We start from the raw sequence: 56,445 nt of genomic DNA, 5'->3' as shown, positions 1-56,445 counted from the left end.
GGCATTCGTGTCGCGGACGTCGCTGCGCAGCTGAGGGCGATGCAGAAGGACAATTCCGGTGGCCAGGGTAATCTGGGCAGCGGCCAGCAGGCCGTGCGCACCCTGGGGGCCATCGATGATCCGGCTGTCCTCGGCACCATCGATATTCCCAGCGGCGATGGGCGTCTGCTGGCATTGAACCAACTGGCGGACATTCGCGACACCCACGCCGAGCGCAGCAGCCGGGCTTTTCGCGATGGCAAGCCGGTGATCGGTTTTCAGATCACCCGGTCACTGGGGTTCTCCGATATCGGTGTGGCCAACGACGTGCGCAAGCGCATGACCGAGTTTGTGCAGCAGCATCCCAATGTGCGCATCGACGAGGCCAGCGATACGGTCAAGGCCGTGCTCGCCAACTACCACGACTCGATGAACCTGTTGTACGAAGGCATGCTGCTGGCGGTGCTGGTGGTCTGGTGGTTCCTGCGGGACTGGCGCGCCACGCTGATCGTCGCCACCGCGTTGCCGTTGTCGATCATCCCCACCTTTGGCGTGATGTACTTGGCCGGGTTCACGCTCAATGCCGTCTCCCTGCTGGCCCTGGCGCTGGTCATCGGCGTGTTGGTGGACGATGCCATCGTCGAAATCGAGAACATTGCCCGGCACCTGCGCATGGGCAAGACCCCGCTTCAGGCGGCCACCGAAGCTGCGGACGAGATCGGCCTGGCGGTGCTCGCCACGACCGCCACCCTGGTCGCGGTGTTTCTGCCCACAGCCTTCATGGGCGGGGTGGCTGGCAAACTGTTTCGCCAGTTCGGCGTGACCGCCTCGGTGGCGCTGTTGTTTTCGCTGCTGGTGGCCCGGGTCCTGACCCCGATGATGGCGGCCTATTTCCTCAAGGCCAAGACCGATACCGAGCACGACGGCCCGTTGATGACCCGCTACCTGGGCTGGATCCATGCCAGTCTGTCCCGCCGCAAAACCACGATGGTCCTGGCCAGCCTGTTTTTTATCGGAGCCCTCGCACTGGTGCCGTTGTTGCCCACCAGTTTCCTGCCAGCCCAGGACGTCGGTCGCAGCCGGATAACCCTGGAGTTGCCTCCCGGTACGACGCTGGAGCAAACCACCGGGATGGCGTTGCAGGCCAGCGAAAGGCTGAGCGAGATGCCCCAGGTCAAGCATGTGTTCATCTCGGTGGGGACGGCCAGCAATTCGGGGGCCGGGCCGGCAGATATAACCGGCGCCGGCGATGCCATCCTGACGGTGGATCTGGTGGACCGGAACCAGCGCGATCTCAAGCAGGTGCAAGTCGAAGCGCAGATGCGCGAGGTGCTGCGTACATTGCCCGGAGTACGGATCAATGTCGGGGGTGACGGGAGCGGCGAGAAACTCAATATCGTCCTGGCCAGCGACGACGGAGACCTGTTGGAGCGAACGGCAAGTGCGCTGGAACCGCAACTGCGCGAGCTGCACGGGATCGGCAACGTCACCTCCAGCAGCGCCCTGCAACGCCCGGAAATCCAGATGCGCCCGGACTTCGCCCGCGCGGCGGAGTTGGGGATCACCAGCCAGGAGATCGCCGATACCTTGCGCATGGCGACCTACGGCGAATATTCCTCGCAACTGGGGAAAATCAATTTGTCGCAGCGCCAGGTCGATGTGCGGGTACGGATGGATTCGCTGCTGCGCGACGATTTGCAGAGTATCAACCAGCTACGGGTGACCGGCCGTGACGGCCAAGTCGCCCTGTCCTCGCTGGGAGAGATCAGCATGGGCAGTGGGCCGGCGCAGATCAGTCGGCTCGATCGCTTGCGCAATATCACCCTGTCCATCGAACTCAACGGGCGCAACCTGGGTGAAGTCATGGCCGAGGCCAGCCAACTACCGGCGATGCGCAATCTTCCACCCGAGGTAAAAAGGGTGGAGCAGGGCGAGTTGCAACTGATGACTGAGTTGTTCGGGAGCTTCAGCCTGGCCATGGCCATCGGTGTGTTCTGTATCTACTCGGTCCTGGTGTTGCTGTTCCACGATTTCCTGCAGCCGGCCACGATTCTATCGGCGCTGCCGCTCTCCTTGGGCGGCGCTCTGGTGGCGTTGTTGGTATGCAATTTCAGCTTTTCCCTGCCATCGGTCATCGGTTTGCTGATGCTGATGGGGATCGTGACCAAGAACTCCATTCTGTTGGTGGAGTACGCGATCATGGCTCGCCGCGATTATGGCCTGGGTCGATATGACGCGTTGGTGGATGCCTGCCACAAGCGTGCCCGCCCCATCCTGATGACCACCATCGCAATGGGCGCAGGCATGCTGCCCACCGCGCTGGGCATGGGTGAAGACCCCAGCTTCAGGCAGCCGATGGCTGTGGTGGTCATGGGCGGCTTGCTGACTTCGACGCTGTTGAGTCTGTTGGTGGTGCCGGTGATTTTCACTTATGTCGACGATGTGTTGGAGTGGTTGAAACACCGCACGCGCAGGTCAGCGGGCAAGACAGTGGAAGGCGGGAATGCGAGGGTGTAAATCATCCCCCAACACCCGCTCGATTGCAGTGACCGAGCAAAGGTTGGGGGGACGTTTTATACAGCTTGGCGAATAGCGGGGGCACCATTCCACTCGATGCCCGATGGCGTGGCATCCATCGAGTGCATCCAGCGGATGAGCGAGCGGCGTCCACCAATGCCCATTTTTATGGCAGCACGTTTCAGATAACTTTCGACGGTGTTGACTTTCAGGTTGAGTTGTTCCGCCAGTTCCGGGGCAGTGCGACCGGCCAGTAAACCTACACACACTTCGGTTTCACGGGAGGACAAGCTCAATCCGGACAAAGCCAGTCGGTCGGCGAATCTCTGGCGTAGTGCTTCCATCCCGCCGTTTTCCGGACCTTCCAATGGGAGGCAAGCATCCTGTCGGTTGACCTCAGCTGGCACCAGGGCGGCAACATGCTCTTCGACCATGGGCAACAGAAGGGAGGAAAAATCTTTCAGCAGCGCATGTTCCTGTGCAGTAAAGCCGCTGGAGAAAGGTGAGCGGTAGACGGAAAGAACGTAGCGGATGCCGTTTTTTCGGGTGGTCAGGTGCAGTTGGGTGGTGGTGTTGTGACGGGGAAGGCTGTCCGATTGTTCACGATTGAGCAGACAGCGAGAAAAATTGGGGACTTTGTGAGGAGTCGAATCCTCGAAGAAAATATCATCGGCCAGGAAAAAAGGCTTTGCGGTATGAGCATCTATGACAGCGTCGATGCAGGCGCTGTCCATACCAACGCCGCCTATGCTGGAAGTGCTGGGTTCAGAAATATGGCTCGATCCTATCCTTTGCTCGGTAATATGCGTTGCATCGACAGGTATTTCGGTAAGTATCAGATCGTGCAACAAACGAGGAAAGTTGCGGCTTCCAGTACTGGCAATCACTTTGCCAACATGCGGGAATAGTCGTTGTAGGTTCATCCTTTCTCCAATTTCATGCCAGAGTCTTGGTGTTATAGATGCAGCTCAGTATGCATGTGTTTTTTTGCTGGAATGTTTCGGTCGGTGAATGTTTGGTCGATATCAAAGGGTTTATGGGAGGTGTCTGACGAACGGCTGGCCATAAGGAATTGTTCGTGGACGGTGATTGTCTGGATGGCATTCTTTCTGAGCACTTCTGTATAAGTGCCAGGCGTGCATGGCAGGGTGCCGTAGATGATGGTTTCTCCCTTTGAGCCCAACGCAGTGTTGTGCCTGGCAACGGTCCATCCGGAGCGTTTCAGGATTTTTTCCATCATGGTGTCAACGACAATTTCATAGGTGTCTATATTTTGCAGTTGTGCAAACTTTATCATTGACAGGAAAAGTGCCACCGTGCGAACGTCTATGTTGGCCTGGGTGACTTCTCCTGCTGAGGCTTTATCTGCCGAAAGTGCAAATCGGGTGGCTTCCCAACAGTGATTTGAGTGCGGCCTGATGTTGCCTTCGGGGAGAATGAAACTTAGAGCGCCACTCATGAGAGTCGGTTTGTTGGATGGGCGTAAACGTACACAGCCGGTGACACGTTCATGGGTGTGAGTATAAATATAGAATGCGTCAGGATCGTCATATTCATCCCATTCGTAATCGGTGCCCTGATAACTTTCAATGTCCCACTTCTTTCTGTCGATGAAGGCGGTTTTACGAATGGCAAGTATCTGCTGTAGCGTCTGGGGTGGGATTTTTGAGTAGGAAGCGATGCGGGTAGATACGCCGGAAAGATGATGAATACAGGAGGAGTAGTTCATGGATGACGTTTCTTGGTTGTGGGTGAAGCTACTGTTAACTTTGCACTAAATCATTTCAACTGTCCTAAAGTACAGTGTGTGATTTTGTAGAGTGTATAGTCTAATTAGTTGCTGGATAAATGCGATGAATAGTGTTCGGAAAGAGGATGGGAGAGGGTGGTTTAGTATCGTCTAGAGTCCAAAAAAGTACCGGATTGAAATAAGCGCTAGATGTCGTTGAGAGGCAGCAAGGCGGCGGATCCAGGCAGGGAGTGAGTGTCTGTTTTTTTGACGGTAGCCTAAAAGGTCGATAACACACTGATAGCTCTTGGGTCGAAAAATTGACGCCAGGATCAAGGTAAGTAACCAGCTTGTAATAGAGGTGTGGGAGCGTTCTTAAATAGCAGGTCGCAGCCCCTGCTGGATGTTTAAACGACTGTATGAGTAGTAGGTGGAAAGTACAATCGAGTGCTGGCGTGACTTTAGTGTAACTGCTCTAAGTACGGGGAAATTGGTCTGATGTCATACAACTAAAAAGTTGATGTTGTGCGTAGAAGACCTTTCCAAACCTGAAAAAGACGAGCCATCGCGGCTCCTGGCATGGATGACCTTATGTCTTATATCGCGTTTTCACTGATGACTGTCTTGCTGGTTCCAGGACCGACAAATTCATTGCTGCTGCAAACCGGGATAAAGAGAGGGTTGAACGCCCGCTCCATGAGGTTTGTCGTGGCCGAATGGCTGGCTTATGTCATTCAGATGACGATATGGGGGGTGTCCATCGATCTTTTGATGACTGATCATTCCTGGGTGGTCATTGCGACCAAATGCTTTGCAGTGTGCTTTTTGTTTTATATTTCCCTGAAACTGTGGTTTTCGGTAAAGGATCATCTACCTGGCAACTCGGTGGGTATCAATGTGCCTGACCTGTTTGTGGCGACGTTGACCAATCCGAAAGGGCTGTTCTTCGTTTCCTTTGTTGCACCGACTGGAACGTTTCTGTCGCTGAACAACTACCTGCCATTCATGATGCTGTTCACGGCTATTATCTTTCCGGTCGGACTGGTCTGGATCGCGATCGGCGCCTTCTGTGGACGTAAGCTCCACACCATTGTTTCCGGCCGGCTTTTGAGTCGGGCTATTTCGTTGGTGATTGGTTTGTTCGCATGCGGGATGCTTTTCAACATCGCATCACAGGTTTTGTTCGCCTGAGTGTGTGTTCGGTAATGTCGGGCATGGCGTCGGGTCTCGACAAGACCGTCGCCGGTATCGTAGGGGCTATGAGGAAGGGGAGTTAAACGAAGTTAAGCTGCACCGCTTTGATCATTGCTTGTTTGACATTGGTGCAATCCATTTTCTCGGTCATCTGTTTTGCATGAAACTTCACCGTTCGCTCGGTGATGTTCATGATCAAGCCTATCTCCTTGTAGTTTTTCCCCAGTGCGAGCCAGCGCAGGAATTCAATTTCCCTGGGGGATAGTTTCAAGTTGCTTTCACTGGCGATTTCCATGGGCCGATATTGATTGGCGATGACGCTGAGAGTTTTGATGATGAACAGGTTCGAGCGGACGATGGTGGGGAAGTCGGGATCATTCTCTTCTGAAGACAGGTGAAGGGAGCCGAATGCTCGACCGGGTTCATGGATGGGAACGGTGTAACCCTGTTTGATGCCGTAGGAGGCTGACTGGTCGAATATCTCGGGGTTGTTGTCTATTTCCGCCGGTATTTCATTCCAGAAAAAAGGTATAGCGGTGATGGCCGTGTTAGCCATGACCGGATCTGATTTGTAGAGTGAGTTCTTGCGGTAGGTGTCCACCCATTCGGATGGGTAGTTGCTATAGATGGAAACCTTGGAGTTGTTGGACGGTGTGGGCTCCAGATGGACGTAGGCGAACTTATCGATCCCCAGCTTGGAAAATATCCATCCCAGTATCTCGGTGTACTCCTCTTCGCTCACGCCCGAGATGTTGTTCTCCACCTCTTGGATTAAATTGAACAGATGACTTGAAATGGGCTTGAGCATGATGAGCGAGCTCGAAAGTTTGAATGTAGGACTTTGACGTAGCCAGGCTCTATACCTTTAGAGTCGCCAAATGGGAGTGAAAGTTTTCAGAGCCGGCTCAACAACGACACGAACAGGTCGGGGCTTTGCTCAGTGCTACGAAGGCGCTCGGGGCGAGAGGCATCTCCCTGTTCATCAGGGGGATTATCAAGGGGTGGTCATGCTGTTCCAGCACCCCATGATGTTGCTGCTTTGATCGATGAATCGATGTCATTGTGCCTCCTGGCAAGTACGGCCTCACACTATGGGCAGCGAGACCGCTAGTTAAACTATATGTACTGAAACGATTAACTGGGAGGTAGTATAGACAGCTTTTCCGATACAGCCAGTGACATTGAAAAAGCTTTAATTTTCAGGCTGCAATGCCCTTTTCAGGAACCCTGCCGTTCGACTCTGGGCACAGTCGACCACCTGGCCTGGCGTTCCGCAAACCACCATTTTCCCACCCTGGGAACCCGCTCCCGGGCCAATATCGATGACCCAGTCGCTTTGCGCCACCACCCGCATGTCATGCTCCACCACGACCACCGTATGACCGTCATCCACCAGGCGATTCAACTGCACGAGCAGGCGATCCACATCCTGGGGGTGCAGTCCGTTGGTCGGTTCATCCAGTACGTACAACGTAGCCCCTCGGGCTTTGCGCTGCAGTTCCGTTGCCAACTTGATGCGCTGCGCCTCGCCGCCGGACAGCTCCGTGGCCGGTTGGCCCAGGCGCAGGTAGCCTAATCCGATATCCTGCAGGACCTGCAACGCGCGTTTTGGCGCCGCTTGCCCGGCAAATACCTCGAGCGCCTGGTTGACGGTCAATTGCAATACCTGTGCGATGTTCAATCCCTGCCAGTTCACGGTCAGCGTCTGTGGGTTGTAGCGCGCACCTTGGCAGGTCGGGCAGGGTGCATACACGCTGGGCATGAACAGCAACTCGACACTGACAAAGCCTTCACCTTCGCAGGTTTCGCAGCGGCCCTTGGCGACGTTGAAAGAAAACCTTCCGGCATCGAATCCCAGTTCACGGGCCTGCTCCGTCGCGGCAAACAACTTGCGCACGTGGTCGAACAAGCCGGTGTAGGTGGCGAGGTTGGAGCGCGGCGTGCGGCCAATGGGTTTCTGGTCCACCCGGACCAGACGCTTGATGGCGTCGAGTCCGGCGGTGACACGTCCGCCGCTGGCTTGTTCGGGTTCGTCTTCCAGGCTTGCCTCATCCGGTTCGGCGTCGTGGCTGGCCAGGCCCAGGTGGGTGCCTACCAGGTCCAGCAGGGCTTGGCTGACCAGACTGGATTTACCAGAGCCGGAAATGCCGGTCACGGCGGTGAAGCAACCGAGGGGAAACGCTGCGCTCAGGTTATCGAGATTGTTGCGGGTGATGCCCTCCAGGCGCAACCAGTCGTCCGGCGCTCGAGGACTGCGCGAGACATGAGTCTTTTCGGCAAAGAGATAAGCGCGGGTTCGCGACTCGGGTACTTGGGCAAGCCCACCAGGCGGGCCGCTGTAGAGAATCTTGCCACCCTGTTCACCCGCATCCGGGCCCACGTCGACCAGCCAGTCGGCGCGGCGCATGGTGTCCAGGTCGTGTTCGACCACGAACACGGAATTGCCAGCGGCCTTGAGACGTTGCAGGGCGTCGAACAGCGCCTCGCTGTCGGCAGGGTGCAGGCCGGCGGAAGGCTCGTCCAGCACATAGATTACCCCGAACAGCTGGGAGTTGAGCTGGGTTGCCAGGCGCAGGCGTTGCAGCTCGCCGGAAGACAGCGTCGGGGTGCTGCGCTCCAGGGCCAGGTAGCCCAGGCCGAGGTCGATCAGGGTGACGATCCGCTCCAGCAATTCGGCGGCAATGCGTTGCGCGGCCAAGCGTTTTTCCAGGGACAGATTGGGCGTATGGCGCGCGTCCGGCCCGCCTGCGTGGGGGCTTTCGCCCCTGGCAGCCCGTTGCTCGCGAGCCTCTCGGGTTTGCCGGTGCGTGAGGACGTCGGTCGATTCTTCGGGTTGCTCCAGATAATCCGCAGCCGTTACACCCTTGAGCACATCGGCCAGTTCCAACAGGGAGAGGTGCGACAGCTCGGCAATGTCCAGGCCGGCGAACGTGACGGTCAGTGCCTGGCGCTTGAGGCGTTTGCCGGCGCATTCGGGGCAGGCACTGGCGCGCATGTATTGCGCCACGCGTTTGCGCATCTGGGCACTTTGCGAGTGCATGAAGGTATGCAGCAGGTAGCGCCGGGCGCCACTGAAAGTGCCCTGGTAACTGGGTTCGAGTTTGCGTTTGAGGGCGGCGCGGGTCTGGGCCGGCGTAAGCCCGGCGTATACCGGGACAGTGGGAGTCTCTTCGGTGAAGAGGATCCAGTCGCGCTGCTTTTTCGGCAGGTCGCGCCATGGGATATCGACGTCGTAGCCCAGGGTCACCAGGATATCCCGCAGGTTCTGCCCCTGCCAGGCCATCGGCCAGGCTGCGACTGCGCGCTCGCGGATGGTCAACGAAGGGTCCGGTACCATGGACTCCTCGGTCACTTCGTAGACTCGCCCCAGGCCATGGCATTGCGGGCATGCGCCCTGTGGCGTATTGGGCGAGAAGTCCTCGGCATAGAGCATCGGCTGGTCGGCCGGATAGCTGCCCGCCCGGGAGTACAGCATGCGAATCAGGCTCGACAAGGTGGTGACGCTGCCCACCGAGGATCGCGCACTGGGCGTACCGCGTTGCTGCTGCAAAGCCACCGCCGGCGGCAGCCCCTCGATGCTGCCCACGTCCGGCACACCCACCTGGTCGATCAGACGCCGCGCATACGGCGCGACGGATTCGAAGTAGCGACGCTGGGCCTCCGCGTAAAGCGTCGAGAAGGCCAGCGACGACTTGCCCGAGCCCGACACGCCGGTAAACACCACCAGGGCATCGCGCGGGATATCGACATCAATGTTCTTGAGATTGTGTTCGCGCGCGCCACGCACCCGGACGAAACCGCTGTACTCGAGTGGTGGGGCAGAGCTATCCAGGCTGGCGCGTGGGGGCATCGGGTGTTCCTTGTGGTTCAGTGCGACCTTAACCCGTCAAGGTGGCGCGGCGAAACTGCATCGCTCGACGAGTGCAAAATGCAATCTGAGTCACAGCGATGAAAATCATGCGACAGGCTTCAGCGGTTTTCGTGCGATAAAAATTTACTAGCACTGAGAGAAATGCGAAAAGCTTCTCAGTTTTCCCATGGATATGGACTTCTCATGCCTCGATCGAAACGCCTCATTACGCTGTTTGTCGCGCTGCTGGGCGTTGCCGGGCTGTGGTACATGTGGATACTCGCCAGCGCCAAGCTGGAATGGGCTGGTGCCAGCCCGGACCGGCAACAGCTCGGCGCGGTGAAGGATACCCGACTGCGGGCGATGACCCAGTACTGCACGGGCGTCGCCGTGACCGGGCAAAGCACCTGGCTGGTCGGGCGCCTGGACGGTGACGCCAACCAGTTGAAACCCGGCGCCGAGGTGGTGAACCTGGACGCTGTGGTCTATGGCAGACCGAAAGCGCCAGAGCCGGGAGGGTATTACGCCAATCTCATCGTCCGTGAAGAAGAAACCTCCTTCATTTCACGCCTGGATGCCCAGGGGCAGTTCCAACTGGTGGCTCACGTCAGCGGCGCGGCTTGCCTGGTCGCCAGTCCGGACGGCGCCAGTGTATTCCTGCTGACCGGCCTGGACCGGCCTGAAGGTGCCAACGCCGACGACGTCAGCCAGACCGTGGTCTTGCGCAGCGACGATCAGGGCAAGCACTGGACCTGGTTGAGCAAAGGCTGGTTTGCCGGCGCCGACTCGTTGGCCTGGAACCTGAAGCCGTATTTTCACGGCGCGGATGAAGTCTGGGCCTGGGGCCGGCCGGCTACTGCGGATGACTTCGGCGGCGAGACGACCCCGGGTGTCGTTCCCACCGGGGTCTTCTATTCTGCCGATCGTGGCATGAGCAGCACACCGATCGTGGCGTCCGAGTCGTTGCTGGTGTCCGCTGAGTCAGTGCACGAAAAACACCCCGGCATCACTGAATGGCGCACCGACCTGGGCGAGCAAGGGGAAGTACGAACCAACGTCCTGCAGTTGGATGACCGGCATGCGTTCATCTGGGTCTCCCAGCGCTTCTGGGCCAGCAACCCCGACGGCGTCAGCAACAACCTTGCGTTCAACCTGACTACCCGTGCCCGTTTGCAGCGTGAAGCGGGGGAGTGGCGGGTAGTGGAGGTACAGCGTGAGAACAATCTGTTTGTCAGCATGCTGATCCAGAACGACAGCGGACGGGTCATCGGACTGATCGACCAAGGCAACGGTGGCCGCGACGTTATCGCCGAACTGGACACCGGCGCGCTGACTTGGCGCACCTTGAGCGAGTTGCCCAGCCCGTTTGCCCCCCTGGCCTCGGAGAGCCGGGTGCGCGAGGAGCATTTCTGGGTTGGGCAAAACAGCCTGCTGATCAACACCACCAGCGCACACCACCCGCCGCGCTGGCTCTACTGGTGGTCGGACGCGACCATTTCGGCCGACGGGGTGTTCTACTCCAACGACTGGGGCCAGTCCTGGAAACGCCTGGCCATTGATGGCTACCTGGGCATCGTCGGGTTTCAGCCGGCACAGGACCGGGTGATCTGGGGCAAAGGCAATTGGTTCGACAATCATGATGGTGGGCTTTGTTCCTATGGGTTGCACTGAATGATTGTCTGATTTGCGTTGTCTGGCCTGGTGCTTCGCGAGCAGGCTCGCTCCCACAGTGGATTTGCGGTGAATGCACTATTGATGCCGGGCGCCGGACCTGTGGGAGCGAGCCTGCTCGCGATGGCGGTGGCACATTCCGCAGGGATGCAGACTGGACCGACGCCTTCGCGGGCAAGCCCGATCCCACAGTGGATTTGCGGTGAATGCAGCATTGACGCCGGGCGCTGGACTTGTGGGAGCTGGGCTTGCCCGCGATAGCGGTGGCAGGGTCAATATGGGGTCAGGCTGAGGTCGGGGGCCATCCTTAACGAATGACCGCTGTTCAGTGGGATGTACCCTCGACAAACTCGATCTTGTTGCCGACGTTGTACTTACCCGAAGGCTTGTTCATGGGCAGGCGCTTGATTTCCTCGAGCGTATTGCTGTCATACACGATCAGCGCACCGTCGGTGTCCCAGATGCTCAGCAGCAGATAACGGCCGTCACGGGTGAACTCGACATGGGCGGCGGTCTTGCCGGGCATGGGACGCAGGGTGTGGGCGATTTCCAGGGTCTGTTTGTCGATCAGGTGGATGGCATCGTTGCCCTGGGCGAAGAACACGTCGGTCCAGGCGTAGCGGGAATTGGCATGGCTGCGCAGGAAGAAGCCCGGCCCCAAAGTCGGTATCTGCTTGATGACTTTCCAGGTATCGAGGTCGATCACCGACACCAGTCCCTTGCTGATGTTGGGCGTCGCGAACAGCCAGCGCCCGTCGCGTTTCCAATAGGTGCCCGAGCCCAGATGAGGCATCCCCGGCAAGGCGATGTCGGTCACCACGCGGCCGCTGTCCAGGTCGATCACCTGTCCGCCCTGGGCCTGGCGGGAGGTGGCGAGTAACTGGCGATAGTCGGGCGAGAAGGAGAAATCATCCAGTTGGTCCTGTACCTCGATACGCCTCGGCACGAAGTCCGGCTTCGGACCGGTGGACAGCTCCCAGACTTCCTTCACATCCTTCAAGGCGACAATGAAACTGTTGCGCGGCGGAGCGGTGTAGACCGCGCTGACCCGCGAGGCCTTGCCATCGCGGCCCACCGTCTCGATCATCTTCACCAACGACAGGTCCCGGGCATCCAGCACCGCGAGATTACCGGGCAGGTAATTGCCCACCAGCACCCAGCGCCCGTCCTTGCTCACCGCCAGGTTGCGGGTATTGAGCCCGGCGCGCACCTCGGCGATCAACTTTAGGTTGTGCAGGTCATACAGGCTGATCCAGCCGTCCCGGGAGGCTAGATAGACGAAGCGCCCGTCAGGGGAGAACTTCGGCCCGCCGTGCACGGCAAAGTGCGAGGCGAAGCGGGCCAGCACCTCGAAGCGATCGCCATCGACGATGTCGACATGATGGTCACCGGCTTCCACCACCACGAACAGGTTCAACGGGTCGGCGTTGTGCTGGGGTTTATCGGGCAGGCTGGCGACATCCGCCAGCACTCGGTGGCTTTGGCGGATGTCGTCTTCGCTCCAGGTCGGCTCGACGGCGAGCGAGCGCTGGAGATATAGCGTCAGGCCGTCGATCCGCGCAGGCTCGAGCACCGCGCCGAACGCTGCCATCTGGCTGGCCGGGCGACCCTTTTCGATTACCTGGCGGATTTCGTCGGGTTTGATCCGGCTCAGGCTCTGGGGCAACAGCGCGGGCCCGGCGCCGCCGATGCGATTGGCGCCATGGCACTGTTGGCAGTGCTGCTGGTAATCGCGCTCGGCCTGTTCCAGGTCCGGCCCGCCGGTCACGTTGGCATGGGCTGCGCCGACCCACATCAACGGCATCACCCACCAGCACCTCATGGCGCTACCTTCGACAGTTGAGGCCGGGTGGGTAGGGGCAGCAGGCGCGCCGGATGATGCAGCGGTTGGTGGGCGAACAGCCCGACCACCTGGCCGATCACCGTCAGGGTCGGCAGGCCTTCGGCGCAACTTCTTGCCAACTCCGGCAGTTGCGCGAGGGTGCCGCGCAGCACTTGCTGGTCGGGGTGGGTGCCGTTGCTGACCAGTGCCGCCGGGGTGTCTGCTGCCAGGCCGGCCTCCATCAACCGCGCGGCAATGGTGCCCAGGTTCGACAGCCCCATGTAGAACACCAGGGTCTGGCTGGCCTCCGCCAGGCTTTGCCACGGCAGGCCCAGGTCGCCTTCGCGTTGCAGGTGGCCGGTGATGAAGCGACAGGAGTTGACCAGGTCGCGATGGGTCAACGGGATGCCGGCGTAGGCACTGCAACCGGACGCGGCGGTGATGCCGGGTACCACTTGGCAATCGATGCCACGGGCCAGCAGGTACTCCAGCTCCTCGGCGCCACGGCCGAAAATGAACGGATCGCCACCCTTGAGCCGGACCACCCGTTGACCCTGGTCGGCGAGATCGGCGAGCAGTTCGTTGATCTGCGGTTGGGGCAGGCTGTGGCAGCCAGCCGCCTTGCCGACATAATGCCGGGCGCACGGCAGGGGGATCAGGCCGAGCAATTGCGGGCTGATCAGGCGGTCATAGACCACCGCATCGGCCTGCATCAACAGGCTCCAGGCACGCAGCGTCAACAGGCCAGGGTCACCGGGGCCGGCGCCAACCAGAGCGACTTCGCCCGGTCTGAAAGGGGATTGTAGCGCCGCGGGTAGAACGAGGGGGACGGGCATGAGGTTTCCTTGGTTCGGACTCAAATTATCGGGTGCAAGGCATCGCCACGCTGGGAATCGCATCCAGGCCAATTTCCTTGTCGCTGAGATGGCAACCGGGATCCTGGCCCCACAGGTCGCCATCGGCCCAGGCCCGGGTACGGGTGTTGCCGTTGCAGATGGCCAGCCAGCGGCATTGTCCGCAGCGACCGCCGACAGCTCGCGGATGCTCGCGCAGTTTCAGCAGCAGCGCGTCGGGGCGGTCCAGCCAGAGGGCCTTGAACGGCGTCTGGCGGACATTGCCCACGGAGTGCTGCCACCAGTAGGTGTCGGGGTGGACCTCGCCGGTGTTGTCGATATTGGCGATACCGCTGCCCGAAGCGTTACCGCCCCAGGCCCGCAGCATCCGCTCCAGTTCGCCATAACGATGGGGCTGACGGCGGGCGACCCATTGCAGGAGCAGGATTGCATCGGCGTCGTTGTTGCCGCTGACGAAATCACTCTCGCGCCCCTGTTCGATGTCGCGCCAGGCCCGCTCGAAGATCATCGTCATGGCCTCGCGACTCATCTGTTGATGGGCATCGAGCTTGCGGCTGCGCTTGCCCCGGCCGCTGTAGTTGAGGTGCGACAGATAGAACTTCTGCACGTCGTATTCATTCATCAGGTCCAGGAGCCGGGGCAGTTGGGCATGGTTCTGCTGGGTCAGGGTAGTGCGCAACCCGACCCGGATCCCTCGCTCACGGCAGAGCCGGATGGCGGCCATGGAGCGGGCGAAACTGCCCTTGAGCTGGCGGAAGGCATCGTGGGTCGCTTCCAGGCCATCGATGCTGATGCCGACGTAGTCGAAGTTCGCGGCGCGGATCTGCTCGATGTTGCTCGGGTCGATCAGCGTGCCGTTGGTGGACAGGGCGAGGAAGAAGCCTTTGTCGCGGGCATGGGCGCTGAGCTGGAACAGGTCTTCGCGCAACAGCGGTTCGCCGCCGGAGAGGATCAGTACGCGCACACCGGCGTCATGCAGGTCGTCGATGACCTTGAGCGCGGCAGCAGTGTCCAGCTCGTCACGAAACACGCTGTCGGCCGAGGTGGCGTAGCAGTGCTTGCAGGTCAGGTTGCAGCGCCTGAGCAGGTTCCAGATCACTACCGGCGCCCGGCTGCTGCCCGCGGGGGCGGTGCGTGGAGCGGGGCACTGGCCGGCCAGGGCGCGCAGATAATGGCTGATCCTCAACATGGTCGCTCCTTCCGATACACGATTCTCGATCTATGTGCTCAGTGCACAAACCTGTAGGAGCAAAGCTTGCTCGCGATAGAGGTGGAACAGCCAATAGCGGTCGACTGACTTGCCCCAATCGCGAGCAAGCTTTGCTCCTACAGGTCCTGGTTTAACTGACAGGCATCAGGCGCAGGCCGGTTTTCTTCAGGATGCGGCTGCTCACCAGCATGTCGTCGGCGGCACAGGCATCTCCCAGCAGGTAGCGCAGATGGTCGCGGTAACTGTCGATTTCCGCGCGGCTGCGGCCGTGGACCATCGCGAACAGGTTGTAGCGCCAGCCAGGCCTGCGCGGGCGCCGGTAGCAGTGGCTGACGAAGGGCTGCGCGCCCAGCAACGAACCGAGGCGCGGCATGTCGGCGTCGGCGACGTCCCAGACGGTCATGCCGTTGTGGCGATAGCCCAGGCGGTAGTGGTTGGGAACGGCGGCGATGCGGCGGATGGCACCTTCGGCTTGCAGACGTTTGAGTAGGTCGAGGGTGGATTCCACACTCAGCTCCAGTTGCTCCGCGAGCCAGGCCCACGGGTCTTCCAGCAGTGGCAAGCCTTCCTGGGTCAGTTCGACCAGGCGCCGCGCCAGAGATGTTTCATTCAACCGCGGTGGCGCTTGCAGCGATGGTTCAGACGGGGAAATACAGGCCGACATGGTAAGTCTCCTCCTTGGGCAGGTTCAGTGGCACCAGGCCGGTCAGGCGCTCGATGCGCAGCAGGCTTTCGCTGATGGCCTGTTCGCTGGCGCAGGCCAGCACGAACCACATGTTCAGGTGATGCTCGCGGCGATAGTTGTGGGCCACCTCGGGCATCGCCGCGAGCCGCTCGGTAACGGCTTCGAAGCGGGCTTCGGGCACTGCCAGCGCTGCCAGGGTGAACGCGCCGCCCAGGCGATCTACATCGAACATCGGGCCGAAACGGGTGAGCACGCCGTCGTTGAGCAGTTCGTGCAGCCGGTCGAGCAGTTCGTCGCTGCTGCTGCCCAGCTCTAGGGCCAGTGCCTGCCAGGGTTGGCGCACCAGCGGCAGGCCCAACTGCAGGCGGTTGATCAGGCGGCGGTCGAGGTCATCCATCGATACGGGTTCCTGCCGGTGGGGTGAAGCGACCGCCGCACTGCTTGAACAGGTGGGTGCTGAACAGTAGTTGGTGAGGCAGATCGTCCAGCAGATGCTCGGCCAGCAATGCCTGGACCTGGGCCTCGACCCGGTCTCGCTGGCGGCCATGGATCATGCAAAACAGGTTGTACTGCCACTGGGGCAGCCGCCGTGGCCGCTGGTAGCACAGGTTGATGCCCGGGGCCTTGCCGAGGCGGCGACCGACTTCATCGACCAAGGCGTCCGGCACGTCCAGCACCAGCATGGCGTTGGCGGCAAAACCCAGGGCGCGGTGGTTGACCACCAGGCCGACCCGGCGGAACAGGCCTTGTCCCTGCCATTGCCCTATCCGGTCGAGCACCTGTTGTTCGTCGGCGTCGACCTGTTCGGCCAGGGCCTGGAAGGGGCGCGGCGTCAGCGGCAGGCCGCTCTCCAGAAGACGGCGCAGGGCCAACGACTGGTGTTCGCTCAAAGGCTGGTTCATGAGGAGGCCTCCAGGGCAAAGCCCAGGTTGATGCGGTAGGCGGTGAGCATGGGCAGGTCCAGCGGTATCAGGCCGGTGTCGTGCTCCAGTTCCCGGAGAATGTTGTCCAGATGAGCGCGGTCGGGACCGGTGAGGACGAACCACAGGTTGTAGCGATGCTCCCGCGCATAGTTGTGGTTGACCTCGGGATACTGGCTGACGCGGGCGGCCACCTGTTGCAAGCGGTCCTCGGGCACGGCCAGGGCCGCCAGGGTGCTGGTACCGGCCCGGGTGTGTTCGAACACCGGGCCGACCCGGTACAGGGTGCCGGCTACTTGCAGGTGTTGCAGGCAGTCAAGGACCTGGGCTTCGCTGCAGCCGAGGGCGTCGGCCATCACCCGATAGGGTTCGGCGCATAACGGCATGCCATGCTGGAAACGGTCGATCAGGCGACGGGCCAGTGAGTTCTCCGTCATGGTCAATACCCCGGTTTATGCGCGCGGCTGCTAAAGAAAATGCCGCTGGGACTGAGGGCGGGCAGGGTCGCCAGGCGTTCGAGCCGGTAGGGGTCCCAGACCTGTACGTCGTTGCCATCCCGAGCCGACAGCCATAGCTGGTCGCCGCGAGCGGTGAATTCCATGTGCAACACTGCAGGCCCCGGCCGCAGATCAGCCACGATGGCGTGGGTCTGAGTGTCGATGACCTGGACCCGGTCGTTGTCCGGATAGGCGAAGTTGACCCACAACTGCCGTCCGTCCGGGCGCACCGTGACAAACACCGGCTGACCGGCCACGGCGATGGCGTCGGTCTGCTGCCAGTCGCGGGCATTCATCACCAGCACCTGGTGATGCCCGACGGCGGGCACGAAAGCCTGTCCGTCGGCCATGGCCCAGCCTTCCAGATGGGGCATCTTGTAAACCGGGAGCCGCGCCTGACCGCGCCCGTAATGCCCCAGCACGCGCTTCACGCCGCGTTCCGGATGCCACAGGTCGAGCTGCGCCATGCCGTCCTCGCCGAACAAACCCGCCATGTAATAGCGGCCCTCAGGGGTGATCAACGCGTCATAAGGCTGCTGGCCAATTGCGGTAAAACGCTCGATGCGTGGTACCTGGCCCTGGCTGAAGTCGGCCGTCCAGATTTCGCCCGTGTCGAACAGGCTGAACACGAAGCGCTGTCCCGGTGCGTCCACCAGGCCGACCACCCGGGAACGTTTGCTGCCGTCCGGCAAGGGTGTGGCCGGGATGTCGGCGACCTGTTCCAGAGTCCGGGCGTCGAACACCTTGACGCCGCCGGGTTCGTAGTTGGAGACAGCAATCAGCTTGCCGTCCTGGCTGATCGCGCCGCCTATGCTGTTGCCGCCCTGGAGGATGCGCCGTTCGATCCGCATGGTCAGCAGGTCGACCTTGCTCAAGCCGCCGTCACGACCGAACACGTAGGCATAGCGCTGGTCACGGGAAAACACCACTGAAGCATGGGAGAGGTCGCCCAGCCCTTCGACACGACCGAGCACGGTGCGGCCGTCGCTTTCGATGACCTGCATGCTGCCGCTGGCGCGTTCCACCACCACACCGAGGTCACCGGTGCCGCGCAGCGGTGCCTGGGCGCAGGCCGACAGCAACAGCACAGCGGCTGTATAGGACAGGAGGGAACGGATCATGGGTCGGTTTTTCCTTGCAGGAGCCGGTCCACCAGCCAGCGGATGTCGTCAGGCCCGAGCAGCGGTGCCCAGCCGGGCATGGCACTGCCGGGGCGACCTTGGGTGACGGTGGCGACGAGGCTGTCGCGGGATTTTCCGGCCAGGGCGGCCTGGGTCAGGGGCGGGCCGAGGCCGCCGGTCAGGTACAGGCCGTGGCAGGCGCCACAGTCCTGGTCCAGCAGGTGTTGCAATTGGGCCTGGCGCTGAGGCCCGGGGGCGGCAAGCGCGCAGGCAGAAAAGGTCAGGAGCAGTGTCATCATCCAGGTTGCAGCGCTGTGTCGTTCCATGACGTCCTCCTGAATTGAAAGGGTGCGAGCAACAACGATTATCTGTGGCTAGGGGGGGGATCTGTGGCTAAGGGATTGATTTGTGGCGAGGGGATAAATCCCCTCGCCACAGGTCCACTTGCTACAAATCCCTCGCTACAAAGTGTCTCTCGCAGGGTTACTTAAGGCTCAACACCCACGCCGCGAGGATCTTGGCTTCCTCTTCAGTCACCGGGTTGGCCGGCATCGGCATGGGTCCCCAGTTACCTTGCGTGCCTTCCTTGATGTGCTTGGCGAGCACGTCCTGTGCCCCGGGGACGCTGGCGTTTTTTGCCGCGACGTCCTTGAGGGCCGGGCCGACCACCTTGGTGTCGATGGAGTGACAGGCCGAGCAGGGTTTGCTCTTGAACAGTGTCGGGCCATCCTCAGCCAGCGCCGGTTGCAGGCTGGAGAGGGCGGTCAGTGCCAGCGCGACCAGAATAGGTTTCATGGTTTTTCCTCTTATTGATGGAGCTCAATAGATGTCATGTTGGGTGTTGTAGACGTTGAATTTCCCGGTCGGGGTGATCAGGCGCTTGTCCTTGATCACGTCCTTGACCTTGAGGGTCTTGTCGTCGATCACCACCAGTGCCGACTCGTCCTCCTGGCCGCTCCAGACCGAAAACCAGACCTCGTCGCCGGCCTTGTTGTATTCCGGTTGCACCACGCGCAGGGCGCCTTTCTTGATGCCCGCGTACTCGGCAATCGGCAGCACGGTGTAGCCGGCGTCGAGCTTGTCGATGTCGAACACCGCCACCGACTGGCTGAGCTTGGCGTCGGGGCTCAAGGTGGTGTCGACATACAGGTGACGGGACTGGGGATGGGTCTTGATGAATAGCGAACCGCCGCCCTGGCCCTGCAGCGAGCCGACCTGTTTCCAGGCATATTGAGGGTGCTTGAGCGGGTCGGTCCCGATCATCGAAACCCCGGCATCGCCCAGGTGACTGGTGGCCCAGACCGGCCCGTACAGCGGATGATTGAAGTTGGCGCCGCGCCCCGGATGCGGGGTCTTGCCGACGTCCACCAAGGCGGTGAGCTTGCGCTCCTTGGAGTCGATCACCGCCACCTTGTTGGAGTTGTTGGCCGCCGTCATGAAGTAGCGATGGCTGCTGTCCCAACCGCCGTCATGGAGGAATGGCGCGGCGTCGATGCTGGTGATGGTGAGGTTCTTGATGTCCTGGTAATTGACCAGCATCACCTTGCCGGTTTCCTTGACGTTGACGATGAACTCCGGCCATTCGTGAGAGGCGATGATGGCCGCCACACGCGGCTCGGGATGGTATTGCTGGGTGTCGACGGTCATGCCTCGGGTCGAGACGATCTGCTTCGGCTCCAGGGTCTCGCCGTCCATGATGGTGAACTGCGGCGGCCAGTAGGAGCCGGCGATGGTGTACTTGTCTTCGTAACCCTTGAACTTGGAGGTTTCCACCGAGCGGGCCTCAATGCCCACCTTGATTTCCGCGACCTTGGTCGGCTCTTTCGGCCACAGGTCGATCATGTCGATCTTGGCGTCCCGGCCGATCACCAGCAGGTAGCGTCCCGAGGCGGAGATGCGGGAAATATGCACCGCGTAGCCGGTGTCGATCAGCTTGACGATTTTCTTGGTGTCGCCATCGATCAAGGCGATCTTGCCGTCATCGCGCAGGGTGACGGAAAACAGGTTCTGCAGGTTGAGGCTGTTGAGCTGCCGGGTCGGCCGATCCTCAGGCTTGACCAGCACTTTCCAGGTCTTGAGGGTTTCCGCCATGCCCCATTCCGGTGGCGTCGGCGGGGTGTGCTGGATGAACTTGGCCATCACCGTGATCTGGTCTTTGGTCAGCGCATTGGAGGTGCCCCAGTTCGGCATGCCGGCGGCCGAGCCGTAGGTGATCAGCGCTTCCAGGTAGGCCTGGCCACGTGCCTGGGTGATGTCCGGGGTCAGCGGTTTGCCGGTGGCGCCCTTGCGCAGGACGCCATGGCAGCCGGCGCAGCGCTGGAAGTAGATTTCCTTGGCCGCGTCGAAGTCGGCCTGGCTCAGATCCGGCGCGCCTTCGGTCTTGACCATGCGCGGTTGGTCCGGGGCGGCGGATTGGTCGGCGAAGGCGTGGGGCGCCACCAGCGCCGTACACAGCGCCGTGACCCTCAAGACCCACGATTTTTTGTGGCTGATCAGCATTCCATTTCTCCTCAGGCATGACCCGCGCTGCGCTGTAATGGATGTTCGGCGCGCAGGTTCCGGGTGCGATGCAAGGCTATTCCCTGGTCGCTGATTACTCGCTTGACGTCGATCAAGTTTGCCCGCCGAGCGCCTTGCCAGGTTGTCGCAGGGCCCCGTAGCGTGAGCGGCAATCGTATTGTTCGCGCAGGACACGCCATGAACCTGAGTCTGCTCTCACCCCATCCGGACGAACCCTTCTATCAACCCCAGGACAACGAACAGGCACTGTTCGAACAGGCCTGGCAGCACGGCATGCCGGTGCTGATCAAGGGGCCGACGGGCTGCGGTAAGACCCGTTTTGTCCAGCACATGGCCCACCGCCTGAAACTGCCGCTGTACACCGTGGCTTGCCACGATGACCTGAGCGCCGCCGACCTGGTGGGCCGCCACCTGATCGGCGCCCAGGGCACCTGGTGGCAGGACGGGCCGCTGACCCGGGCGGTGCGCGAGGGCGGCATCTGTTATCTGGACGAGGTGGTCGAGGCACGGCAAGACACCGCAGTGGTGTTGCACCCGCTGGCCGACGACCGTCGGCAGTTGTACCTGGAGCGCACCGGCGAAGTGCTCCAGGCACCTCGATCCTTCATGCTGGTGGTGTCTTACAACCCGGGCTATCAGAACCTGCTCAAGGGCATGAAGCCCAGCACGCGCCAGCGTTTCGTGGCGATGCGTTTCGGCTATCCGTCCGTGGCGGATGAAGAACGTATCGTCGCCCGTGAGGCGGGCGTGAACCTGGAGCTGGCCGCCCAGGTGGTACGCTTGGGCCAGGCTTTACGCAGGCTCGATCAGCATGACCTGGAAGAAGTGGCCTCGACCCGCCTGTTGATTTTCGCCGCGCGGATGATCGGCGCCGGCATGAATCCGCGCCAGGCCTGCCTGGCCTGTCTGGCCGAGCCGTTGAGTGATGATCCGCAGACCGTCGCCGCCTTGATGGATGTGGTCGATGTCCACTTCGGCTGAAACCACTGTTATGCCCCGGCGTCTGCCGGGGGATCTGGCGATGTGGTTCTTCATTCTCGCCGAGCTCTCGGTGTTCGCGCTGCTGATGTTGGCGTTTGCCGTCGCCCAGGCGTTGTATCCGCAAATCTTCAGCGAAGGCCGGCAATTGTTGGATCGCTCCACGGGGCTGGCGATGACGCTGAGCCTGCTGACCGCCGGGCTGTTCGCCGCGCTGGCCTTGGAGCAGATCAAGCTGGATCGGCCGCGCCGGAGTGCTCTGCTCCTGTGCGTGGCGTTGCTGTTTGCATCAGGCTATGTGGGTATCAAGCTCAGCGAATATGCCCATCTCTCGGCCAGTGGCCTGGGCCTTGAGCACAATACCTTCTTCACCTTGTACTGGATCCTTACCGCGTTCCATTTCCTCCACGTACTGCTGGGCATGATGATCCTCGGCTGGTTGGCCGAGGTCTGTCGGCGACGGCGCTATGGTGCCCGGCAGTACAGCGGCCTGGAGTCCGGCGTGTTGTACTGGCACATGGTGGACCTGGTGTGGGTGCTGCTGTTTCCACTGGTCTACATCCTGGATTGAGCCGAGGCGCTCGTGTCGAATTCCCTTGTTCTGATTCTTTGCTGGACGGCATTGGCCGTGCTGAGCGGCGGTACCGTCGCCCTGGGCCAGTTCGCCGGTTCCGCTGTCGTCTCCGTTGCCCTGCTCAGCGTGGCGGTCACCAAGGCCTGGCTGATCGCCGACGGCTTCATGGAGCTGCGCCATGCGCCGCGATTGTGGCGGTGGTTGGTGTTGAGTTGGGCGGTGGTGTTGGCGACCGTTATAGGGATCGTCATCTCATTCACGAGCTGATCGTTCCCACGCTCTGCGTGGGAATGCATCCCGTGACGCTCTGCGTCACCTTCCAAAAGCGGAACGCGGAGCGTCCCTGACGGCGTTCCCACGCAGGAGTGTGGGAACGATCAAAACGATTAAGCTCATCTACCCGGAACAACCCACTAAAACCATCGGAGATTCTTGATCGCCATCAAGCGGTTCCAGGCCCCTCGCTTCCTAGAATGAACACGCCAAGCAATGAGGAAGTGACCATGTCAGATACCTTCACCAAAGGCATGGCCAGGAATATTTATTTCGGGGGAAGCGTGTTCTTTTTCCTGATATTCCTGGCCCTGACCTACCACACGGAACAGACCTTTCCGGAGCGCAGCAACCAGGCGCAATTGACTGAATCGGTGATACGCGGCAAGGGCGTCTGGGAGCGCAACAACTGCATCGGCTGCCACACGCTGCTGGGCGAGGGCGCGTACTTCGCGCCGGAGCTGGGCAACGTGGTCAACCGCCGCGGCGGCGAGGAAGCCTTCAAGCCGTTCCTGCAGGCCTGGATGAAAATGCAACCCCTGGGGGTACCCGGGCGCCGGGCCATGCCGCAGTTCCACCTGAGCGAGCAGGAGGTCGACGACATCGCCGAGTTCCTCAAGTGGAGTTCGAAGATCAATACCAATGGCTGGCCGCCAAACAAGGAGGGCTGAGAGATGAGCATGGCTAATCCGCATCTGAAATTCGCCTCGCAGGCCGTCGCCAAACCCTACTTCGTGTTTGCCCTGATGCTGTTCCTGGGGCAGGTGCTGTTCGGTTTGATCATGGGGCTGCAATACGTGGTCGGCGACTTCCTGTTCCCGCTGATTCCTTTCAACGTGGCCCGCATGGTCCACACCAACCTGCTGATCGTCTGGCTGCTGTTCGGCTTTATGGGCGCGGCCTACTACCTGATACCGGAGGAGGCCGACCGCGAGCTGCACAGCCCGATGCTGGCGCGGGTGCTGTTCTGGGTGTTCGCCGCGGCCGGGGTGCTGACCATCCTGGGTTACCTGTCGGTGCCTTACGCCACCTTGGCCAGGATCACCGGCAACGACCTGCTGCCGACCATGGGCCGCGAGTTCCTGGAGCAGCCGACCATCACCAAGATGGGCATCGTGGTGGTGTGCCTGGGCTTTCTCTACAACATCGGCATGACCCTGCTCAAAGGGCGCAAGACCACCGTCAGCATGGTGATGATGACTGGCCTGATCGGCCTGGCGGTGTTCTTCCTGTTCTCCTTCTACAACCCGGAGAACCTGGCCCGCGACAAATTCTACTGGTGGTGGGTGGTGCACCTGTGGGTCGAAGGCGTCTGGGAGCTGATCATGGGCGCGATGCTTGCCTTCGTGCTGATCAAGGTCACCGGCGTGGACCGGGAAGTGGTGGAGAAATGGCTCTACGTGATCATCGCCATGGCCTTGATCACCGGGATCATCGGCACCGGTCACCACTTCTTCTGGATCGGCGCGCCGGAGGTTTGGCTGTGGGTGGGTTCGATCTTCTCGGCAATGGAGCCGCTGCCGTTCCTGGCGATGGTGATCTTCGCGTTCAGCATGGTAAGAAACCGTCGCCGGCAGCACCCGAACCGCGCCGCGACCTTGTGGGCCAAAGGCACCACGGTCACCGCGTTCTTCGGCGCGGGGGTATGGGGTTTTCTGCACACCCTGGCACCGGTCAACTACTACACCCACGGTTCGCAGCTGACGGCGGCCCACGGCCACCTGGCCTTCTACGGAGCCTACGCGATGATCGTAATGACGTTGATCAGCTACGCCATGCCTCGTTTGCGCGGTCTGGGCGAGGCGGCGGACGAGCGCTCCCAGCGCCTGGAAATCTGGGGCTTCTGGCTGATGACCTTGTCGATGGTGATGATCACCTTGTTCCTCACTGCGGCCGGTATTGTCCAGGTGTGGTTGCAACGCTGGGCGGCGGACGGCAGTGCCCTGCCATTCATGGCCACGACCGACCACTTGCGTCCGCTGTTCTGGGCACGGCTGGTCAGCGGGGTTGGCTTCCTGCTGGGGTTGCTCTGCTATCTGTTGAGCTTCAGGCAGCGCGGGCGTGCGGCTCAACGCATTCCGGCAGCGGTGGTGTCTTCGTGAGTGATCACAACCACTGAAACCGGCCCATGATTTGTGGCGAGGGGATTTATCCCCGCTGGGCTGCGCAGCAGACCCAAAAAATCTGAATTGCAGTCTGCCTGACACACCTCAGCGGTGGATCTAAGGGCTGCTGCGCAGCCCAACGGGGATAAATCCCCTCGCCACAAGAGGAGAATAACCGTGGCATTCACCCTCGAACTGGAAGAGTGGGTCGGCAGTGTCTGGCACCGTTTCATCACGCGGCGTGCCAGTGCCGATTTTCCCGAGGCACGGGTTGAGCTGAGTGATCGGCAGCGATCCCTGCAAGTGCTGTTTCACGCCACCGGCGGCGCTCGTCACCAGGGGGTTGAGGCGGTCAGTGATCGCGACCTGCTGTTGCGCCGCAACCTGCTCCAGCAGATCGCCGGCACCTGCAAACAAACGCCGCTGGCCTGGTGCGATGCTGATAACTTGCGTCTGCCCGCGAGCCTGGCGGTGTTTCCCGATGCCGGCTTGAACGAAGAGCTGTATCGCTGGCTGGCCTTGCTGGCCGCGCAGTCGGGGCCGATGAAACACTGGGGGCGGGACAATCAGCGTTGGACCCAAGTCGTGTTGCGGCGCTACCCGGCGTTACGTCCTCGCTATCGGCGGCTGATGGAGGCACACCTGTCCCTGCGCCCCGATCCGGCGGAGTTGAACCCGGACGAAGCCTTGCTGGAGCGTGCCCTGTGCCAGGCCTTGCGCGACCCCGGCAGTGTCGAGCATTTTCCCCGCAGCGAACGGGCGGCCTGGCCGTTACCGCTGTGGCTGTATCCACCCCGGCATTTGGGCAATCCCCAGACCGGCAATCTTGAGGAATCCGAGCAATACTTGGCGACCCCGCCGGGTGAGCAGCAGGGCGGACGCAAACGCGCCGAGCGGATCGACGAAACCACCCGGGACGGAGGGCTGCTGATCGTTCGCCTGGAAAACCTGTTCAGTTGGACCGAGCACGTGGACCTGGATCGCTGGTCCGACGACAGCGAGGACCCAAACGCGGCACGGGTCGCCGAAGACCTGGACCAGTTGACCCTGTCGCGCACACGGTTGCGCAAGGGCGGCGGCTTGAAGCTGCACCTGGACCTGCCGCCGGCGGATGTGGATGACGTGCCATTGGGCGAAGGCATCCGGCTGCCGGAATGGGACTATCGCAAGCATCGCCTGCAGGACGACTTCGTCAGCCTGCAAACCTTCATTCCCAGGGATTGCGAACTCCAGCCCCTGCCGTCATGCCTGCGAACGCCGGCCCAGCGCTTGCGTCGCCAGTTCGAACACCTGCGTAACGACCGACAATGGTTGCGCCAGCAAACCCAGGGCTCGGAGCTGGACTTGCAGGCCTGGCTGGATTTCCACGTCGAGCGCCAGCACGGCCAATGCAGCGAGCGCGGCTTGTTCATCGAGCAGCGCCAGACCCGTCGCGACCTGGCCTGCCTGTTGCTGGCCGACCTGTCGATGTCCACCGACGCCCACCTCAACGACGAGCACCGAGTGATCGATGTGATCCGCGACAGCTTGCTGCTGTTCGGTGAAACCCTGTCGGTACTCGGGGACGATTTCGCGTTGTACGGCTTCTCGTCGTTGCGCCGCCATCATGTGCGGATGCATGAGCTCAAGGCCTTTAATCAACGCTACGACGACCACACCCGTGGCCGTATCCAGGCGCTCAAGCCCGGCTACTACACGCGCATGGGCGCGGCGATCCGCCAGGCCACACAACGGCTGGCGGGCTGCAAGCGGCGGCGCAAACTGCTGTTGCTGCTCAGTGATGGCAAACCCAACGACCTGGACCTCTACGAAGGACGCTACGGCGTGGAGGACACCCGCCAGGCCGTGCTGGAAGCGCGGCGCCAGGGACTGACGCCGTTCTGCATCACCATCGATCGCGAAGCGGGGGACTACTTGCCGTACATGTTCGGCGGCAACGGCTACACCTTGATCCGCCAGCCCGAACAGCTGCCGCTGCGTCTGCCGCAGTTGTACCGGCAATTGACCCAGGACTAAGGCCTCAGACGATGTCGCGGGGTAACCAGAAGAACATGACGATGCAGAAAATCGTCAACCCGACGCAAAACCAGGTGAAGCGTCGCAACCGGCGCTCCGTGGCTACCGCGGTGCTGTCCGGCAAGGGCATGCCGCATTGGCGACACTCGGGTTCATCCGCCGGGTTGGCCTGTTGGCAGTACAAGCAAGTGGCCTGGGCGCTCATTCGAACTGCTCCAGGCGCAGGCGGTCGAGAATGGCGATCTGGCGGCCGTCCTGGGTGATGATCTTTTCGTCGATCAGCCGCCGGATGATCCGCGAGAAGGTTTCCGGCTGGATGGACAGGTGGCCGGCGATCAACTGCTTGGCCATTGGCAGTTCGAACTGGCTGTCCACGGTCTGCAGGCGAACCAGTTGCGTCAGCAGGTAGCGCACCACGCGGTGCGTGGCGTTTTTCAGCGACAGGGTTTCGATCTCGTTGACCCGCTGGTGCAGGCGCACGCAGAGCTTGCCGAGCAGGGCAAAGGTCAGCCGGCTGTTGCTTTGCAAGAGCCGTATGTAGGTGGCGTTGGAGAGGCGATACAACTGGGTCGGGCAGACGGCATCGGCGGACGCGACGTAGTTGGATGTGTCCATCAGCATCATGGCTTCGGCGAACGTCTGGCGCTCGCCAATCACTTCGAACACTTTCTCCTGGCCGTCCGGGGTCAGGCGATAGATTTTCACGGCTCCGGCAATCACGAAGTAAAACGCCTGCGCCGGTTCCCCTTGGCGAAACAGCGGGTCGCCTTTGTCGATGTTCAGCAATTGGCTGGAACCCATCAGTTCGTCGAGCTGTTCGTCATTGAGCGGTTCGAACAGATGATGACTGCGCAGAATCTGGTGATGGACGCGGTGGAGCACCATGGCGTGAATCCTTGTGGTAAGCGAAAAATCGGTAGGGGTCAGACGAGGTTGAGCGACAGGTTGCTGGCGAGCGCCACGACGCAGGAGAGCAGGAGGAACCAGACGAGTGGGAGGGCGACATGTTTCATGGGGTTCTCGGCAAAAGGGGTATGCCGTGCCTGAGCAAGAGCCGGGCCATGCTTGCCGGCCTTGTGTGTCGGCGGTTTCCGTTGATCAGGGTCAAAACTACCTCGGCCTTGCCGGGTAAAAATAACCACGAAACGGTCATAAATACCCTGTCCGCCTGTGGGAGCGAGCCTGCTCGCGATAGCGGTGTGTCAGCCGACTCGATGCCAACTGCCAGGCCGCTATCGCGAGCAGGCTCGCTTCCACAGGGGAAAGAGGTTGTTCTTTAGAAGGGGGAACGCGCTTCGTGCGGTTTCGGCAAGCCCCTTGCAAGTCCCCGCTCGAAGCGGACCGCCGAGGGCTTGCTTGATCTGAGACAAGCCCCGTCGGGACCGATAGCCGATCATTCGGATCTGATTGTGGACCCTCGTCCCTGGGCCATTCCCGGGAGGGGTTAAGGAGTGAAGTATGCAAGTGCTTGACCGTCGCAAGGCCATGGCCATCCTGCCTTTATGGCGTCTGGCGTTCCGGCCGTTTTTCCTCGCCGGCTGTGTGCTTGCGTTGTGTGTCGTGCCGTTGTGGCTGGCGGTGTTCAGCGGGCGGCTGTCGGTCTGGCAACCGGCGGGAGGCTGGTTGGCCTGGCACCGTCATGAGCTGTTGTTCGGCTTCGGCCTGGCGATCATCGCCGGGTTCCTGCTGACGGCGGTGCAGACCTGGACGGGGACGCCAGGGCTCAGCGGCAAGCGCCTGGTGGCATTGGCGCTGGTGTGGCTGGGGGCGCGGCTGGCCTGGCTGGTCGATGCACCCTGGCCGTTGCTGGCGGTACTGGAAGTGGGTTTCGCCCTGGCGGTGGCGGCGCTGATGGGCGTCACGCTATGGCGCGTGCGGCAGAAGCGCAATTACCCGATCGTGCTGGTGTTGCTGTTGTTGGCCGCCGCCGATGGGTTGTCTGTGTACGGCCTGGTTCAACAGGATGACGGCGTGCAACGACAAAGCGTGCTCACCGGCCTGTGGCTGGTGGCGGCGATGATGGGGCTGATCGGCGGACGGGTGATTCCGTTCTTTACCCAGCGCGGATTGGGGCGCGTCAAGGGCGTTGCGCCCTGGCCGTGGCTCGATCGATTGCTGTTGGCCGGTTCGGCCCTGGTGGCGCTGCTCTATGCCAGCGGTGCGGCGTTGTCGGCCAATGCCTGGACCGGCCTGGTGTTTGCCGCACTGGCGACGGGACATGGGATTCGCTTGATCCGTTGGCATGATCGGGATTTGTGGCGGGTGCCGCTGCTGTGGTCGTTGCACCTGGCCTACGCCTGGCTGGCGTTGGCTTGCCTGGGCATGGCGCTGTGGCATTTCGGTGCGCCGCTGAACCCGAGCCTGGCGGTGCACAGCCTGACCATCGGCGCCATGGCCGGACTGATCCTGGCGATGATTGCCCGCGTCAGCCTTGGCCATACCGGGCGTCCTCTGGAACCGCCGCTGGGCATGACCCTGGCGTTCATCCTGCTCAATCTGGCCTGCCTGAGCCGGGTGTTGCTGGTGCTGGTATTCCCGTTGGGCGCGTTGTGGCTGGCGGGGTTGTGCTGGACGCTGGCGTTCGGGCTCTATGCCTGGCGTTATGGGCCAATGCTCTGCCGGGCTCGGGTGGATGGGCATCCGGGATGAGCCGAATGAACGGAGACGATCGATGATGTATGGGGTCCTGCTGGTCACGCATCTGTTGGCGGCCATTGCTTTCATTGGCACGTTGTTCTTCGAGGTCTGCATCTGGCACACCGCCCGCCGGCCACTGGCCCAAGGCACCCGGGATGCCGCCGACCAGGCCATCGCCCAGCGTTCGCGCCGGGTGTTGCATGGTGTGGTGCTGTTGTTGTACGGCGCCGGCATCGGCCTGGCCTGGCAGCATCGCGGGGCGTTGAGCCAGCCGCTGAGCAGCAGCTTCGGCCTGCTGCTGAGCCTGAAGATCCTGCTGGCCCTGAGCATCGTCGGGCACTACCTGCTGCTGGCCTACTGGCTCAAGCGCGGCCGCCTGAACCCGGCCCGTGCCTGCTGGCTGCGACGCAGCATCCTGGGGCATATGCTGGTGATCGTTGTGCTGGCGAAGGGGATGTTCTACTGGCAGTTCTGACTAAACGCAGGTAGTGGAGGATTCTTCTGTGGGAGCGAGCCTGCTCGCGATAGCGGAGGGTCAGTCAGCGCTGAGTCAACTGACCGACCGCTATCGCGAGCAGGCTCGCTCCCACAGGGTCAGGGGTTGGTGGGCTAGTGGTTGGAAGGGCTCATCGCCTTGACGAACAACACGTTGTTTTCCAGGTGAATGTGCTGCATCAGGTCGTCACGCAGTTCCACCAGGCCGCGATACAAGGCGCGCCAGGTGTTGCAGGCGTCGGCGGGCGGGGTGATCTGGTCGGTCAGGGCGAGCATGGTTTCCAGGGCCTCGCCATGCTGGTCATGTTCGTAGCGCAGTACCTGGATCGGCGCCGAGGCCCGTTCGCCGAGGCCTTGTTGCAGCATTGGAAAGAGCACCTGTTCTTCCTTGAGCATGTGGCCTTCGAGTTCCTGATACAGGTCCTGGAGGTGATCGGCCAGGCCATTCGGGCAGCTGGGGCGGGCACCATGCACCTGCTCGACGCGGCGAGCCAGGCGGATCAGTTCCGGCAGTTGTTCACGGTGGCGGGCGTGGTAGCGCTCCAGGATGTGAGCGATCAGCTTAGCCTGGGGTTCGTCGCGCCAGTCATGGCCTAGCTCCCCGGCGGCTCGTAGCGTCTTGAGGGCGTCGGCGATCAGCAGCGGGTTCAGGCCTTTGCCCAGCGCGGCTTCACGCAAGGTCTTTTGCCCGCCGCAACAGAAATCGAGGCTGTAATGATGGAAGGTACGGGTGGCACCGGGAATGTCGCAGGCCAATTGGCCCAGGCTTTGTTCCAGCAGTTCGAGGCTCATCATGTTTCCTTGGGTTGAATCCCGCTAGGGACAGATGATTCGGCATTGCAGCCGACGTGCCATTTTTAACTGATTGATATTAAAAGTATTTATTTCGTTATCGGGTGATTATGACCCGAGTGGGAAAGGGTCAAACCAACCCTGGAGGGTCATCATTACCATGCTGCGTGAAAGCCTGTCCGCCGACCTGATCGTCGAGTTGCCCAATGCCGTGCGGTTGCAGCGTCTGGTGCAGACCCTGCGCGAATATTTCAACAGTGGTGCCGTGGGGTTGCTGCGCCTGGACGATGGCAGCCTCCGGCCCGTAGCCACCGTTGGCTTGGTCCATGAGGCACTGGGCCGTCGTTTCGTGATTGCCCAGCATCCGCGCCTCGCGGCAATCATGGCCTCACGCGAGCCCACCTGGTTCGAGCCCGACAGTCGATTGCCGGACCCTTATGACGGCTTGCTCGATCACCACGTCGGTGAACCGCTGCCGGTGCACGACTGCATGGGGGTAAGTCTGTACGTGGAAGGGCGCCTCTGGGGGGCGATCACCCTGGATGCGTTGCACGCCGGCACCTTCGACAGCCGTGCCCGCGAGGAACTCAAGCGTTGCACCCTGCAGATCGAGGCGGCGGTGCGGGTGACCCGGCTGGAGCAGGAGAACCGCAGTCTGCGGGCTTCGCGTAGCGATTCGCCGGACCTGCACTTGCCCGTCGAAGAGGGCGAGGTCCTCGGTCGCAGCGAGGGCCTGCAACAGTTGCTCAACGAACTGGACGTCCTGGCCGATTCCGAACTGCCGGTGTTGCTGCTGGGGGAAACCGGCGTCGGCAAGGAGCTGTTCGCGCGGCGCCTGCACAGGCTGTCCCGGCGCAGTCACAAGCCACTGATTCAGGTCAATTGCGCGGCATTGCCGGAATCCCTGGCGGAAAGCGAGTTGTTCGGTCACGTCAAAGGCGCGTTTTCCGGTGCGACCACCGACCGCGCCGGGCGTTTCGATGCGGCCAATGGCGGCACGCTGTTTCTCGATGAGGTCGGTGAGTTGCCGCTGAGCGTGCAGGCCAAGTTGCTGCGCACGCTACAAAACGGCGAGATCCAGCGCCTGGGCGCGGATAAGCCGCTGCACGTCGATGTACGGATCATCGCCGCCACCAACCGACATCTGCCCGACAGCATTCGCGACGGGTTGTTTCGCGCCGACCTGTATCACCGCCTCTCAGTCTATCCGGTGCCGATTCCGCCGCTGCGCGAGCGCGGTCACGACGTGCTGATGCTGGCGGGGCATTTTCTCGAACTGAACCGCACGCGACTGGGTTTGCGCGGCTTGCGCCTGTCTCCTGCCGCCGAGCAGGCGCTGCTGGCGTATAGCTGGCCGGGCAACGTGCGGGAGCTGGAGCATGTGATCAGCCGCGCGGCACTGAAGCAGCTCAGCCGGGGCGCCAGTCGCAGCTTGATCATGACGCTCGAACCACAGGTGCTGGACCTCGACGTCAATGCCAGTGTCTCCGGTGCACGGGTTCTGCTCGAACAGCCCGAGGCGTTGATCGATGCGCCGCTCCAGCCCTTGAGCGAAACCGTCGATGCGTGCCAGCGCCAGGCGATTCTCCAGGCCCTGGACCGTTGCGGGCAGAATTGGGCCGGGGCGGCTCGGCTGTTGGAGGTGGACCCGAGCAACCTGCATAAACTGGCGCGGCGGTTGGGGCTCAAGTAGAGTCTGGGGGACCGCGTTGCTGCCATCGCGAGCGGGCTCGCTCCCACAGGTTCTGCGCAAATCCTGTGGGAGCGAGCCTGCTCGCGATAGCGTCGGCAAGATCACCACAGGAACCCGCATTGACGACGATCAAGGTCGGCCCACGTCATAGCACCCACACTGGGCCAAACCCCTGTGGAGATCACTCTCATGCCCCTGTCCCTGGCAAACATGCGCCGCCAGTACACCCGCGAAGGCCTGGACGAAGCCCATGTCCCCGATGATCCGCTGGCGCTGTTCGGGCTATGGATGCAACAGGCCCGGGAAACCGAAAGCCCGCCGGTCGAGGCCAACAGCATGGTCCTGTCCACTGTGGACGAGCAGGGCCGTCCCCATGCCCGGGTGCTGCTGCTCAAGGGCTTCGGCGAAGACGGTTTCACGTTCTTTGGCAACTACGACAGTGGCAAGGGCCAGGATCTGGCAGTCAACCCCTGGGCGGCGATGACCTTCTTCTGGCCGGGCCTGGAACGTCAGGTGCGCATCGAAGGGCAAGTCCGCCGACTCGACCCGGCACTGTCGGATGCCTATTTCCATTCACGCCCACTGGCTAGCCAGCTTGGAGCATGGGCGTCGCCGCAAAGCCAACCGCTGGACAATCGTGCCGCGTTGGAGCGCTTGCTGGCACACGCCGAGCAACGCTTCGCCGGCCAAGCGGTGCCGCGCCCCGGATATTGGGGCGGCTATTGCCTGCGACCGGAGCGGCTGGAATTCTGGCAGGGTCGCCCCGATCGCTTGCATGACCGTCTCGACTATCGCCGGCAGGTTGGCGACTGGCAGTGCAGCCGCCTGGCGCCCTGAGCGCCAGGGGAGGTACCTCCATGGAGGAATAGGCCCGGCACGGATTGCGGTTCAGGCTGGGCCATCTTTTCTGACAGGACGGCTGATCATGGCCCATCTGACGCAACGCCTCTTCCAACCGCTGAACATTGCGGTGCTCACCATCAGCGATACCCGCAGCTTCGACACCGACACCTCCGGCCAGACCCTCGTCGATCAGCTGCAGACTGCCGGTCACGTATTGATCGACCGGGGGCTGGTGAAAGACGACATCTACCAGATCCGCGCCCAGGTTTCGCAGTGGATCGCCGACCCCAAGGTGCAAGTGGTATTGATGACTGGCGGCACCGGTTTCACCGCCCGCGATAACACGCCACAAGCGGTGGCACCGTTGCTGGACAAGCAGGTGGACGGCTTTGGCGAATTGTTCCGTCAGGTCTCGCTGGAGGAGATTGGTATGTCCAGCCTGCAATCCCGCGCATTGGCCGGCATGAGCAACGGCGTGCTGGTGTGCTGTCTGCCGGGTTCGCCGGGCGCTTGCCGGACTGGTTGGGAGCAGATCCTGGCCGAGCAGTTGGACAGTCGCACCGGGCCGTGCAACTTCACCCCTCATCTCAAGCCCCAGGCGGGCGTCGAGCCGGTGGCCTGCGAGACGCGCTCATGAGCGGCCGCGTATGTGGATCGGCGTGCGACAGCGGTACGCTGATGCCGGTGGATGAAGCCATCCGTCACCTGCTCGACCAGGCACCGCCGCCACCACCGATCCAGCGGATCGGCCTGGACCAGGCCCTGGGTCGTGTGCTGGCTGCCGATGTGCTTTGCCCGATGAACCTGCCTGCCTGGGACAACAGCGCCATGGACGGTTACGCGCTGCGGGCCGCCGATCTGTCTCCCGCCGGGGGATACCTGGCGTTGAGGGGGCGAATCGCCGCCGGCGACGGGCCGGGTGAGCCGTTGCGGGAAGGCCAGGCGGTACGGATTTTCACCGGCGCACCAGTGCCGCCGGGTGCCGACACCGTAGTACCCCAGGAGAGCTGCCGGGAGGAGGGCGAGCGGGTCTGGGTGCCGTCGGTCAGCCAAGGCGACCATGTGCGCAAGGAGGGTGAAGAGCTGCGCCGAGGCGAACGATTGTTCGAGGCCGGTACTCGCTTGCGGGCCCAGGAGCTGGGGCTGCTGGCCGGCGCCGGGATCGCTCAGGTGGAGGTCTATCGTCCATTGCGGGTCGTCCTGCTCAGCAGCGGCGACGAACTGCGTGAGCCGGGGGAGCCCTTGGCGCCAGGGCAGATCTATAACAGCAACCGCCGCAGTATTGCCGCCTTGTTGCGTGGCTGGGGTTTCGAGGTGCATGACTTCGGCGTCATGCCCGATCGACTCCAGGCCAGCCAGCAGGCGCTGGGCCTGGCAGCCGCTGACTGCGACGTGCTGCTGACCTCCGGCGGCGTCTCCGTGGGCGAGGAAGACCATCTCAAGCAAGCCATCGAGCGTCTCGGCAGCATCGACCTCTGGCGCCTGGCGATACAGCCGGGCAAACCCCTGGCCTTCGGCGAGGTGGCCGGTACCCCCTGGATCGGCTTGCCGGGTAATCCGTCGGCGGCGCTGATCACGGCGCTGGTGGTGGTGCGTCCGTTTCTGTTCCGCGCCCAAGGCATGAATCAGGTATTGCCCGTGCCCTTGCACTTGCCGGCCGGTTTCGACTGGTTGCAACGCAATCGTCGCCGCCAGTACCTGCGGGCCCGGCTGGTGCCGGACGCCGAAGGTCATCTGTGCGTGGTGCCGCACCCTCAGCAAAGCTCAGCCATGTTGACCGCCGCCTGCTGGGCCGATGGACTGGCGGTGGTGGAGTGCGAGGCGCAGGTGCACAAGCACGACCGGGTGATGTACCTGCCGTTCGCCGAGCTGATGCATTGACGGCAATTGATTGCCGTCAAGGTCGCCGGCTGACGGCTGGCTAGACTGGCGGCGCCCCAGGTTTTCTCACGAGGATGCCCCATGCAATTGGTTTGCCCGGCAGGGAATCTGCCTGCCCTCAAAGCGGCGGTGCGCCAAGGCGCCGATGCCGTCTATGTCGGCTTTCGCGATGACACCAATGCCCGGCATTTCGCCGGGCTGAACATGGACGACAAACAGTTCGACGCAGCTGTCGCACACATCCGCCAGCATCAACGCAAGCTCTATGTCGCCGTCAACACCTACCCGCAACCCAAGGGGTGGGAACGCTGGCAACGAGCGGTGGATCGTGCCGCCGATTTCGGCGTGGACGCCCTGATCGCCGCCGACCCCGGCGTGCTCGGCTACGCCAGCCAGCGCCATCCGAACCTGGCGCTGCACCTGTCCGTCCAAGGCTCGGCGACCCACGCCGCCGCGCTGGCGTTCTACGCCCAACGCTATGGCATCCGCCGTGCGGTGTTGCCTCGGGTGCTGTCCCTGGCCCAGGTCCGGCAGGTGGCGGCGGGCAGCCCGGTGCCCATCGAGGTCTTCGGCTTCGGCAGCCTGTGCATCATGGCCGAGGGACGTTGCCACCTTTCCTCTTACATCACCGGCGAATCACCGAATCTCTGTGGCGTCTGCTCGCCGGCGAAGGCCGTGCGCTGGAGTGAAGACGCCGAGGGGCTGAGCGCACGCTTGAGCGAAGTGCTGATCGACCGCTACACCCCACAGGAGTCGGCCGGTTACCCGACCCTGTGCAAGGGCCGCTTCCTGGTGGGCGGCAAGCGCTTCCATGCGTTGGAAGAGCCCACCAGCCTGGACACCCTGGACCTGCTGCCGGAGCTGACGGCCATCGGCGTCGAGGCGGTGAAAATCGAAGGCCGCCAGCGCAGCCCGGCCTACGTGGAACAAGTGACCCGGGTCTGGCGCGCCGCGCTGGATGCTCACCGGGCCGCGCCGCAGCGTTTCCGCGTTCGCGAAGAATGGCGCCAGGTGCTGGCCGGTCTGTCGGAAGGCAGCCAGACCACCCTGGGCGCCTACCATCGATCATGGCAATGAGGAAGGCCAGATGAAGCTCAGCCTGGGACCGGTCCTGTTCTACTGGGACAAAACACAACTGGGAAATTTCTACGCCGAGATGTCGGCCTTGCCGCTGGATGTGATCTACCTGGGGGAAACGGTGTGCTCCAAGCGCCGGGCCTTTTCCCTGGACCAATGGCTGGGGTTGGCGCGTGAACTACAGGCGTGCAGCCAGGCCCAGATCGTGCTGTCGAGTCTGACGCTGATTGAGGCAGCCTCGGAGTTTTCCACGTTGCGTCGCCTGTGCGACAACGGCCAATTGCTGGTGGAGGCCAACGACATGGGCGCCGTGCAAGTGCTGTCCGAGCGCAAACTGCCGTTTGTCGCTGGCCCGGCGCTGAACCTGTACAACGGTCACGCCCTGGCGCAGTTGCTCGACAGCGGCATGATCCGCTGGGTGCCGCCGGTGGAGTGTTCGGCGGCGCTGGTCAGCGATGTGCTGGAGCAAGTGCGGGAAATGGATCGCGACGTACCCGAGCTGGAAATCTTCGCCTACGGTCATCTGCCCCTGGCTTACTCGGCGCGCTGCTTCACCGCCCGGGCGGAAAACCGGCCCAAGGACGACTGCCAGTTCTGTTGCATCAACTACCCCGACGGCCTGGCGTTGAGCAGCCAGGAAGGCCAGCAACTGTTCACCCTCAACGGCATCCAGACCATGTCTGGCGAGGTGAGCAACCTGCTGGCCGATTACAGCGCCCTGCAGGCATGCGGTGCCGACGTGCTGCGCCTGAGCCCGCGGGCCCAGGGCATGGCCGAGGTGGTCAGTGCCTTCGACCGGGTCCGCCGGGGCGAGGCGCCACCTTTGTTTGTGGAAGGATGTAACGGCTACTGGCATGGTCACGCCGGCATGCTGAAAGTAGAGGAGGCGGGGCTGTGCTGAGTCCGAAGAAGTGGATGCTCAAAGGCGCCGACCGTTTGCTGCCGCTGATCGGCAAGGTGCCGTTCGTGGTCCAGCGACTGGCGTTACAGCAGGCGCTCAATCGGTGCCTGGCCGAACCGCTGCGCGATGGCGGGTTCGATGTGCTGCGTGATCGCTGGCTGTGCCTGCGAGTGCCTGACCTGGGCTTGCGCTGGTATCTGACGCTGGGGCGCGAAGGGCTACGCATTGCCGAACGGGCCGAAGCCCAGGTCACCATCAGCGGCAACTGGCGCGAGTTCCTGTTGCTGGCCAGCCGCCAGGAAGACCCCGATACGCTGTTCTTCCGACGGCGGTTGGTCATCGAAGGCGATACCGAACTGGGGTTGGCACTGAAGAACCTGATCGACAGTCTCGACCCGGATGTGTTGCCGCCCTGGTTGTGGCGCAACCTGGAGCGGGCGGGAAAAGGCCTGGCAACGGTGGGATGAGATGAAGGCACTTGATGATTTGCCCCTGGTGTACTCCTGCTCCGGCTGCTCCAACGTGGCCCAACTGGCCAATACCGTCGCCCTGCGCCTGGACCGCGCAGGCCTGGCCGAGATGTCCTGCATCGTCGGGGTAGGTGGGCATGTCGCGGCGCTGGTCAACAAGGCACGCTCGGGACGGCGGATCATCGCGCTGGACGGCTGCCCCTTGCAATGCGTGCAGGGCTGTTTGCAGCAACACGGGTTGAAGGCGGATGTGCCTGTGATCCTGAGTCAGTTGGGCTTGCGCAAGCGGTATGGGGTTGATTGCACGGATGAGCAGGGGGAGGTGCTGTTTGAATATCTGGTGACGATGATGGCGGGTGTGCCAGAGACAGACTAGAGAGCACAACATGATCCTTGGCGAGGGAGCAGGCTCACTCGCCAAGGAACTGTCGTCGTTGCGCTATTGCTGATAGTCCGCCAGCGCATCCTCGGCCAGGATGCGAATGTTGCGCCGCTCCATGGCGATCAGGCCGCCGTCCACCAGGCGATGGAGAATGCGCGAGAAGGTTTCCGGCTGGATGCCCAGCTTGGAGGCCACCAAGCGCTTGGAAACCTGCAGCACCACCTGGCCGTCGCGGGGATCGCGTTCCTGCAACAGGAAATTGATGACACGCCGGCTGGCGCTGGCCAGGGTCAGGTTGTCGATGTCCTTGAGGCGCTGGTGCAAATGCATGCTGATGCTCGCCAGAATCGCCAGGCAGACCTTGGGTTGGTCTTCCAGGGCCTTGCGATAATGGGTGCCTTCGATACTCACCAGCACGCTGTCCTTGATCGCGGCCGCGCTCACCGGATAACAACGGGCCTGGCTGAACAGCAGCGCCTCGGCGAAGGTCTGGCCGGGCTGGATGATCTCCACCAGGTTCTCCTGGCCCTCGCCGGTGACCCGGAACAACTTGACCTGGCCGCTGATCAGCAGGAAAAACCGTTTGGCCGGGTCGCCCTGATGCATGAGCGTGCCATTGCACTCCAGGCGCTTGAGCACGGCCAGGTTGCACACGTCTTCGAAGACGCGCTCCGGCAAGTGACTGAATAAGTGGTGACGGCGCAACATTAGAACGATGGAAGGGTGAGTCAGCATGGCGTACCTCCGCGTACCGTCATGGTAGAACCCCTCGCGTCGCCGGCCTATGCCTCGGCAGGCCTACCTCTGAAGAGGGATGGATTGGTCATATGGCGAACTCAACCTCTGTGGGTTTGCTCGCGAAAGCGGTGTGTCTGCTTGCCGGGATGTTGACTGTGCTGACGCCATCGCGAGCAGGGCTCGCTCCCACAGGGGATCTGTGTCAGACACAAACCCAACAGAAACCCGGAACTACTGTGGGAGCGAGCCTGCTCGCGATAGCGGTGGGTCAGCTGGCCGGATGTTGGCTGTGCTGACGCCATCGCGGGCAAGCCTGGCTCCCACAGGGGACTTATGTCGGACGCAGAGCTAACCGGCACCAGAAACTACTGTGGGAGCGGGCTTGCTCGCGAAAGCGGTGTGTCTGCTTGCGGGGATGTTGACTGTGCTGACGCCATCGCGAGCAGGGCTCGCTCCCACAGGGGATCTGTGTCAGACACACTGCCTGCAAGCACTAGGTGGGGGAGCTGATTCAACCGGCTCCGCGCAGATGCTCCATCGCCCAGACCGCCGCCTCGACCCGCGAGCGCAAGCCGAGCTTGTGCAGCAGGTTCTTGACGTGGACCTTGACCGTGCCTTCGGTGATGCCCAGTTTGTGCCCGATGACCTTGTTGCTGTGGCCGCTGGCGATGGTCTTGAGCACCTGGCGTTCGCGCTCGGTCAGTTCCACTTCGGGTTGGCGCGGCGGGGAGCGCAGGGCCTGGGCCATGACGCGGGTCAGGCCGGGACTGATCACCAGGGCTCCGCCCAGGGCGTCGCGGATGTACTGGATCAGCAATTCGGGCTCCATGTCCTTGAGCAGGTAGCCATTGGCGTCCAGACGCAGGGCATCGCGGATGTCGTCCTCGGCGTCGGACACCGTGAACAACAGCACCTTGCCGCTGTAGTGCATGGCCCGCAGTCGGCGCAGGGTCTCGATGCCGTTCATCTGCGGCATGTTGTTGTCCAGCAGCACCAGATCGGGCTTGAGCGGCTCGATCAGCGTCAGGGCTTCCTCGCCATGGCTGGCTTCGCCGGCTATCTGCAGATCATCTTCAAGTTCAAGCATCTGGCGGATCCCGCGACGCATCATCGGATGGTCGTCGACCAGCAGCAGGGTGTGGCGCAGGGGAGCGTTCATGTAGCAAGGCCTTCGGTGGGTTGGCCCAGGAATTCCGGTTGGAAGCGCACCTGGATATGGGTGCCCTGGGGTGTTCGGGAGAGGATCTGCAGCTGGCCGCGCAGGCTACGGGCCCGTTCGTTCATGATGTTCAGGCCGTGGTGCTCGCGCTGGTCCACCTCACCGCTGAAACCACGGCCATCGTCTTCGATCGACAGCCGTACTGTTTCGCCTTCCTGGCGCAACTGCAGCCAGGCGTTTTCGGCATGGGCATGGCGCAGGCAGTTGGACAAGGCTTCGCGGGTGATCTGCAGGATGTGGATCTGCTCGCTGGCCGACAGCTCGAAGGCCAGGGTGTCGACGAACAGGTGCACCTGGAAATCGCCACGGTGAGAGAACTCTTCGGCGGTCTCCTTGAGCTCATGGATCAGTCCGTCGTCATGGATCTGCAGGCGGAAGGTGGTGAGCAATTCGCGCAACTGCCGGTAGGCGTTGTTGAGACCTTCGCGCAACTCACCAGTGACTGTCTCCAGGGTCTGCACCGGTTCGCCGCGACGCATCAGGGTCTGCATGCGACTGACTTGCAGCTTCATGTAGGACAGGGCCTGGGCCAGGGAGTCGTGCAGTTCCCGGGCAATGATGGTGCGCTCGTCGAGCAGCAACAGGCGATGGTCCTGCTCGCGTTGGCGCTTGAGTGACAGCGACGTGCCGATCAGGTTGGCCAGGGCCTGGATCAATGCGGTTTCCCAGGGCTGCGCTGCGTGTCCGTCGACAAAGTGCGCCTTCAGTTCTCCCAACTCATTGCCCTGGTTGCTGATGCTGAAAGTTTGCGGGCGGGCGCCATGATGTTTCTCGCAGGTGGCGCAGTCGCTGCTGGCGCAGACCTCGCGGTTGTTGGCGCCATGAATGGCCAGCAGTTGCCGCGCGGGTGCCTGCAACTGCCCCTGCAGGCACAGCGACAGGCGCAGGCCCGGGAGCCGTTGCTGGAAGCGCTGGATCAATTCGTCCAGGCCCTGGGCATTGGCCTGGCGGGTGGCCAGGCTGCGACTGCTTTGGTACAGCAACTCCAACGCGGCGTTGGCGTGCTGCAGGTTCAGGGTCTTCTGGCGAACCTGATCTTCCAGGGTGCGATGGGACTGCTCGATGGTTTCGGCCATGGTATTGAAGCTGGTCGCCAATTGGCCCAGTTCATCTTCGGATTGGTGATTGACCCGCACCTGGAATTCGCCACGACGAAAACGCTGGGTCGCGACCACCAGCTCCTGCAATGGCGTGACCACGCTGTATTGCAGTTCGTACAGGCCAATGAGCAGGATGATCATGGTGCTGAACAGCGCCATGCCCTGGATCGTCTGTTGCCAGCCCTGTTTGTGTTCGCTCTGGCGTTGCAACAGGGTGACGAACTGGTCCAGTTGCTCGACGAACGAGTCGGCGCTGGCCTGGAAAAACGCCGAATCGCCGCGCTCGACGGCAGGGCGAAGGGTCTGGTTCCAGCGTTGCAGGAGGTCGCGATAGCTCTGATGCAGGGCGGTGGTCGGGCCGTCTTCCAGCACGGCATGAAGGGAAGGGCTGTCGAGGCGTTGTTGCAGGCTGTCGATGATCGGGGCGATGTCCCCGGTGGCACCGGCCGCCAGTTTCCAGCTGAGGTGGTAGGTCTCCATGCGCACCGAGCCGGCGGTGTTGATCGCCGCTGCGTCGCCCTGGCTGAACCAGGCGATCAAGCCGGCGCTCAGGGAGCTGGCCAGGGCAAGGATGGCGATGAGAATCACCGCGACCCCGGCGCGCGCGGGCAGGGAGCTGCGCAGCCAGCTCATCATTGTGGCTGGCCCTGGAAGAGTCTGTTCAAGCCTGGCATGGGAGCGTCCCGGACGAGGGGTGTTGCAGCCGTCCTGGGTGCACTACCTCTAAAGAGTTGTTGGCCGTTCCGTTTCGATAAAAGCTTCGGCCTACTTGGTCAAGATATTGATAAACAAAGGGTTTTATCAATTTCAAGGTCTACCCCTTTGGAGGTAGACGGGTCCAGCATAGGCCAGAACGGCTCCTGGGCACGTTGACCCAGGTCAAGTTTTTACCGGGTTCGCATCACTAGGCTGCGCTCATCGAATCGAGGGGAGTGCAGCGTGATGCGAGCGCAAGTGCAACAAGGGCTGGTACTGGGGATGAGTACCCTGGCCTTCACCGTGTGCTTCATGGTCTGGATGATGTTTGCCGTGCTGGGCGTTCCGATCAAGGAAATGCTCGCGCTTAACGAGACCCAGTTCGGCCTGCTGGCCGCCACCCCGGTACTGACTGGTTCGCTGGTACGCCTGCCTCTGGGGATCCTGACTGATCGCTTCGGCGGGCGGATCGTGTTCTTCCTGTTGATGCTGTCCTGCGTGTTGCCGCTGTACCTGATCACCCTGGCGACCGAGTTCTGGCAGTTCCTGGTGCTGGGGCTGTTCGTCGGCCTGGCCGGCGGTTCGTTTTCAGTCGGCATCGCCTACGTCGCCAAGTGGTTCGACAAACAGAACCAGGGCTTCGCCATGGGCGTGTTCGGCGCCGGCAACGCCGGATCAGCGCTCACCAAGTTCCTGGCTCCGGCGCTGATCGCCCTGGGCACCTGGCACCTGGTGCCGAAGGTGTTCAGCGCCATCCTGTTCATCACCGCGCTGCTGTTCTGGTTCCTCACAGCTGAGAAAAAAGAACATCGCAGCGTCAGCGGCGCGAGCCTGCGTGAACAACTCAAGGCCTTGAAAGAACCGGCCGTGTGGCGCTACTGCCAGTACTACTCGATCGTGTTCGGCGGTTACGTGGCCCTGGCCCTGTGGATGACCAAATACTACGTGCAGGAATACGGTTTCAGTCTGCAAAGCGCAGCGCTGCTGGCCGCGTGTTTCTCCCTGCCGGGCGGCGTGCTGCGGGCCGTCGGCGGCTGGATGTCGGATCGCTGGGGCGCCCAGAGCGTGACCTGGTGGGTGCTGTGGGTCAGCTGGATCTGCCTGTTCCTGCTGTCGTACCCGCAGACCCAACTGCAAGTGCACACCGTCAACGGCATCGTCGACTTTCACATCGGCCTCAGTGCCACGCTGTTCACCGTGCTGCTGTTCGTGATGGGCGTCGCCTTCGCGTTTGGCAAGGCCTCGGTCTTCAAATACATCGCCAACGACTACCCGAAAAACATGGGCGCGGTGTCCGGCATCGTCGGCCTGGCCGGCGGCCTGGGCGGCTTCGTGTTGCCGATCCTGTTCGGTGCCCTGGTGGATCTCACCGGCGTGCGCTCGTCCTGCTTCATGTTGCTGTACGGCGTGGTCTGGGTCTCCCTGATCTGGATGTACCTCAGCGAAATCCGCAAGCGCCCGCTGCTCGGTAAGCAACCGCTTGCCAGCCAACCCCCGTTTTCCAGCATTGCCCAAGGAGAAGAACATGTCCGTTCTGCAAACGCCTGACAAAGGCCCGGTCATTCATGACTGGCGCCCGGAAGACCCGGCCTTCTGGGGCCGCAGTGGCAAACAGACCGCACGCCGCAACCTGTGGATCTCGATCCCGGCGCTGCTGCTGGCCTTCGCGGTGTGGATGGTCTGGAGCACGGTGATCGTGCGCCTGAATGCCATCGGTTTCAGCTTCAGTACCGACCAGTTGTTCTGGCTGGCGGCACTGCCGGGTCTGTCCGGCGCGACCTTGCGGGTGTTTTACTCGTTCATGGTGCCGATCTTCGGCGGACGGCGCTGGACCGCCCTGAGCACCGCGTCGCTGCTGATACCTGCGCTGTGGATGGGCTTCGCCGTACAGAATCCGACCACGCCCTACAGCGTGTTCGTGCTGATCGCGCTGCTCTGCGGTTTTGGTGGTGGCAACTTCGCCTCGAGCATGTCCAACATCAGCTTCTTCTATCCCAAGTCCCAGCAGGGCACCGCCCTGGGGTTGAACGCCGGCCTGGGCAACCTGGGCGTGTCGGTGATGCAGTTCAGCGTGCCGCTGGTGATTTCCTTCGGGGTGTTCGGCTTCATGGGCGGTCAACCCCAGGTGCTGGCCGACGGCAGTTCGTTGTGGCTGCAGAACGCCGGCTTCATCTGGGTGCCGTTCATCCTCGCTGTGACGCTGATTGCCTGGTTCGGCATGAACGACCTGTCCAGTGCCCGTGCTTCGTTCAGCGAGCAGGCGGTGATTTTCAAGCGCAAGCACAACTGGTTGATGTGCTGGCTGTACCTGGCCACGTTCGGCTCGTTCATCGGTTTCTCCGCCGCGTTCCCACTGCTGATCAAGACCTCGTTCCCTGACGTCATCGCCCTCAAGTTTGCCTTCCTCGGCCCCCTGGTGGGTGCACTGGTACGGCCGTTGGGTGGCTGGCTGGCGGACAAGCTCGGTGGCGCGAAAGTCACCTTGTGGAACTTCGTGCTGATGATCGCGATGGTGTTCGGCGTTCTGCACTTCCTGCCGCAAGGTGGCCAGGGTGGCAGCTTCTACGGCTTCCTGGGCATGTTCATGTTGCTGTTCATCACCACCGGCGTGGGCAACGGTTCCACCTTCCGCATGATCCCGGTGATCTTCCGCACCCTTCACGAGAAAGCCGCCCTGGGCAAGAAGCCCGAGCTGCGTGAGCAAGCACTCAAGAACGCCGGCAAGGAATCGGCCGCGGTGTTGGGTTTCAGCTCGGCCATGGGTGCCTTCGGTGCGTTCTTCATTCCCAAGTCCTTCGGCACTTCGATGGCCCTGACCGGCGGCCCGGAGATGGCCTTCTACATGTTCGTCGGCTTCTACCTGAGCTGCATCGTGGTGACCTGGTGGTGGTACGCGCGCAAGGGCGCCGCGACTCCCTGCTAAGACGAATTCAAACAGTGGCCTGTACGGTTAATTAGCGTGCTCAAGTTCGAGTGTCAGGACTCGTCGGGCAAGGCGCCATGACGAGTCGTAGCCCGCTACGGCGAGGAATGGCAACGCAGCTTGACGAGTCCTGGCGCCGAAATTGAGTGCGCTAATTAGCCACACAGGCCACCAGTGCGTGGGCGGGGCGCAGACCCCGCGGAGCAAGCCTGAGAGGAAAGACACTGTGAGTCATTTACTGGATCAACTGCGGTTCTTCAACCGCAAGCAAGGCGAGTTTTCCGAGGGGCATGGCGAGACCCGCAAGGAGTCCCGGGACTGGGAGAACGTCTACCGTTCCCGCTGGCAGTACGACAAGATCGTGCGCTCCACCCATGGGGTGAACTGCACCGGCTCGTGCTCGTGGAAAATCTACGTCAAGAACGGCCTGATCACCTGGGAGACCCAGCAGACCGACTACCCGCGCACCCGCAACGACCTGCCCAACCACGAGCCACGCGGCTGCCCTCGTGGCGCCAGCTACAGCTGGTACATCTACAGCGCCAACCGGCTCAAGTACCCGAAGGTACGCAAGCCGTTGCTCAAACTGTGGCGTGAAGCCCGGCAGACCCTGCCGCCGGTGGAAGCCTGGGCCAGCATCGTCGAGAACAAGGCCAAGGCCGACTCGTATAAAAGCAAGCGCGGCATGGGTGGCTTCATTCGTTCCAACTGGGAAGAAGTCAACGAAATCATCGCCGCGGCCAACGTCTATACCGTCAAGCAACACGGCCCGGACCGGGTGGTGGGCTTCTCACCGATCCCGGCCATGTCGATGGTCAGCTACGCCGCCGGCGCTCGCTACCTGTCGCTGATCGGTGGCGTGTGCCTGAGCTTCTACGACTGGTACTGCGACTTGCCGCCAGCCTCGCCGATGGTCTGGGGCGAGCAGACCGACGTGCCGGAATCGGCCGACTGGTACAACTCCAACTACATCATTGCCTGGGGCTCCAACGTCCCGCAGACCCGTACCCCCGACGCGCACTTCTTTACCGAGGTGCGCTACAAGGGCACCAAGACCGTGGCAATCACCCCGGACTATTCGGAAGTCGCCAAGCTCACCGACCTGTGGCTCAACCCCAAGCAGGGCACCGACGCCGCGCTGGCCCAGGCCTTCAACCATGTGATCTTCAAAGAATTTCACCTGGACAAGCCGAGCGCCTATTTCACCGACTACGCCAAGCGCTACACCGACCTGCCAGTGCTGGTGATGCTCAAGCCGATGCTCGGCACGGCGCCGGGCGCGGGTTACCAGCCGGACCGCTTCCTGCGGGCCAGCGACCTCACCGATAACCTCGGCCAGGACAACAACCCCGAGTGGAAGACCATCGCCCTTGATGCGGCTGGCGAACTGGTGTCGCCCCAAGGCTCCATCGGTTATCGCTGGGGTGAGAAGGGCAAGTGGAACATCCTGCCCCGTGAAGGCGGCGAGGGGCGCGAGATCGACCTCAAGCTGAGCCTGATCGGCGGTGACGTGGCTGAAGTGGCCTTCCCGTACTTCGCCGGCGAAACCCAGGAGCACTTCCAGCACGTGGCCGGTGACGCGGTGCAGTTCCGCCGCGTACCGGTACACAGCGTGGTGCTGGCCGACGGCAGCGTGGCGAAAGTCGCCACGGTGTTCGACTTGTCGGCGGCCAACCTGGCGATCGACCGTGGCCTGGGCGGCGCCAACGTGGCCAAGGACTACGACGACGCCTCGGTGCCCGGCACCCCGGCCTGGCAGGAGCAGATCACCGGCGTCAGCCGCGAGAAAGCGATCCAGATCGCCCGTGAATTCGCCGACAACGCCGACAAGACCCGTGGACGTTCGATGATCATCGTCGGTGCGGCAATGAACCACTGGTACCACATGGACATGAACTACCGCGGGCTGATCAACATGCTCATGCTCTGCGGTTGCATCGGCCAGACCGGCGGCGGCTGGGCTCACTATGTCGGCCAGGAAAAACTCCGCCCGCAGTGCGGCTGGCTGCCCCTGGCCTTCGGCCTGGACTGGAATCGTCCTGCACGGCAGATGAACGGCACCAGTTTCTTCTATGGCCACAGCTCCCAATGGCGCCACGAGAAAATGAGCATGCACGACGTGCTCTCGCCCCTGGCGGACAAGTCGCAATTCCCCGAGCACGCTTTGGACTACAACATCCGCGCCGAACGCGCCGGCTGGTTGCCCAGCGCGCCGCAGCTCAACACCAACCCGTTGCACATCTGCCGCGATGCCGCCGCCGCGGGCATGGAACCCAAGGACTACGTGGTCAAGTCCTGGCAGGACGGGTCGCTGCGCTTTGCCTGTGAACAGCCCGACAACCCGGTGAACTTCCCGCGCAACATGTTCATCTGGCGCTCCAACCTGTTGGGTTCTTCGGGCAAGGGCCACGAGTACATGCTCAAGTACCTGCTCGGCACCAAGAACGGCGTGATGAACGAGGACATCGGCCAAGTCGGCGACTGCAAGCCGACCGAGGCCGAATGGGTCGACGAGGGCGCCATCGGCAAACTCGACCTGGTGACCACCCTGGATTTCCGTATGTCCTCGACCTGCGTGTATTCCGACATCGTCTTGCCGACCGCCACTTGGTACGAAAAAGACGACATGAACACCTCGGACATGCACCCGTTCATCCATCCGTTGTCAGCGGCCATCGATCCGGCCTGGGAGTCGCGTTCGGACTGGGAAATCTACAAGGGTATCGCCAAGGCTTTCTCGGCCATGTCGGTCGGACACCTGGGTGTCGAGAAAGACCTGGTCACCGTACCCCTGATGCACGACAGCGTCGGCGAGCTGGCCCAGCCGTTTGGCGGCACCGACTGGAAAACCGCCGGGGTGGCCCCGCAACCGGGCAAGAACGCCCCGAACCTGCAAGTGGTGGAGCGCGACTACCCGAACATCTACAAGCAATTCACTTCCCTGGGCCCGCTGCTCGAGAAGCTCGGCAACGGCGGCAAGGGCATCAACTGGAACACTGACACCGAAGTGAAATTCCTTGGCGAGCTGAACCACCACGAAGTGGACGCCGGTATCAGCCAGGGCCGGCCAAAAATCGACAGTGCCATCGACGCCGCCGAAGTGATCCTGTCCCTGGCCCCGGAAACCAACGGCCACGTGGCGGTCAAGGCCTGGGCGGCGCTGTCGGAGTTCACTGGCATCGACCACAGCCACCTGGCTGTATCCAAGGAGCACGAGGCGATCCGCTTCCGCGACATCCAGGCCCAGCCGCGCAAGATCATTTCCAGCCCGACCTGGTCCGGCCTGGAAGACGATCACGTGAGCTACAACGCCGGCTACACCAACGTTCATGAGTCGATCCCATGGCGCACCATCACCGGCCGCCAGCAGTTCTACCAGGATCACCCGTGGATGCAGGCGTTCGGTGAACAGCTGATGAGCTACCGGCCACCGGTCAACACCCGGACCATCGAAGGGGTGAAGGGCAAGCGCAGCAATGGTGAGCCCGAGATCGTCCTCAACTGGATCACGCCGCACCAGAAGTGGGGCATCCACAGCACCTACACCGACAACCTGTTGATGCTCACCTTGAGCCGTGGCGGGCCGATCATCTGGCTCTCCGAGATCGACGCCCGGCGCGCCGGCATCGAGGACAACGATTGGGTCGAGTGCTTCAACGCCAACGGCGCGCTGACCGCCCGGGCGGTGGTCAGCCAGCGGGTCAAGGAGGGCATGGTGATGATGTACCACGCCCAGGAACGGATCGTGAACGTGCCCGGTTCGGAAACCACCAAGACCCGTGGCGGCCACCATAACTCGGTGACTCGCGTGGTGCTCAAGCCCACCCACATGATCGGTGGCTACGCCCAGCAGGCCTACGGCTTCAACTATTACGGCACGGTCGGCTGCAACCGCGACGAATTCGTCGTGGTGCGCAAGATGGCCAAGGTCGACTGGCTCGACGGCTCCAGCGGCGATGACCTGCCGCGTCCCCTGCCGACTGAGCTGGATTGAGGAGATTGAGATGAAAATTCGTTCACAGATCGGCATGGTCCTGAACCTGGACAAATGCATCGGTTGCCACACCTGTTCGATCACCTGCAAGAACGTCTGGACCAGCCGTGAAGGCATGGAATACGCCTGGTTCAACAACGTCGAGACCAAGCCCGGCATCGGCTACCCCAAGGAATGGGAAAACCAGGACAAATGGAAGGGTGGCTGGGTCCGCAATGCCGACGGCTCGATCAACCCCCGCATCGGCGGCAAGTTCCGCGTGTTGGCGAATATCTTCGCCAACCCGGACCTGCCGGGCCTGGACGACTACTACGAACCGTTCGACTTCGACTACCAGCACCTGCACACCGCGCCCCTGGGCGAGCACCAGCCCACCGCGCGGCCGCGCTCACTGGTGTCCGGCAAGCGCATGGAGAAGATCGAGTGGGGCCCGAATTGGGAGGAGATCCTCGGCACTGAATTCGCCAAGCGGCGCAAGGACAAGAACTTCGACAAGATCCAGGCGGACATCTACGGCGAGTACGAAAACACGTTCATGATGTACCTGCCGCGCCTGTGCGAGCACTGCCTGAACCCGGCGTGTGCGGCGTCGTGCCCGAGCGGTGCGATCTACAAGCGTGAAGAGGATGGCATCGTCCTGATCGACCAGGAGAAATGCCGCGGTTGGCGCATGTGCATCAGCGGCTGCCCGTACAAGAAGATCTATTTCAACTGGAAGAGCGGCAAGTCGGAAAAATGCATCTTTTGCTACCCGCGCATCGAAGCCGGGATGCCAACGGTCTGTGCGGAAACCTGCGTCGGCCGGATTCGCTACCTCGGCGTGCTGCTGTATGACGCCGACCGCATCAGCGAAGTGGCGAGCACCGCCAACGAACAGGACCTGTATGAGAAGCAACTGGAGATCTTCCTCGACCCGAACGACCCGGCGGTGATCCGCCAAGCCCTGGCCGATGGCGTGCCGCAGTCAGTGATCGATTCGGCACAACGCTCGCCGGTCTACAAGATGGCCGTGGATTGGAAGCTCGCGCTGCCGTTGCACCCGGAATACCGCACGCTGCCGATGGTCTGGTACGTGCCGCCACTGTCGCCGATCCAGAACGCTGCCGCCGCCGGCACCGTGGGCATGAACGGGGTGATCCCGGACGTCGACAGCCTGCGCATTCCGCTGCGCTACCTGGCCAACCTGCTGACCGCCGGCGATGAAAAGCCCGTCAAGCTGGCCCTCAAGCGCCTGCTGGCGATGCGTGCCTACAAGCGTTCCGAACAGGTTGACGGCGTGAAGGACCCGCAAGTGCTGGCCGATGTCGGCTTGAGCGAGAACCAGGTCGACGAGATGTATCGCTACCTGGCCATCGCCAACTACGAGGATCGTTTCGTCGTGCCGAGTGCTCACCGCGAAGACGCCATGAGCGACGCGTTCGCCGAGCGCTCCGGGTGCGGCTTCAGCTTCGGCAGCGGTTGCAGCGGCAGTTCCGACACCAACATGTTCGGCGGCAAGAAGGCCAACCGTCGCGACGTGATCAAGACCGTACAGTTGTGGGAGGACTGAGCATGCGCATTCTCAAGGTGATTTCGTTGTTGCTCGACTACCCGACCGAGACCCTGGTGGCCGGTCGTGACGAGCTGGAGCAAGCGATTCTCCAGGCGCGGGAAATCAGTCCCAACCAGCGCGCCGGGCTGTTCGAGTTGCTGGAGGTGATCTGCGCCAAGGACCTGATGGACGGCCAGGAGCACTACGGCGCGTTGTTCGGCCGCGGCCGTTCGCTGTCGTTGTTGCTGTTCGAACATGTCCATGGCGAGTCCCGCGACCGGGGCCAGGCCATGGTGGACATGATGGCCCAATACGAGGCGGCCGGTTTCGCCATCGGCGTCAAGGAACTGCCCGACTACATCCCGTTGTACCTGGAGTATCTCTCCACCCGCGAAGACCTTGAGGCCCGCGAGGGCCTGGCGGATGTCGCGCACCTGCTGGCCTTGCTCGCCGCGCGCCTGGATGAGCGTGAAAGCGCCTATGCCAGTTGCTTCCGGGCCTTGCTGCAAGTTGCCGGGGCCGAACCCCAGGGCGCGGTCGCCGAGTTGCGTGAGCAAGTGAAGGCCGAGCCACGGGACGACTCCCTGGAAGCCCTTGACCGGGTCTGGGAGGAAGAGGCGGTGGATTTCATGAAGGCCGAACAGCAGGACCGTTGCAGTTCGCTGCCGAGCGCGCCGGGCAGGGTCAGGGAAGAAAGTGCGGTGCCATTGCACTGGGTGGATTTTCAGCATGAAGGGCGGGCCGCTGCGCCAGCCGGGGAGGTGGGCAATGTCTAAGTGGGATCTGTTGTTGTTCGGGGTCTACCCCTATGTCGCCCTGGCGATTTGTCTGCTCGGCAGCTGGGCGCGGTTCGACCTCGCCCAGTACACCTGGAAGGCCGGCTCCAGCCAGATGCTGAACAAACGCGGCATGCGCGTGGCGAGCAACCTGTTCCACGTCGGCGTGCTGTTCGTGCTGGCCGGCCACTTTGTGGGGCTGCTGACGCCGTCGGCGGTCTACCACCATGTGCTGAGTACCGAGAACAAACAGTTGTTGGCGATGGTTTCCGGTGGCTTTTTCGGCGCGTTGGGCCTGATCGGCTTGCTGATGCTGCTCAACCGCCGGCTGAGCGACCCACGGGTTCGCGCCACGTCCAACACCTCGGACATCCTGGTGTTGGTGGTCTTGCTGGTGCAACTGGTGCTGGGGCTGATGACCATCGTTGCCTCCACCGCCCACATGGACGGTTCGGTGATGGTGATGCTAGCCGAATGGGCGCAGAACACCGTGATGTTGCGTCCGGTCGACGCCGCCACATCGATAGCGCCGGTGGGCCTGGTCTACAAGCTCCATGTGCTGCTCGGCCTGACCCTGTTCGTGCTGTTTCCGTTCACCCGTCTGGTGCACATCGTCAGTGCGCCGGTCTGGTACCTGGGACGGCGTTATCAAATCGTTCGGCAGAAATTCTGAGGAGGCGATCATGGCCAGTGGATGCGGATGTGGTGGCGGTAATGGCGGCAGCGGCGGCTGTGGATCTTCGGCAAGCGCGGCGCCCGTGGCGGATGTCGCGCCCCTTGGGGCGGTGCAGTTCGATCCGGTGACGGTTGACGAAGAGTCGCCGCAGTTGATCGCCAGCAGTGAACAGGAGTGGCCGATCATCAGCGTCAACGGGGTGTCGATCACCCCGCAGGCGATGGCCCAGGAGCTGCAGTACCACCCGGCGCAGAGTCGGGAGGACGCGGTCTACCAGGCGGCGCGGGCCCTGGTGATTCGGGAACTGCTCCAGCAACGCATCGCCGAGCTGGGCCTGTCCCTGCAGGTCGGTGCTGGCGAAAACGAAGAGGAGGCGGCGACGCGGCTGCTGCTCGAGCGCGAGGTGCAGGTGCCGCAATGCGACGAAGCGACCTGCCTGCGCTACTACGAAAGCAACCGGGCGCGCTTTCACAGCGCACCGTTGCTGGCGGTGCGGCACATCCTGCTCGAATGCGCACCGGACGATGCCGAGGGACGCAGCCTCGCCCATGTCCAGGCCGAACTGCTGCTGGAACGACTGGACCAGGCTCCGGGCAGCTTCGCCGATCTGGCCCATAAGTATTCGGCTTGCCCGTCCAAGGAGCAGGGCGGGTCGCTGGGGCAGATCAGCAAGGGCCAGACCGTGCCTGAGCTTGAGCGTCAGTTGTTCGCCTTGCCGGCGGGACTGTGCGGCAAACCCCTGGAGAGTCGCTATGGCTGGCACGTGATCAGCATCGACCAGCGCATCGACGGCCAGCCGTTGCCTTACGAGGCAGTGGCGACGGCGATCCGCACCCAGTTGCAGCAGGGCGTCTGGCAGAAAGCGCTGGTGCAGTACCTGCAAACCCTGATCGGTGCAGCGGACATTCGCGGCATTCATCTTCAGGGCGCCGACTCGCCGCTGGTGCAGTGAGCACCGACTCGAACAGGGGGCATTCATGAACGCTGTGCTGCAGGATGGATTTGGGCGCCAGATCGATTATTTGCGGATGTCGGTGACCGATCGTTGTGATTTTCGCTGTGTGTATTGCATGGCGAAGCACATGACCTTCCTGCCGCGTCAGCAGGTATTGACCCTGGAAGAGCTCCAGCGGTTGGCGCGGTTGTTCGTCGGCCTGGGAGTGAAGAAGATCCGCCTGACCGGCGGCGAGCCGCTGATTCGCCCGGGCATCGTCGGGTTGTGCCGCGATATCGCGGCATTGCCCGGCCTGCGCGAGCTGGTGATGACCAGCAACGGCTCGCAGTTGGGGCGGTTGTCCAGGCCGCTGGTCGATGCCGGCGTCAAGCGCATGAACATCAGCCTCGACAGCCTGGACGGGGAGCGTTTTCGGGCCATCACCCGTAACGGCAACCTCGACCAGGTGCTGGCTGGCATCGAAGCGGCGAAGGCGGCCGGGTTCGAGCGGATCAAGCTCAACTGCGTGGTGATGAAGGGGCGCAACTTCGATGAGGTGCCGGCGTTGGTGCAGTACGCCATCGAGCAACGCATCGACATCAGCTTCATCGAGGAAATGCCGTTGGGAGAGGTAGGACGTTCCCGGGGCGAGTCGTTTTGTTCCAGCGAAGAGGTCCGGGCGGCGATCGTCCGTCATCACCGGTTGCTCGACAGCGCCGAGAATAGCGGCGGGCCGGCGCGTTATGTGCGCCTGGAGCGCCATCCTGACACGCGGATCGGCTTCATTTCGCCGAACACCCACAACTTCTGCGCCAGTTGCAACCGGGTGCGCATGACCGTTGAAGGTCGCTTGCTGCTGTGCCTTGGACAAGAGAACTCCCTCGACCTGCGTGGCCTGCTGCGGCGCTATCCGCTGGAGGACCAGCCGGTGATCCAGGCGGTGCAACACGCCTTGCGCGGCAAGCCTCTGCGTCACGACTTCAACCCGGGTGGGGAGGTGCAGATCGTACGGTTCATGAACATGAGTGGGGGGTGAGGAGCATCGTTGCCTGTGGCGGCGCTATCGCGAGCAGGCTCGCTCCCACATGGGGTTTGGGTTGACTGGGAGATTTGTGTTCACCCAGGTCCCCTGTGGGAGCGAGCCTGCTCGCGATGACGGCAGCCCAGTCACATCCCTATCAATTGACTCCCCCGATTCTTGACATCAGTCAATTGCAAACCAGCCTTCAACCCGTACTCTCCACTGCATATTGTGTTTTATGAACTTGAAAGGCCTATATGTAGTGTCTGGAGCCCAAATGCAAAGTACGTTGATCTCAGTAGGGTGCAACCGCCTGCACAAGCGCGACGGCAGTGTGGTCGCCTTCGATGCGGACAAGATCCGCCAGGCGCTGATCGCCGCCGGCAAGGCCACCGGCGAATACGCCGAGGCTGAAGCCGAAGCGCTGCTCGACGCCGTGCTTGCCCGATTGGAAGGGCAGTCACGATTGAACGTCGAGCAGATCCAGGATCGGGTCGAGCGGGTGCTGATGGACGCCGGTTTCTTCCTCGCCATGCGCGCCTACATCGTCTACCGCGAGCAACACGGGCGCCTGCGCCGGGACCGCCGCACCCTGGTGGAAGTCGCCACGTCGATGAACGAATACCTCGATCGTGAAGACTGGCGCGTGCAGGCCAACGCCAACCAGGGGTATTCCCTCGGCGGGTTGATCCTCAACGTCTCCGGCAAGGTCACCGCCAACTATTGGCTCGATGAAGTCTACAGCCAGGCCATCGGCGAGGCGCACCGCGAGGCCGACCTGCATATCCATGACCTGGACATGCTCGCCGGCTACTGTGCCGGTTGGTCCCTGCGTACGCTATTGCACGAAGGCCTCAATGGTGTACCGGGGCGGGTCGAGGCCGGGCCGCCCAAGCACCTGAGCAGTGCCCTGGGGCAGATGGTGAATTTCCTCGGCACCCTGCAGAACGAATGGGCCGGGGCCCAGGCCTTCAGCTCGTTCGACACCTACCTGGCGCCCTACGTGCGCAAGGACCGGCTCAGCTACGACGAGGTCCGCCAGTCGTTGCAGGAGTTCATCTACAACCTCAACGTCCCCTCGCGCTGGGGCACGCAAACGCCGTTTACCAACCTGACCTTCGACTGGGTCTGTCCGCAGGATCTGCGCGAACAGATTCCGATCATCGGTGGTGAAGAGATGCCGTTCGCCTATGGCGACCTGCAAGCGGAAATGGAACTGATCAATCGCGCCTACATCGAGGTAATGCAAGCCGGCGATGCGAAAGGGCGGGTGTTCACCTTCCCGATCCCGACCTACAACATCACCCATGATTTCCCGTGGGACAGCGAAAACGCCGACCGCCTGTTTGAAATGACGGCCCGCTACGGCTTGCCGTACTTCCAGAATTTCCTCAACTCGGACATGCAACCCAACCAGGTGCGGTCAATGTGCTGCCGCTTGCAACTGGATGTGCGCGAGCTGCTCAAGCGCGGTGGCGGCTTGTTCGGTTCGGCGGAGCAGACCGGCTCGCTGGGGGTGGTGACGATCAACTGCGCACGGCTGGGCTACCTGTACAAGGGCAACACCAGCGCACTGTTGCAGCGTCTCGATGCCCTGATGGAACTGGCGAAGGAAAGCCTGGAGGTCAAGCGCAAGGTGATTCAGCACCACATGGATGCCGGCCTGTACCCCTACACCAAGCGTTACCTGGGCACCTTGCGCAATCACTTCTCCACCATCGGCGTGAATGGCCTGCACGAAATGCTGCGCAATTTCACCGATGACCAGCAGGGGCTGCACACCGGGCAGGGACGCGAGTTCGCGCTGCGGTTGCTCGATCATGTACGGGCGACGCTGCTGCGTTTCCAGGAGGAGACCGGCCACCTCTACAACCTGGAAGCCACGCCCGCCGAAGGCACCACCTACCGCTTCGCCAAGGAAGACCTCAAGCGTTACCCCGATATCCTGCAGGCCGGCAGCCCGGTCGCGCCGTACTACACCAACTCTTCGCAATTGCCGGTGGGGTTTACCGAGGACCCGTTCGAAGCCCTGGAACTGCAGGACGAACTGCAATGCAAGTACACCGGCGGCACCGTGTTGCACCTGTACATGGCCGAGCAGATTTCATCCACCCAGGCCTGCAAGCAATTGGTGCGCAAGGCCCTGGGGCGTTTCCGGCTGCCGTACCTGACGGTCACGCCGACGTTTTCCATCTGCCCGGTGCATGGCTACCTGGCCGGTGAACACGAGTTCTGTCCCAAATGCGACGAGGCGTTGCTGCTGCAACAGCAGCAGGCACGCAGCGTCCACTGATCCGATCATCCACCGCAAGGAGTTTCACCATGAATGAATCGAGCAACCTTCCGCAGGCCCAGCGCCAACGTTGTGAAGTCTGGACCCGGGTGATGGGGTATCACCGCCCGGTGGCGGCGTTCAACCCGGGCAAGCAGTCCGAGCACCGCGAGCGGGTGCATTTCACTGAACGCGCGGCCGGGCGTCCATGAGTCGAGTGCTGCGGGTCGGGGGCATGGTGCCCCTGACCACCCTCGATTATCCGGGCCAATTGGCTTGCGTACTGTTTTGCCAGGGCTGCGCCTGGCGTTGTCGTTATTGCCATAACCCGCAACTGATTCCGCCCCGTGGCAGCGAGGAAGTGGATTGGTGCCGGGTGCTGGCGTTCCTGCAACGCCGCCAGGACCTGCTCGACGCCGTGGTGTTCAGCGGCGGCGAGCCGACCTTGCAGGACGGCCTGGCCTCGGCCATGGCGGAGGTGCGGCAGATGGGCTTTCGCATCGGCCTGCACAGCGCCGGCATCAAGCCGGCGGCGTTCGCCAAGGTGGTAGGGCAAGCCGATTGGGTGGGCTTTGACGTCAAGGCATTGCCCGAAGATGCCCTGGACGTGACCCGGGTTGAAGGCAGTGGCGCGGCCAACTGGCGCAGCCTCGACCATCTGCTGGACAGCGGTGTGGATTACGAATGTCGCACCACGGTGCATTGGCATCTGTTCGACCCCGAGCGGCTGTTGACCCTGGCCCGGCGCCTGAGCGAGCGGGGTGTGACCCGCTTCGCCGTGCAACTGGTGCGCACCGCCCGGATGCTCGACCCGCACCTCTCCAGCGTTTCGGCACACGCCTTGCAGCCCGAACTGTGGGCCGCCCTGCGGGAGCTGTT

At 62.3% G+C, this 56,445-nt stretch carries 51 protein-coding genes (2 of these 51 cut by a window edge); 30 read left to right on the top strand and 21 right to left on the bottom strand.

Annotated elements, in window-relative coordinates; genetic code table 11:
• Nucleotides 1-2,496 carry the 3' portion of an efflux RND transporter permease subunit gene (locus FGE05_RS08215; RefSeq protein ID WP_139643618.1) on the top strand. The gene continues 588 nt to the left of window position 1, outside the view, so the window shows 2,496 of its 3,084 coding nt (coding positions 589-3,084); its start codon lies off the left edge, out of view; its stop codon occupies nucleotides 2,494-2,496.
• A gap of 56 nt (nucleotides 2,497-2,552) precedes the next feature.
• Here FGE05_RS08215 and FGE05_RS08210 read toward each other — a convergent pair whose 3' ends face one another.
• Together FGE05_RS08210 and FGE05_RS08205 are read right to left on the bottom strand one after the other, a co-directional pair.
• Nucleotides 2,553-3,419 (bottom strand): helix-turn-helix transcriptional regulator, encoded by an 867-nt coding sequence (locus FGE05_RS08210; protein WP_139643615.1) that lies wholly within the window; start codon nucleotides 3,417-3,419, stop codon nucleotides 2,553-2,555.
• Between the two features lie 32 nt (nucleotides 3,420-3,451).
• A complete protein-coding gene (locus FGE05_RS08205) occupies nucleotides 3,452-4,225 on the bottom strand; it encodes an acyl-homoserine-lactone synthase (RefSeq protein ID WP_139643611.1) in 774 nt (257 codons plus the stop codon).
• 591 nt (nucleotides 4,226-4,816) lie between these two features.
• Between FGE05_RS08205 and FGE05_RS08200 the strand changes: the two genes are divergently transcribed.
• A complete protein-coding gene (locus FGE05_RS08200) occupies nucleotides 4,817-5,416 on the top strand; it encodes a LysE family translocator (RefSeq protein WP_139643608.1) in 600 nt (199 codons plus the stop codon).
• An 82-nt stretch (nucleotides 5,417-5,498) separates the two neighbouring features.
• On the opposite strand, the gene FGE05_RS08195 is transcribed toward FGE05_RS08200, so the two are convergent.
• Nucleotides 5,499-6,227 (bottom strand): LuxR family transcriptional regulator, encoded by a 729-nt coding sequence (locus FGE05_RS08195; protein ID WP_139643606.1) that lies wholly within the window; start codon nucleotides 6,225-6,227, stop codon nucleotides 5,499-5,501.
• Nucleotides 6,228-6,611: 384 nt separating this feature from the next.
• On the bottom strand, nucleotides 6,612-9,269 hold the full coding sequence (locus tag FGE05_RS08190; protein WP_139643603.1) for an excinuclease ABC subunit UvrA: 2,658 nt from the start codon (nucleotides 9,267-9,269) through the stop codon (nucleotides 6,612-6,614).
• Nucleotides 9,270-9,473: 204 nt separating this feature from the next.
• Between FGE05_RS08190 and FGE05_RS08185 the strand changes: the two genes are divergently transcribed.
• Entirely contained in the window at nucleotides 9,474-10,940 is a 1,467-nt protein-coding gene (locus tag FGE05_RS08185) for a hypothetical protein (RefSeq protein ID WP_139643600.1), read from the top strand.
• A 325-nt stretch (nucleotides 10,941-11,265) separates the two neighbouring features.
• Here the strand turns inward: FGE05_RS08185 and FGE05_RS08175 are convergent, their stop codons facing one another.
• The 11 genes from FGE05_RS08175 to nirS form a co-directional block, all read right to left on the bottom strand.
• The gene (locus FGE05_RS08175) at nucleotides 11,266-12,762 is read right to left on the bottom strand and encodes a nitrite reductase (RefSeq protein WP_139643594.1); all 1,497 of its coding nucleotides are present in this window, start codon (nucleotides 12,760-12,762) and stop codon (nucleotides 11,266-11,268) included.
• Nucleotides 12,759-13,598: a uroporphyrinogen-III C-methyltransferase gene (gene cobA, locus FGE05_RS08170; RefSeq protein ID WP_139643591.1), complete on the bottom strand. Its 840-nt coding sequence runs from the start codon at nucleotides 13,596-13,598 to the stop codon at nucleotides 12,759-12,761. The genes FGE05_RS08175 and cobA overlap by 4 nt, the downstream gene beginning before the upstream one ends.
• Nucleotides 13,599-13,623: 25 nt before the next feature.
• Entirely contained in the window at nucleotides 13,624-14,805 is a 1,182-nt protein-coding gene (gene nirJ / locus FGE05_RS08165) for a heme d1 biosynthesis radical SAM protein NirJ (protein ID WP_139643589.1), read from the bottom strand.
• Between the two features lie 151 nt (nucleotides 14,806-14,956).
• Complete coding sequence (locus FGE05_RS08160) at nucleotides 14,957-15,490, bottom strand: Lrp/AsnC family transcriptional regulator (protein WP_139643586.1); 534 nt, start codon at nucleotides 15,488-15,490, stop codon at nucleotides 14,957-14,959.
• Complete coding sequence (locus FGE05_RS08155) at nucleotides 15,465-15,908, bottom strand: Lrp/AsnC family transcriptional regulator (RefSeq protein ID WP_139643583.1); 444 nt, start codon at nucleotides 15,906-15,908, stop codon at nucleotides 15,465-15,467. Before FGE05_RS08155 ends, FGE05_RS08160 begins: the two co-directional genes overlap by 26 nt.
• Nucleotides 15,901-16,413: an Lrp/AsnC family transcriptional regulator gene (locus tag FGE05_RS08150; protein WP_139643581.1), complete on the bottom strand. Its 513-nt coding sequence runs from the start codon at nucleotides 16,411-16,413 to the stop codon at nucleotides 15,901-15,903. The genes FGE05_RS08155 and FGE05_RS08150 overlap by 8 nt, the downstream gene beginning before the upstream one ends.
• Nucleotides 16,410-16,868, bottom strand: a complete 459-nt coding sequence (locus tag FGE05_RS08145; RefSeq protein ID WP_139643579.1) for an Lrp/AsnC family transcriptional regulator — start codon at nucleotides 16,866-16,868, stop codon at nucleotides 16,410-16,412. The genes FGE05_RS08150 and FGE05_RS08145 overlap by 4 nt, the downstream gene beginning before the upstream one ends.
• 2 nt (nucleotides 16,869-16,870) lie before the next feature.
• On the bottom strand, nucleotides 16,871-18,049 hold the full coding sequence (locus FGE05_RS08140; protein ID WP_139643576.1) for a cytochrome D1 domain-containing protein: 1,179 nt from the start codon (nucleotides 18,047-18,049) through the stop codon (nucleotides 16,871-16,873).
• Nucleotides 18,046-18,375 (bottom strand): cytochrome c, encoded by a 330-nt coding sequence (locus FGE05_RS08135; RefSeq protein WP_139643573.1) that lies wholly within the window; start codon nucleotides 18,373-18,375, stop codon nucleotides 18,046-18,048. The genes FGE05_RS08140 and FGE05_RS08135 overlap by 4 nt, the downstream gene beginning before the upstream one ends.
• Before the next feature lie 157 nt (nucleotides 18,376-18,532).
• The gene (locus tag FGE05_RS08130) at nucleotides 18,533-18,844 is read right to left on the bottom strand and encodes a c-type cytochrome (protein WP_139643571.1); all 312 of its coding nucleotides are present in this window, start codon (nucleotides 18,842-18,844) and stop codon (nucleotides 18,533-18,535) included.
• A 24-nt stretch (nucleotides 18,845-18,868) separates the two neighbouring features.
• Nucleotides 18,869-20,437, bottom strand: a complete 1,569-nt coding sequence (gene nirS, locus FGE05_RS08125; RefSeq protein ID WP_249776355.1) for a nitrite reductase — start codon at nucleotides 20,435-20,437, stop codon at nucleotides 18,869-18,871.
• Nucleotides 20,438-20,746: 309 nt separating this feature from the next.
• On the opposite strand from nirS, the gene FGE05_RS08120 reads away from it, so the two are divergent.
• The 6 genes from FGE05_RS08120 to FGE05_RS08095 all read left to right on the top strand — a co-directional run bounded on the left by FGE05_RS08120 (nucleotide 20,747) and on the right by FGE05_RS08095 (nucleotide 26,515).
• The gene (locus tag FGE05_RS08120; protein WP_139643565.1) at nucleotides 20,747-21,550 is read left to right on the top strand and encodes a CbbQ/NirQ/NorQ/GpvN family protein; all 804 of its coding nucleotides are present in this window, start codon (nucleotides 20,747-20,749) and stop codon (nucleotides 21,548-21,550) included.
• Nucleotides 21,534-22,118, top strand: a complete 585-nt coding sequence (locus FGE05_RS08115) for a cytochrome c oxidase subunit 3 family protein (protein ID WP_139643562.1) — start codon at nucleotides 21,534-21,536, stop codon at nucleotides 22,116-22,118. Before FGE05_RS08120 ends, FGE05_RS08115 begins: the two co-directional genes overlap by 17 nt.
• Before the next feature lie 12 nt (nucleotides 22,119-22,130).
• A complete protein-coding gene (locus tag FGE05_RS08110) occupies nucleotides 22,131-22,388 on the top strand; it encodes a cytochrome C oxidase subunit IV family protein (RefSeq protein WP_139643559.1) in 258 nt (85 codons plus the stop codon).
• 236 nt (nucleotides 22,389-22,624) lie between these two features.
• A complete protein-coding gene (locus FGE05_RS08105) occupies nucleotides 22,625-23,065 on the top strand; it encodes a cytochrome c (protein ID WP_024779141.1) in 441 nt (146 codons plus the stop codon).
• A 3-nt stretch (nucleotides 23,066-23,068) separates the two neighbouring features.
• Entirely contained in the window at nucleotides 23,069-24,496 is a 1,428-nt protein-coding gene (locus FGE05_RS08100) for a cbb3-type cytochrome c oxidase subunit I (RefSeq protein ID WP_139643557.1), read from the top strand.
• 180 nt (nucleotides 24,497-24,676) lie between these two features.
• Entirely contained in the window at nucleotides 24,677-26,515 is a 1,839-nt protein-coding gene (locus FGE05_RS08095; RefSeq protein ID WP_139643552.1) for a nitric oxide reductase activation protein NorD, read from the top strand.
• A 4-nt stretch (nucleotides 26,516-26,519) separates the two neighbouring features.
• On the opposite strand, the gene FGE05_RS08090 is transcribed toward FGE05_RS08095, so the two are convergent.
• Nucleotides 26,520-26,720, bottom strand: coding sequence for a protein DnrP (locus FGE05_RS08090; RefSeq protein WP_139643550.1), 201 nt, complete (start codon nucleotides 26,718-26,720; stop codon nucleotides 26,520-26,522).
• Entirely contained in the window at nucleotides 26,717-27,400 is a 684-nt protein-coding gene (locus FGE05_RS08085) for a Crp/Fnr family transcriptional regulator (RefSeq protein WP_139643547.1), read from the bottom strand. Before FGE05_RS08085 ends, FGE05_RS08090 begins: the two co-directional genes overlap by 4 nt.
• Nucleotides 27,401-27,973: 573 nt before the next feature.
• On the opposite strand from FGE05_RS08085, the gene FGE05_RS08080 reads away from it, so the two are divergent.
• Together FGE05_RS08080 and FGE05_RS08075 are read left to right on the top strand one after the other, a co-directional pair.
• The gene (locus FGE05_RS08080; RefSeq protein WP_139643544.1) at nucleotides 27,974-29,164 is read left to right on the top strand and encodes an NnrS family protein; all 1,191 of its coding nucleotides are present in this window, start codon (nucleotides 27,974-27,976) and stop codon (nucleotides 29,162-29,164) included.
• A gap of 22 nt (nucleotides 29,165-29,186) precedes the next feature.
• Complete coding sequence (locus FGE05_RS08075; protein WP_139643541.1) at nucleotides 29,187-29,627, top strand: hypothetical protein; 441 nt, start codon at nucleotides 29,187-29,189, stop codon at nucleotides 29,625-29,627.
• A 134-nt stretch (nucleotides 29,628-29,761) separates the two neighbouring features.
• Here FGE05_RS08075 and ytfE read toward each other — a convergent pair whose 3' ends face one another.
• Entirely contained in the window at nucleotides 29,762-30,439 is a 678-nt protein-coding gene (gene ytfE / locus FGE05_RS08070; protein ID WP_139643538.1) for an iron-sulfur cluster repair protein YtfE, read from the bottom strand.
• A gap of 160 nt (nucleotides 30,440-30,599) precedes the next feature.
• Between ytfE and norR the strand changes: the two genes are divergently transcribed.
• The 8 genes from norR to FGE05_RS08030 all read left to right on the top strand — a co-directional run bounded on the left by norR (nucleotide 30,600) and on the right by FGE05_RS08030 (nucleotide 37,680).
• On the top strand, nucleotides 30,600-32,132 hold the full coding sequence (gene norR / locus FGE05_RS08065; protein WP_139643533.1) for a nitric oxide reductase transcriptional regulator NorR: 1,533 nt from the start codon (nucleotides 30,600-30,602) through the stop codon (nucleotides 32,130-32,132).
• Between the two features lie 189 nt (nucleotides 32,133-32,321).
• Nucleotides 32,322-32,969: a pyridoxamine 5'-phosphate oxidase gene (gene pdxH / locus FGE05_RS08060; RefSeq protein WP_139643530.1), complete on the top strand. Its 648-nt coding sequence runs from the start codon at nucleotides 32,322-32,324 to the stop codon at nucleotides 32,967-32,969.
• Between the two features lie 88 nt (nucleotides 32,970-33,057).
• Nucleotides 33,058-33,612 (top strand): molybdenum cofactor biosynthesis protein B, encoded by a 555-nt coding sequence (gene moaB, locus FGE05_RS08055; RefSeq protein ID WP_139643527.1) that lies wholly within the window; start codon nucleotides 33,058-33,060, stop codon nucleotides 33,610-33,612.
• The gene (gene glp, locus FGE05_RS08050; RefSeq protein ID WP_139643525.1) at nucleotides 33,609-34,856 is read left to right on the top strand and encodes a gephyrin-like molybdotransferase Glp; all 1,248 of its coding nucleotides are present in this window, start codon (nucleotides 33,609-33,611) and stop codon (nucleotides 34,854-34,856) included. Before moaB ends, glp begins: the two co-directional genes overlap by 4 nt.
• 81 nt (nucleotides 34,857-34,937) lie before the next feature.
• Nucleotides 34,938-35,933 carry a peptidase U32 family protein gene (locus FGE05_RS08045; RefSeq protein WP_139643523.1) on the top strand — a complete coding sequence of 332 codons (996 nt, stop codon included), beginning with the start codon at nucleotides 34,938-34,940 and terminating at the stop codon, nucleotides 35,931-35,933.
• A gap of 10 nt (nucleotides 35,934-35,943) precedes the next feature.
• A complete protein-coding gene (locus FGE05_RS08040; RefSeq protein WP_139643520.1) occupies nucleotides 35,944-36,834 on the top strand; it encodes a U32 family peptidase in 891 nt (296 codons plus the stop codon).
• Nucleotides 36,828-37,301, top strand: a complete 474-nt coding sequence (locus FGE05_RS08035) for an SCP2 domain-containing protein (protein WP_047702858.1) — start codon at nucleotides 36,828-36,830, stop codon at nucleotides 37,299-37,301. The genes FGE05_RS08040 and FGE05_RS08035 overlap by 7 nt, the downstream gene beginning before the upstream one ends.
• 1 nt (nucleotide 37,302) lies before the next feature.
• Nucleotides 37,303-37,680: a putative zinc-binding protein gene (locus FGE05_RS08030; RefSeq protein ID WP_139643517.1), complete on the top strand. Its 378-nt coding sequence runs from the start codon at nucleotides 37,303-37,305 to the stop codon at nucleotides 37,678-37,680.
• 63 nt (nucleotides 37,681-37,743) lie between these two features.
• Here the strand turns inward: FGE05_RS08030 and FGE05_RS08025 are convergent, their stop codons facing one another.
• The 3 genes from FGE05_RS08025 to FGE05_RS08015 form a co-directional block, all read right to left on the bottom strand.
• Nucleotides 37,744-38,421, bottom strand: coding sequence for a Crp/Fnr family transcriptional regulator (locus FGE05_RS08025; protein WP_139643514.1), 678 nt, complete (start codon nucleotides 38,419-38,421; stop codon nucleotides 37,744-37,746).
• A 514-nt stretch (nucleotides 38,422-38,935) separates the two neighbouring features.
• The gene (gene narL / locus FGE05_RS08020; protein ID WP_139643511.1) at nucleotides 38,936-39,583 is read right to left on the bottom strand and encodes a two-component system response regulator NarL; all 648 of its coding nucleotides are present in this window, start codon (nucleotides 39,581-39,583) and stop codon (nucleotides 38,936-38,938) included.
• Nucleotides 39,580-41,379 (bottom strand): HAMP domain-containing protein, encoded by a 1,800-nt coding sequence (locus FGE05_RS08015; RefSeq protein ID WP_139643508.1) that lies wholly within the window; start codon nucleotides 41,377-41,379, stop codon nucleotides 39,580-39,582. Before FGE05_RS08015 ends, narL begins: the two co-directional genes overlap by 4 nt.
• 306 nt (nucleotides 41,380-41,685) lie before the next feature.
• On the opposite strand from FGE05_RS08015, the gene FGE05_RS08010 reads away from it, so the two are divergent.
• The 11 genes from FGE05_RS08010 to FGE05_RS07960 form a co-directional block, all read left to right on the top strand.
• Nucleotides 41,686-42,987: a nitrate/nitrite transporter gene (locus FGE05_RS08010; RefSeq protein ID WP_217505838.1), complete on the top strand. Its 1,302-nt coding sequence runs from the start codon at nucleotides 41,686-41,688 to the stop codon at nucleotides 42,985-42,987.
• A complete protein-coding gene (locus FGE05_RS08005) occupies nucleotides 42,965-44,362 on the top strand; it encodes a NarK family nitrate/nitrite MFS transporter (protein ID WP_024776631.1) in 1,398 nt (465 codons plus the stop codon). The genes FGE05_RS08010 and FGE05_RS08005 overlap by 23 nt, the downstream gene beginning before the upstream one ends.
• 226 nt (nucleotides 44,363-44,588) lie before the next feature.
• The gene (locus FGE05_RS08000) at nucleotides 44,589-48,356 is read left to right on the top strand and encodes a nitrate reductase subunit alpha (protein WP_139643503.1); all 3,768 of its coding nucleotides are present in this window, start codon (nucleotides 44,589-44,591) and stop codon (nucleotides 48,354-48,356) included.
• 10 nt (nucleotides 48,357-48,366) lie between these two features.
• Nucleotides 48,367-49,905 carry a nitrate reductase subunit beta gene (gene narH, locus FGE05_RS07995; RefSeq protein ID WP_139643500.1) on the top strand — a complete coding sequence of 513 codons (1,539 nt, stop codon included), beginning with the start codon at nucleotides 48,367-48,369 and terminating at the stop codon, nucleotides 49,903-49,905.
• Nucleotides 49,906-49,907: 2 nt separating this feature from the next.
• The gene (gene narJ, locus FGE05_RS07990; protein WP_139643498.1) at nucleotides 49,908-50,663 is read left to right on the top strand and encodes a nitrate reductase molybdenum cofactor assembly chaperone; all 756 of its coding nucleotides are present in this window, start codon (nucleotides 49,908-49,910) and stop codon (nucleotides 50,661-50,663) included.
• Nucleotides 50,656-51,336 (top strand): respiratory nitrate reductase subunit gamma, encoded by a 681-nt coding sequence (gene narI / locus FGE05_RS07985; protein WP_139643495.1) that lies wholly within the window; start codon nucleotides 50,656-50,658, stop codon nucleotides 51,334-51,336. The genes narJ and narI overlap by 8 nt, the downstream gene beginning before the upstream one ends.
• Before the next feature lie 10 nt (nucleotides 51,337-51,346).
• Complete coding sequence (locus FGE05_RS07980) at nucleotides 51,347-52,291, top strand: peptidylprolyl isomerase (protein WP_139643493.1); 945 nt, start codon at nucleotides 51,347-51,349, stop codon at nucleotides 52,289-52,291.
• 25 nt (nucleotides 52,292-52,316) lie between these two features.
• Complete coding sequence (gene moaA, locus FGE05_RS07975; RefSeq protein ID WP_139643490.1) at nucleotides 52,317-53,309, top strand: GTP 3',8-cyclase MoaA; 993 nt, start codon at nucleotides 52,317-52,319, stop codon at nucleotides 53,307-53,309.
• 262 nt (nucleotides 53,310-53,571) lie between these two features.
• Nucleotides 53,572-55,587: a ribonucleoside triphosphate reductase gene (locus tag FGE05_RS07970; protein WP_139643486.1), complete on the top strand. Its 2,016-nt coding sequence runs from the start codon at nucleotides 53,572-53,574 to the stop codon at nucleotides 55,585-55,587.
• 29 nt (nucleotides 55,588-55,616) lie between these two features.
• Nucleotides 55,617-55,778, top strand: a complete 162-nt coding sequence (nrdD, locus tag FGE05_RS07965) for an anaerobic ribonucleoside-triphosphate reductase (RefSeq protein WP_139643483.1) — start codon at nucleotides 55,617-55,619, stop codon at nucleotides 55,776-55,778.
• On the top strand, nucleotides 55,775-56,445 hold the 5' portion of the coding sequence (locus tag FGE05_RS07960) for an anaerobic ribonucleoside-triphosphate reductase activating protein (protein WP_139643481.1). Its footprint extends 25 nt past the window's final position; the window shows 671 of its 696 coding nt (coding positions 1-671); it begins with the start codon at nucleotides 55,775-55,777; its stop codon lies off the right edge, out of view. Before nrdD ends, FGE05_RS07960 begins: the two co-directional genes overlap by 4 nt.

The sequence above is a fragment of the Pseudomonas sp. ICMP22404 genome (assembly GCF_006227205.1).
GTDB lineage: Bacteria > Pseudomonadota > Gammaproteobacteria > Pseudomonadales > Pseudomonadaceae > Aquipseudomonas.
The sequence above is the reverse complement of the archived record's forward strand: the minus strand, read 5'-3'. Positions and strand labels throughout refer to the sequence as shown.

What these genes read in the sequence shown, in the direction of transcription:
- moaA (WP_139643490.1), top strand. Translation starts at nt 52,317, where the DNA reads ATGAACGCTGTGCTGCAGGATGGATTTGGGCGCCAGATCGATTATTTG.
- FGE05_RS08100 (WP_139643557.1), top strand. Translation starts at nt 23,069, where the DNA reads ATGAGCATGGCTAATCCGCATCTGAAATTCGCCTCGCAGGCCGTCGCC.
- FGE05_RS08200 (WP_139643608.1), top strand. Translation starts at nt 4,817, where the DNA reads ATGTCTTATATCGCGTTTTCACTGATGACTGTCTTGCTGGTTCCAGGA.
- FGE05_RS08005 (WP_024776631.1), top strand. Translation starts at nt 42,965, where the DNA reads ATGTCCGTTCTGCAAACGCCTGACAAAGGCCCGGTCATTCATGACTGG.
- FGE05_RS08150 (WP_139643581.1), bottom strand. Translation starts at nt 16,413, where the DNA reads ATGAACCAGCCTTTGAGCGAACACCAGTCGTTGGCCCTGCGCCGTCTT.
- ytfE (WP_139643538.1), bottom strand. Translation starts at nt 30,439, where the DNA reads ATGAGCCTCGAACTGCTGGAACAAAGCCTGGGCCAATTGGCCTGCGAC.
- FGE05_RS08090 (WP_139643550.1), bottom strand. Translation starts at nt 26,720, where the DNA reads ATGAGCGCCCAGGCCACTTGCTTGTACTGCCAACAGGCCAACCCGGCG.
- FGE05_RS08085 (WP_139643547.1), bottom strand. Translation starts at nt 27,400, where the DNA reads ATGGTGCTCCACCGCGTCCATCACCAGATTCTGCGCAGTCATCATCTG.
- cobA (WP_139643591.1), bottom strand. Translation starts at nt 13,598, where the DNA reads ATGCCCGTCCCCCTCGTTCTACCCGCGGCGCTACAATCCCCTTTCAGA.
- FGE05_RS08135 (WP_139643573.1), bottom strand. Translation starts at nt 18,375, where the DNA reads ATGGAACGACACAGCGCTGCAACCTGGATGATGACACTGCTCCTGACC.
- FGE05_RS08175 (WP_139643594.1), bottom strand. Translation starts at nt 12,762, where the DNA reads ATGAGGTGCTGGTGGGTGATGCCGTTGATGTGGGTCGGCGCAGCCCAT.
- FGE05_RS08120 (WP_139643565.1), top strand. Translation starts at nt 20,747, where the DNA reads ATGAACCTGAGTCTGCTCTCACCCCATCCGGACGAACCCTTCTATCAA.
- narL (WP_139643511.1), bottom strand. Translation starts at nt 39,583, where the DNA reads ATGAACGCTCCCCTGCGCCACACCCTGCTGCTGGTCGACGACCATCCG.
- FGE05_RS08025 (WP_139643514.1), bottom strand. Translation starts at nt 38,421, where the DNA reads ATGCTGACTCACCCTTCCATCGTTCTAATGTTGCGCCGTCACCACTTA.
- FGE05_RS08160 (WP_139643586.1), bottom strand. Translation starts at nt 15,490, where the DNA reads ATGTCGGCCTGTATTTCCCCGTCTGAACCATCGCTGCAAGCGCCACCG.
- nrdD (WP_139643483.1), top strand. Translation starts at nt 55,617, where the DNA reads ATGAATGAATCGAGCAACCTTCCGCAGGCCCAGCGCCAACGTTGTGAA.
- FGE05_RS08185 (WP_139643600.1), top strand. Translation starts at nt 9,474, where the DNA reads ATGCCTCGATCGAAACGCCTCATTACGCTGTTTGTCGCGCTGCTGGGC.
- FGE05_RS08080 (WP_139643544.1), top strand. Translation starts at nt 27,974, where the DNA reads ATGCAAGTGCTTGACCGTCGCAAGGCCATGGCCATCCTGCCTTTATGG.
- narI (WP_139643495.1), top strand. Translation starts at nt 50,656, where the DNA reads ATGTCTAAGTGGGATCTGTTGTTGTTCGGGGTCTACCCCTATGTCGCC.
- FGE05_RS08145 (WP_139643579.1), bottom strand. Translation starts at nt 16,868, where the DNA reads ATGACGGAGAACTCACTGGCCCGTCGCCTGATCGACCGTTTCCAGCAT.
- narJ (WP_139643498.1), top strand. Translation starts at nt 49,908, where the DNA reads ATGCGCATTCTCAAGGTGATTTCGTTGTTGCTCGACTACCCGACCGAG.
- FGE05_RS08045 (WP_139643523.1), top strand. Translation starts at nt 34,938, where the DNA reads ATGCAATTGGTTTGCCCGGCAGGGAATCTGCCTGCCCTCAAAGCGGCG.
- nirS (WP_249776355.1), bottom strand. Translation starts at nt 20,437, where the DNA reads ATGGTCAAGACCGAAGGCGCGCCGGATCTGAGCCAGGCCGACTTCGAC.
- FGE05_RS08195 (WP_139643606.1), bottom strand. Translation starts at nt 6,227, where the DNA reads ATGCTCAAGCCCATTTCAAGTCATCTGTTCAATTTAATCCAAGAGGTG.
- norR (WP_139643533.1), top strand. Translation starts at nt 30,600, where the DNA reads ATGCTGCGTGAAAGCCTGTCCGCCGACCTGATCGTCGAGTTGCCCAAT.
- FGE05_RS08015 (WP_139643508.1), bottom strand. Translation starts at nt 41,379, where the DNA reads ATGATGAGCTGGCTGCGCAGCTCCCTGCCCGCGCGCGCCGGGGTCGCG.
- FGE05_RS08040 (WP_139643520.1), top strand. Translation starts at nt 35,944, where the DNA reads ATGAAGCTCAGCCTGGGACCGGTCCTGTTCTACTGGGACAAAACACAA.
- FGE05_RS08010 (WP_217505838.1), top strand. Translation starts at nt 41,686, where the DNA reads ATGCGAGCGCAAGTGCAACAAGGGCTGGTACTGGGGATGAGTACCCTG.
- FGE05_RS08205 (WP_139643611.1), bottom strand. Translation starts at nt 4,225, where the DNA reads ATGAACTACTCCTCCTGTATTCATCATCTTTCCGGCGTATCTACCCGC.
- moaB (WP_139643527.1), top strand. Translation starts at nt 33,058, where the DNA reads ATGGCCCATCTGACGCAACGCCTCTTCCAACCGCTGAACATTGCGGTG.
- narH (WP_139643500.1), top strand. Translation starts at nt 48,367, where the DNA reads ATGAAAATTCGTTCACAGATCGGCATGGTCCTGAACCTGGACAAATGC.
- FGE05_RS08155 (WP_139643583.1), bottom strand. Translation starts at nt 15,908, where the DNA reads ATGGATGACCTCGACCGCCGCCTGATCAACCGCCTGCAGTTGGGCCTG.
- FGE05_RS08030 (WP_139643517.1), top strand. Translation starts at nt 37,303, where the DNA reads ATGAAGGCACTTGATGATTTGCCCCTGGTGTACTCCTGCTCCGGCTGC.
- FGE05_RS08075 (WP_139643541.1), top strand. Translation starts at nt 29,187, where the DNA reads ATGATGTATGGGGTCCTGCTGGTCACGCATCTGTTGGCGGCCATTGCT.
- nirJ (WP_139643589.1), bottom strand. Translation starts at nt 14,805, where the DNA reads ATGTTGAGGATCAGCCATTATCTGCGCGCCCTGGCCGGCCAGTGCCCC.
- glp (WP_139643525.1), top strand. Translation starts at nt 33,609, where the DNA reads ATGAGCGGCCGCGTATGTGGATCGGCGTGCGACAGCGGTACGCTGATG.
- FGE05_RS07970 (WP_139643486.1), top strand. Translation starts at nt 53,572, where the DNA reads ATGCAAAGTACGTTGATCTCAGTAGGGTGCAACCGCCTGCACAAGCGC.
- pdxH (WP_139643530.1), top strand. Translation starts at nt 32,322, where the DNA reads ATGCCCCTGTCCCTGGCAAACATGCGCCGCCAGTACACCCGCGAAGGC.
- FGE05_RS08115 (WP_139643562.1), top strand. Translation starts at nt 21,534, where the DNA reads ATGTCCACTTCGGCTGAAACCACTGTTATGCCCCGGCGTCTGCCGGGG.
- FGE05_RS07980 (WP_139643493.1), top strand. Translation starts at nt 51,347, where the DNA reads ATGGCCAGTGGATGCGGATGTGGTGGCGGTAATGGCGGCAGCGGCGGC.
- FGE05_RS08210 (WP_139643615.1), bottom strand. Translation starts at nt 3,419, where the DNA reads ATGAACCTACAACGACTATTCCCGCATGTTGGCAAAGTGATTGCCAGT.
- FGE05_RS08140 (WP_139643576.1), bottom strand. Translation starts at nt 18,049, where the DNA reads ATGATCCGTTCCCTCCTGTCCTATACAGCCGCTGTGCTGTTGCTGTCG.
- FGE05_RS08105 (WP_024779141.1), top strand. Translation starts at nt 22,625, where the DNA reads ATGTCAGATACCTTCACCAAAGGCATGGCCAGGAATATTTATTTCGGG.
- FGE05_RS08190 (WP_139643603.1), bottom strand. Translation starts at nt 9,269, where the DNA reads ATGCCCCCACGCGCCAGCCTGGATAGCTCTGCCCCACCACTCGAGTAC.
- FGE05_RS08130 (WP_139643571.1), bottom strand. Translation starts at nt 18,844, where the DNA reads ATGAAACCTATTCTGGTCGCGCTGGCACTGACCGCCCTCTCCAGCCTG.